Origin of the sequence: Oceanobacillus sojae, assembly GCF_007991515.1 — a bacterium.
Taxonomy (GTDB): Bacteria; Bacillota; Bacilli; order Bacillales; family Amphibacillaceae; genus Oceanobacillus; species Oceanobacillus sojae.
Window position 1 is genome coordinate 114,025 of sequence record NZ_BJYM01000003.1, and the last position, 57,671, is coordinate 171,695.

A 57,671-nucleotide genomic window follows, 5' to 3' on the forward strand; every position below is an offset into this window, starting at 1 on the left:
TTTACCTGTATCACTACAATGCAATTAATCTAGTGAAGAACATTACCCCTATGCAGAGTGTCTGGGATAACCCGGCAGTCTACATTTGAAATAACAATATTATTTTTGTTGTCCTACATAATTGATTCTCCTTGTACATACGCTAAAGCAAGGAGGATGATAGGATGGATAAAACAGATGAGCCAATGAAAAGAATGGCTAATTTGCGATTATCACATGCGGGATTTGCCCAGTATTATAAGGAGCTATTAAACAGAAACCAATATCTGCTCAAGGGAAACAGTAAAAATAAATCTCACAAGCATTTTTTTCAAAAGGTTCATAGGGCGAATTCTTTCCGTATTACATAGAATTTGCTTTATGTAAATATAAAACGAAACTTCAATCAATGAAAGTTTTACGAAAATTACTCCGTGATAAGACAGGATTAACATTGTCCGAGCCGTTTGATATTCTTATATCAAGCGGTTTTTTTTCGATAATTAAGGAATATTTTTAATCCGTGTTAGAACTAGTGAAATTGCTTTAGTACTTCATGGAGAGAAAATATGTAGTGACAAGGACGTATTCTCTTTTTATCAAATGATAAACAATGCTACAATAAAACAATGTAATCTTAAAATAAAGACAGGGCAGCAGGTGGTATGAATAATGCCGCAACAGCTGTCTGTTATAAATATAAAATATATAGTTTCAGATAGAGCAGCAGGAGGAGTAATCATGGTCAGAACGAAACAGGACGTGGAGAGGTTAGAAGCGGAGTTAAACCGAATTCACGAGAGCATCGATATGAGCTCAGAGGAGTTATTTAATTATCGGATTAAAGGAATATGGCAGAGGCTGAAAACAAGTTCGGGAAAAGAACAATTAAAAACAATGCCGATGGACACGATTTTAACATTGGAAAATGAGCTCCCCGTAGATAGTTTAATGAAGAACGGCTTTAAAACAATGGAAGATATAGCTGATCATAAGCCTGAAGACTTCTTACAGCTTGAGGGGATGGATGAAAAAACAGCAGAGGAGCTTTATCAAGCTGTTTCAAAGATAAAAGCATCTGTCTATGAACAGGCAATTCCCCGTGTAAACCCAGATGATATTTCCAATGATGATGTAAGCTTACTGGAATCTATTTATAAGAAGTGGCATCTGTTGAAGATTCTGGAGAAGCTGCAGGCGGAATTTCAGGAGTACTATGAAGAAACAATTCCTGATATTGAAATTGCAAAGAAGCAGAAGAGCTTTTTTGGGGCATTATTCCAGCCGAAAGAGGAGAAGGAGAAAATTAGGTCTGCCTTTGCTAATTTAAATAAAAGCAAGCATCAAAAGGAATTAAATAAAATCAAGAAGCGCTTAGATTATATGCTTGATTTTGAGGTGAGCAAAGAAGAACTTAAAAAGCATTTTGAAACAGAAAATGCTTTCTACTATACAGAAATTGAGAAAGCAACGGACTTTGACTCAAAAAATATCTCAGAAAGCTTGCCGCAAGAGGCAGTAGAAGCAGTGAACAGTTATCCGCTTGATACAACAGGGCTGAATATTACCTTAAGAAATTATCAAATTTTCGGCGCGAAGTATGCATTGCTGTATAAAAAGACGCTGTTAGGTGACGAAATGGGCTTAGGAAAGACTATTCAGGCGCTCGCTATTATTAATCATCTTACGCAAAACAATCAGGGACATGCTGTTATTATTTGTCCCTTAAGTGTTGTTGCTAATTGGAAAAGGGAGATTGAACAGCGATCTGATTTACAGACATTTGTCTTTCATGGCAGTAATCGGGAGGAACAGTTTAAAGCTTGGAAAGAAGAGCGTGGAGTCTTAATTACAACGTTTGAACTGGCTGGTGATATGCAGCTGGAAAAAGAGTCTCACCTTGATGCCTTGATTGTTGACGAAGCACATTATGTGAAAAATCAGAGTGCGAAGCGTTCACAAAGTGTTTATCATTTAGCTGATCTGGCAGAGTATGTCTTATTTATGAGCGGAACGCCACTGGAAAATAGTGTGGAAGAGATGAAGCAATTAATCTCGGTATTACAGCCGGAAATTGCGGAAAGCCTAACCAAAGAGATGTACCTGCATCAACCCAAGGCATTTCGTAAAGCAATTGCTCCCGTTTATTTAAGGAGAAATCGAAAGGATGTCTTAAATGAACTTCCAGATTTAGAAATTATTCCAGAGTGGGTTCGTTTTGGAGACGAAGAGGAGAAGTTCTATCAGCAGGCTGTGAAGGATGAACAAGTTATGGCAATGCGCCGTGCGGGCTGGCAGGGGGAAATCCCAGATAAATCGCCGAAGCTGGAGAAGCTGCTGGAAATCTGTGAGAATGCCAAAGAAAATGGACATAAAGTGCTGGTGTTTTCTTATTTTAAAGATGTTATCCAAACCATCAGCAAAAATTTAGAAGACAGAACACATCGGGCAATTACAGGGGATGTTCCTAATCATAAAAGGCAGGAAATTATTGATGCATTTACAGGAGATGAAGCTGGGTCTGTACTGGTCAGTCAGATTACTGCCGGTGGTGTCGGGGTTAATATTCAGGCAGCGAACGTTGTTATTTTATGTGAACCGCAATGGAAGCCGTCGATGGAGGAGCAGGCAATCAGCCGTGCTTATCGTATGGGACAATCCCGGAACGTTGTTGTCTATCGTTTATTAACAGAGGAAAGCATTGACGTAGCGATGCTGGATGTATTGGGAGAGAAAGCAGATCTCTTTAATCTGTTTGTCAGAGAATCTGATACAGCATCTCGTATATTGGATGAGCAGGAGCAAGAAGAGGAAGAAGCTTCGATTCAGAAGAAGGTATTGAGGCTGGAGAAAGAGCGATTTATGGAGGCTGTGCGTTAACAGACGCTTTGAGCTGTTTTAAGGGACTAGGGAGGAGACAGTCTGGATGTATCAATATTTAAGATCACAATTTGGTATAGAAAATTTGCAGCATCAAACGCTCTGTCAGCATAAAATGACAATCCCTATTGTTTTTCAGAAAGAAACCTCTCCATTTAAAGACAATGGTTACAGTTATAACGAAAGCTATTTTCATCATGCGAACTGTGAAGCACAGGCTGTGTTTAATACTTTATTTTCCAAACCAGACGAAATAGAAGTCATAGTGAGTGTTTATCATCCTCCTGATATACATCCTAAAGTGGATTTTATCAGAAAATATTTCAAAGGGACTAATAAGTATCAAATCAAGCACAGGCAATTCATGCAGAGTTTAGAAGAGGGTGAGGAGCTGGTAAGTGAATATGCTATCCAGACAGGAAGGCATCAGCTCTGTTATCCCGAATTAATTCAGGCGATTTGTAATCAGGATTTTCCGCCACGGCTGCCGAGACTGAAGAATCGTAATGTTTCTTCTGTAAGGTTTTATTTAATTAATAGGACAAAGCATGTACTTTATTATATTTACGATGATAGAGGAGCACTGGTTGCGATTCAGGATCAAGTACAATTAGAAAAATTTAAAAAAGAATTTAACAGTATTTTAGAACAGGCTGAGAAGTGTATCGAAGAACCAATCATTAATAATAAGTCCCTCAAATAACAGTTTACGATGTTATTTGAGGGACTTATTTCTTTCTACATATGAACCCAGATCTGAACAATACTTATCACGATGCCCAAAGCTAAAGGAACAATTCTTGTTAAATTTAATCCTGTGAATGTGACAGTAGTCTTTTCTAAAGGATCTTTTGCAGGAGAAGCTAAATAACGTATAAATCGCTGCCAGGCCGTTTGTTTTTGTACCAGCTTTGGTTCAGGAACAATCACATGAAATTGATCCAGTTCTTCCTTTAATTTATCTTCTTTATTAAATTCATCCTTCAGCATGAAAATCCTCCTTCAGGTCGTGTTTTAGTGTGCTCATTGCCTTATGTAGTCTTGATTTAACGGTACCTATCGGAATATCTAATATCGATGCAATTTCATTTTGGGGCAGGTCCTCATAGTAAACAAGTAAAATAATCGCCCGCTGTTTATCAGGTAATGCGGCGATTGCCTGCTGTACCCACATTTTTTCATCCATGCTTATTGAGTGGTCAGCCTGTGGAACCAAAAAGGGAAGCAGAGAGCGCCATTTTTTTCTTCTATTTAACTTATTTATTAATAATCGGTAAGCAATTTGGAACAAATAAGCTTTGACAGTTCCTTTATCAGGGTTAAATGTGTGCTTTTTTATCTGCAGGATTTCAAAGGTATCATGTACAATGTCGACACTAAGCTGCGCTTCCTGTGTGTACCGGTATAAAAAGCAGTAGAGCGGCTCATGCAGAATGGTATATAATTCAGTAAAACCTGTTTCATCTCCATTCTGATAAATCTCCATCCAATCTTCGTTACGCTTCATCTTCTTTATCCTCTAGATGAGCTTTGATGGATTTTAAAGTCATGGAAATACGGCTGATAAAATAGCAAACCGTTACGATTACCCAAGCTTGGGCCTGATTGGATAAAAATTGCACCCAGGAGTTTTCAATATTTTCTCCGGAAGCTAATAAGAAAAATAATATTACCGTACAAAGAATGGTATAAACTGCCACAGCTATTGTGACTGTATCAAATATATTCCATCTTAAATATACCGTTGTCTTTTTGTAATTTATTTTCCCATCTTCTTTGACAATATATTTACGATTAAATGGTATGCTTATTGCCAAAATCAGTATAATTTGTATTCCTACTACAATCAAAGAAACAATATATCCTATCCCCATATCATTCTCCCTATCTGTATATTTTTTGAGCATAGTCTGATGAAACTTGTTAAAATCAGTACAATGCGATGATGTTTTTTCTATTACATTTCATTGTGCATGCAATGTATCAAATAAGTAAAGCATGGTTTTATTTTTCAATATTACTATGGCCGGGTTTCTCCGAATATTTTTGGTTGAATATTTGTATATGCTTGCTGTTCTTAGCGGTAAACGCAATTATTATATTAAGAAAAACGGGATATAAGCACCATAAAAAGAACCCCCAACGATTTGTTATTAAAGAAATAACTAAGAAGAGAACAAGAATCACGGTTGAAATGTAAATAGTACGTTTTTGATATGTATTCATTTTTTATACCCCTTTCGAAAAAATAAATTATTAATCAGCTTTGATTCATTGCAGCGTTGTTTTTTATTTTAATTTGCCACTGTTACTGACTATACAAACAAGGGAGGAAAAAGGTTCGAAAAAATAATGAAAATCAGAAATATATCCTAAAACCATGTTAGGCTAAGAGTATAGATCAAATTTTTCAATGAAGGAGTTGTTGATTAATATGAATAAAACAATTTATATCATCCGGCATTGTGAAGCAGAAGGACAGGCTCCCGATGCTCCCTTAACAGAAAAGGGGAAAGAGCAGGCGGAAAAGCTGGCTGCATTTTTGTATGACAAGAAAGTGGATCGTATTATTTCCAGTCCATTTTTACGTGCAATACAAACGGTAGAGCCGCTTGCTGAAGAAAATAATTTGAAAATAAAAGTGGATAACCGTTTGCGGGAAAGAGTGCTCAGCTCTGCTTCAATGCCTGACTGGATGACTAAACTTGAAGCAACCTATAAAGATTTAGATTTAAAATATGAAGGCGGCGAAAGCAGTAACGAGGCAACAGGGAGAATTGTTGAGGCAGTGAACGAAATACGCGAAAGTGATGCCGATAACAGCATCATTGTTGCACATGGAGGAATTATATCCCTGCTTCTGTATTATTATGATAAAAACGCAGGATTCGAGGCGTGGAGAAAACTTAGTAATCCAGATGTTTATGCATTACAGATTTCAGACGATAATTATCAGCTTGAACGGCTATGGACAGAAGAATAAAATACAAAAAGAGCTGATTGAATATATTTCTCATCATACATCAATCAGCTTTAATGTTTCAAAATCGAAATTCATTCCTGCCAGCTGGAGAACAATTTCAAGATGTATCTGATTCTCCTGTACATCTGCGGTAGAATAGTACACCTCTTTTTGCACATAGAAAAAACAGAACATATGAAGATGCTCTGTCTATTAAATCTCAAAGCTGTATTTCATTTAGTCATCCCACCAGCTCGTTTCCATGTCAATCAGCCAATGATTTTTTAGTGTTAAGGCACGCTCAATAGCTGCTATAGTTCCAGCAACCAGTAATGTCGTATTCATCCAGGCTGGAAGAATTATCGGTGATGTGAAGGAGCCCCATCTTTCCTCAATGATAGGAAGCTGCGAAATCATGGCAGCCAGCTGCGGTAATCCCAATATGATAGAAATTAGAAGAATGATAACCGCAAGCTTTCCAATGATGGAGCTGATTTCAGGGAACTTGGCATCGAGGCGCACCCGCAAGCCTTCAGCTGAACGACGATCTGGAGATAATACAAACTCCTGTTCATCCTCTGTCACATAATGAATTCGTTTCAAACCATATGTTGTTGTTGCGACCTCAATAATTCCTCCGGGAACCGGGAAAAAAGCTGGATTAGCAGCTTTTGCATGATGCTTTCCATCACGGTATAAATCAATGGATTCATTTTCATCAAAATAGTCAACATGAACTGCATAGGTGTGCATTTCCCCGTCATCTTCACGAAGCTTTATATAAAAAAGGGAACGATAAAATACTTCGTAAAAACGAAACGGCTTCAATGCATGTCCATCCCCGTCTTTTACTTTTTTTATTGCTTTTTGTCTGCGCTTGCTCTTAAAAAAACGCAACATATTATCCTGCCTCCGAATGGTACCTCTTTAATAGATAATACGGAACAAACAAGAAAAGGTTTCTTATATTATTTTTTTAGTTCGTGGAAAAATGTAGACTCCCGAATGAAATAAACCTGATGACTTTTTTGTATGAAAATGTGCTTGCTGGTTCATAACTAAAAGATAGGAGAAGAGAAAGGGTGCGGGCAATGGATTTCATGAATGAGATAGAGAACTTGAAACAGAAAAATAAAGATTTACAAATGAAATCCATCATGATTAATGATACTGCTTATGATGTGATTGGTTTTGAAAGCCTGGTGGATTTTTCAGCAACGTGGGAAATAGTGGAGGCATTAATTGGTAATAAAGAAAATAAGCCACAAGAGTCAAAAAGTGTTCAATCGACAAATACCACATGGAGTAAAGCGGAAATAAACAAACAAATGCAAGCATTGTATGAGGGGAAATTGATTATTTGGAATCGTGCTGAAGAAGCTTCTTTAATCGTGGATCCTGTTTCTCAGCCCCTTTATCGAAGTATAGAAGTACCAGTTAATGAATCGGTTATTTATGGAGCAAAGGATGCTTTTACAGAGAATAGCCAGCAAAACATAGGATTGTTACGCAGTAAATATCAATCCAAGGATGTTGAAGTACTGACAACGCAGCACGGGAAAAGAAACCGCCGCTTTTCATTTCTTATTTTGAAGGGTACTACAGACCAGCAAATGGTAGAAATGATTAAAAAGAAAATTGAGGATTATCCAAATGAAATTAAGCAGGTGAAGGATATTCACGTTGCCTTTGGTTTTTCTAAATTTTCCCTGATTACCCGTGTATCCTCCACAGAGCTTCCGGAAAATGCGATGGAATACATAGAACAAGGAAAAATTGTCTTCTTTATGGACGGTTATCCATTCGCACTGGTACTGTTTAATACTGTTTTTGATGTATTTAAACAACCGAGTGACAGTAATTATCTGAGTGTATTTGTATATTCTTTATATATGCTGCGTATTGTTGGAATTATGATTGCAGTATTATTACCAGGACTTTATGTAGCACTGATTACAATAAATCCTGAAATGCTAAAGGTGCAGCTTGCCCTGTCTATCACGGAAAGTCGGCAGTTTGTACCTTATCCCGCCTTTGTGGAAATAATTATTATGCTGCTCTTGATTGAATTAATTACCGAAGCGGCAGTACGTCTGCCTATTTCTATTTCCAATACGATTGGTGTTGTAGGCGGTATTATTTTGGGGCAGGCAATTGTAGAAGCAAGTTTGGTCAGTGGTGTATTAATTATTATTATTGCTGCTACGACAATTGCCAATGGTATTGTAATTAATTTTGAAAATGGAATTACGTTACGGCTGATGAAGTATATCATTGTTATTTTCTCTGCTTTATTTGGAATTCTAGGGCATGTTATCGGTCTGTTGGTTTTATGCTCCTATATAGCCCGGATTACGAGTTTTGGAGTTCCTTATGTCCGGTGGAAAAAGGAAGGGATCCAAAGTGAAAATCAATAACTTATTGATTATTATCTTTTTTTTATTAACGAATATAGGGGTAATGTTTCTTCTCTATCCGACATTGATTTTGGATACGGTAGATAACGGACATTGGCTGATTGTTTTGATTCACGGATTTGCACATATCGCCCTCGTAGGAGTTTTATTATTTGGGATGTCTAAGCTTGAAAACCCTAATGTCCTGCAATATTTACCTGAGAAACGCTGGTTCATCTCTATCGTATTTATGATTCCTTTATCACTGTTTATTATTGGTACAGTTATTGTTTCTATCCGGACCTATGCTGAATTTACTACGGTATTATTTCTAAATCAGACACCAATTTTATATGTGATGATTATTTTTGTCACAACGGCTACCTATATCGGCCTTGGATCAATGGAGAGTATTTTCCGGACAACGCTTTTAATTGCAGGAGCTTCATCCTATATTATTGTGGTTATTTTCATACTATCCTTCTTCAATGCAAAATGGTATAACTTATTTCCGATGAAGGTAAGCAATATTGATTTCGTATTTGAAATGCCATTTATTACTGGTTTTCTTATTCTCTCTCCTACCTTTTTATTTTTTGCTTTTCTGCCCAAAAGAAAGAAGCTCAATTATAAAACAATTTTCTGGTTTTCATGGTGTTTAATTCCTTTTATTTTTATGGCTGCTTATTCGCCCATGCTGGTCTTTGGGTTTGAAGTAGCGCGGAATTTTACATTTCCCTATATCGAAATGTTAGCCACTGTGGATATTCAATGGTCCATCTTTGAAACACTGACCAGTCTTTTTGGTTTAAGTCTGCTTATTTATGCAACGATTTTTTTAGGAATGTTATTGCATATTTTGCGGATGCTATATCAAAACATGTTTCAGGTCGGCAGCCTGCATGCATCTATTGCTCTTGTAGTTATAGTTATCACCATTGCAGTGGCAGCCAATATGATTTCTACATGGGAGCAAGTGCAGACACATATCATATGGATTATACCACTTCGTTTTTATTCAATTATCAGTCTGCTGATTTTTATCTTTTGGATAGGAAGAAGGCAAAAGCATGAAACGTAATCATTGGAAAAAAATATTCATTCTTTTAGTATCGTTAATTTTATTAAGCGGCTGCTGGGATTCCAGAGATATTAATTATCGTTCCACGCCTATTTTGATGGGGCTGACGAAAGATGAAGAGCTGTTTCATGTATATTTAATAATTCCAGTTTCAGTGATATCAGAACAGCGGAATTTGGCCAAAGTGGAAGGCAAGGGTGTTACGATTTTAGATGCAGTTGAGCAGCTTAAGAAAAAAATTGAAACAACAATTGATTTGGAACATATCGGGTTTATTGTTTTAGATGAAGAGTTAGGCAAAGAGGGGATAGAGAAAATAATAAATACCTTTATGAGAATGCGTGATGTACCTGCAACTCCAGCGATTGCATTTACAAAAGAGGATATGGATACCTATATTGACCAGATGATTAATACATTTCAAAAAGTAGGGGTACCTATATTCGGTTTCCTGGAAAAACAGACTGGCTGGGAAATATATGCTCCTGAAGTCATTTTATGGGAGGTATATAGAGGTATTCATTCGTATACATCGGATATCTCCATACCGCTTATCAGTTCAAATAAAAACTTGGAAATGGATTACTTTGGCGCATCCGTCCTCAAAGATGGAAAAATTGTTGAAACATTAGATTCTATAGAAGTCATGCTGATGAATTTGTTAAATAATGAAGAAAATGTTATTAAAACATTTGTGACGATTGACGATACAACCAATGTGGAGCTCGTTGAAAGAGATGTAGAATACGATTACAATTTTAAAGGAGAGGAAATTGATCTGACTATACGGTTAGAATTCGTATTGATCGTTTCCGAAGCAGAGGATCATTTAAATGATAAGGATATTCAGAAAATGTTTGAAGAAAAGATGAGACAAGATACCCTTAAACTGGTGAAAAAAGTTCAGGACAAACATGCAGATGTATTAGGAATAAGCAACCGGATCAGAAAAAATTATACTAATGCAGAGCTGAAAAACTTTCTTGAAGAAATATATCCAAACATAAATGTTGATGTAGATGTGGAAGCAGTAATCGAAAATAATGGTAAGTTAAGAAACTTAAATAATGACGATTTTGAAGACTGGGATAAGGAAAAGCAGGAACAGGACTAGTTTTAAAGATGAATCCAGTTACCATGAGAATGGCAGCTGGATTTTTTAATCATTTCTAAATTGCTATTAATTCAATGGATTATCGAAATTTAATGTGAAAAACAGGTAGAGGGAGGTTCAAATCGGAGAAATTGTAGAAAAGATTACACAATGAGAAGAGTTAATCAAAATCTGTCTGCAGAGATTTTCTGATGGGCTTATTAAAGTAATTCTCTGGAACATGTGATAAAATCGATATATATAAATCTTGGAGGGATAGCTATGTTTGGGAAGCTTTTTAAAAAGAAAGAGAATCAGGAAATTGAATTATTTGCTCCAGTTGATGGAGAAGTAATCCCTTTGGAAGAAGTGCCTGATCCAGTATTCGCTGAAAAAATGATGGGAGACGGAATTGCTATTAAACCATCTAATGGAAAAGTTGTATCACCAGTTGATGGGGATATTGTACAAGCGTTCCCGACAAAGCATGCAGTAGGGATTAAAGCTGATAATGGAGCGGAAATTTTAATTCATATTGGTTTAGAAACAGTTGCTTTGAATGGAGAAGGATTCACAATCCATGTCAAAGAAGGAGATAAAGTGAAAAAAGGTGATGCACTTGTTGATGTGGATTTGGCAATTGTAGGTGAAAAAGCTGTAAGTACTGTAACACCAATGCTTGTTACGAATATGAGTGATATCGAAGCTTTAAATAAACAAGATGTGAAGCAAGTTCAAGCAGGAGAAGATGTTGTTATTACTGTTAAATAAAAGGAATTCGCAGTAAAAATAATTTTACCAGTCCTGCTGGAAAGAAAACAGGAGATTTATAAAGAAGCAGCAGTCCGCTTTGAAGTGAAAGGCTGTTGCTTTTTTATATCTTTTCCGATACGACGGAAAAATGTAAAATACAGCTTAATTATTACGCAAAAACGTAGACAATTAGCAGCTAAAATAACAGTAAAATAGTAAACAAAAACGCATGATGATTAATATCTGCGCGATTTCGTTTTTTGTCTACTTCATTTTTTTACCGTAAGAAAAAGCTTATTCTTCTTTCGTTTTCCTATATCCGTAAAAGGTACGAAACCCAATTCCTTCATAAAATAAGCGAGACGAACTGGTAGCAAGTAATTCAATTCTTACGTTTGGATATATATTATGCAGATAGTGAATAATTCTTTTTCCTAATCCTAAGCTCCTATACTGTTTGTCAATTAACAATTCACAAATAAATAGACTAACACGAGTGTCAATCCTCTTAGATAACCAACTATTCCGTGTCCCTGTATTTCAATAATGAGGGTTACATTGGAGTTTTTCCATGCTTCTTTTGTACTCAAATGATTTTCAACTAAATTAGACCAACCTTCTCTTTTATTTAAATCTTGTATTTTACTGAAGTCTTTTTCTTCATATGGTCGAATAAATGCTTTTTCGTTGTTTTTTAAATCTATTTCCATAATAGAATTCCTTCCTTAAAGATATTCTTTTTTTAATTTCTTCATCATTTCTTTTATCTTTTCCTCTATTATTTATTTTGCGAGTATATAATGATCTTACTTAAAAATTGATATACCAGCAATCAAAGACATCTAATCATTTGTAAGGAACATTTAAAATAACTAAAGTATAGGCTGAAAAGTAGGGAATTTACCTAAAAAGATTCGTTTTATAAGTGAAGTGTCTAATTTGAATAATCCATTTAACCCAAATCAACATATGAATTCTTATAAACAGCAACATCCCCGGAATTATCAGCAGCCGAATATGGGACAGAATTCGATAGAGCAGCAGGTTTTATCGGCGATTAATCCGGTAATCAATCACGGAATGCGAGAAGCGCAGCATCTTGGCTATCCACACGCATTAAGAGAAGCTGTAGCAATTTCCTATCTGATGGGGCAGGGGCAGGACTTTCAATTAGCTTGGCAAATGGTAGAGTCCTGGTGGAGACCGCAAACTCCTACACAGCCTGGGACTTTTTATTAAGATTAATATAAATAATGATAAAAATACCGATGTATTATCGGTATTTTTTATTTGTTTTGTAACGTTGCGGTATTTTTCAATGGGACAAATTTCATTCATTTATTTGGAAATGGAGATAATCCCCTCATGAAAATGAATTTTCTATGTATGGGCTAATATCAATCTTATTAAAGAATAATATTAGCTGAAATAAAAATATGGAAGTGTTTCTATTCTCTTGAGGGTGAATTAAATAAGCATTAAATAACCGGATAAAACTGCTCGTAAACAGGATTTATAAAATACGGTGGTCTGGGTCCAATTTTCGGTAATTGATACGTATGTTGATTTGCTGTGTACAATACATCTACTTTTTCATTGGAATGGTTTACTAATAAGAGCGTCGCTTCCGGGTTGTAATAATATTGCTGCATAACAAATTCCTCCTTGATTTGCCTCTTCTTCATACCTTATTCAGATTTCAATGATATGGAACTCTTCCTTGCACCTTTTCACTATCTCCGCCCAAGTTTCATAAAGTAATCTATCCAGTTGATTTCAAGGAGGATGATCATGACACAGGGTAAATCAAATAAACCAGCAGATCAAATATACCCAATATATCCGAACTACGGAAAAATAACACAATATCAAGAGGTTGCGATGACAGTACCGGAGCAGCGTCAATATCGACAACCGGGACTGGAAAAATGGATGATGCCTAGACCAATTATTGAGAATATAAATGAAAAAGGAAGTAATAGGCTTGCTGGTAAGGCTGTACTTATCACTGGAGGAGACAGTGGGATGGGAGCTGCTGCAGCAATAGCTTTTGCTAAAGAAGGTGCAGATGTAGCAATTGCTTATCTGGATGAACATGAGGATGCGAACCGGACAAAAAATCGGATTGAAGAGCTTGGAAAGCGTTGTTTATTGCTTCCAGGCGACTTAAGGGAGAAACGGCAGTGCTGTTATATAGTAGAGAAAACGGTTGAAACATTTGGTAAACTGGATGTTCTCTGTAATCATGTCGGTATCCAGTTTCAGCAATTAAGCTTATTAGATATTACGGATGAGCAATTCGACGATACGTTTAAAGTAAATGTATACTCTCATTTCTATACGACCCGTGCTGCACTTCCATACATGAAGGCAGGCAGCTCGATTATCAACACGGCATCTGTAGTAGCTTATGAGGGATATAAACAATTGATGGACTACACTGCCACAAAAGGAGCGATCGTCAGCTTCTCAAGAGCATTAGCAAATAATTTAGTGGATCAGGGTATTCGCGTCAATGCTATTGCTCCGGGGCGTATATGGACACCGCTGATTCCAGCCAGTTTCTCTGCAGATGAAGTGACATTGGCAGGAAATCCGATGCAGCGGCAAGGTCAGCCTTTTGAGGTAGCACCTACCTTTGTTTATCTGGCTTCAGATGATTCTCGTTTTGTTACGGGGCAGACATTACATGTGAATGGGGGACAATGGACGTCATCTTAACAGAAAAATAAATGGAGAACCTCTGTTCAAACAAATGTTTGATTAAAGCGATTGCTGAATTAAAGTCATATATCTTTAGCGGAGTCAGTTGTGATAGTAATCATAGGTATACTGTTACTGTTCGTTCTGCGTTATAAAATGCTGGAAAGAGACTCCTTTTTTATCAATTTTTTATTTTATATATTATCAGCCCACCTCCCACTTGCATATAGTATTAACGACTAATTTTAGGGAGGATTTTTCGTTGTCACAATACCTTAATTCAATAAAACAATGGTGTGAAGAAATTTTGCAAACCTATCAGGAAGCAGGTAATCTTCTTCAAGAGCGTGTTCATGCAGAAGCATTAACTAAGTGGGAGGAAGAATTAACTCAATTTCAAAAGGAGCTTTTCAATAATCAAATTGCAGACGAAGAGGAGGCATACGAGAGGGCAAATGTTTTATATACAAAGTTAAATTCTTATATAGAAGAGAGCAGAGAGGAGAGCCGTACAGAAGTAAATCGTGAAAGAGTTGTTCCGATTGGCGGGCATACACTTCCACCGCTGCCATACAGCTATGATGCTTTAGAGCCTTATATCGAACAAAGAATTATGGAACTGCATCATGATAAGCATCATCAGAGCTATGTTGATGGTTTAAATAAAGCAGAAATGGAAATGCAGCAGGCTCGTTGGGATAATAATTTTGATCTGATTAAACATTGGGAAAGAGAGGCAGCGTTTAATGGTGCGGGACATTATCTGCACACGATATTCTGGAAGGTGATGAGCCCGGACGGAGGCGGTGAGCCAACAGGAGATTTAATGAATGAAATCGAACAGTCCTTTGGCAGCTATGATCAGTTTAAAGCACATTTTACTGGAGCAGCAAACAATGTAGAGGGTGGAGGCTGGGCTATCTTAGTATGGTCACCGCGGGCAAGACGTCTGGAAATTCTGCAGGCGGAGAAGCATCAAAACTTAAGTCAATGGGATGTTGTTCCTCTGCTCGTCCTCGATGTGTGGGAGCACGCCTATTATCTGCAATATGAGAATGTGAAAGCAGACTATATAGACAATTGGTGGAATATCGTTAATTGGAACGAGGTGGAAAACCGCTTTAATAAGGCAAAACAATTGAAATGGCAGCCTTTTTGATCAAGAAAGTGTTTTAGCATTCTCTTAAAAGGGAACTGCATCTTCAAACATAAATTAATGGGAGGATACTGCTTATATGAGAACACAGTAATTTTTAGCAGCTATGGTATCTTTTTACTAGAATTTTCAGCTTGCAGTAATGACTCCGATGAAAATGGCGCAGATGATAATGAGGCAGGCTAATACAAGTTATTCTTCTTGTATTAGCCTTTTCCTACGTAAAAAAAGTTATTAACTCATCATTTTTATTGCAAACTTTATATTAGAGATATAAATAATTCGAGTTTTTCTAAAAAAGATTCTGGCTCAAAAATAGTCATTGACTGAAACGTAAAGGCAAAGGGCATCAAATTTTTATAGCTCTGTTGACATGATTTTTATAATCATATATGATATATCCTATATCATATATGATGTATACGTTTACAAAAATGAGGTGGCAAATATGAATGTTTACAGTACCAAGAAAGAGATTATCTATCACGAGTTGAAGAAGGAAATACAAGAGGGTAAATATGAATTTGGTGAAAAGCTGGTCATTAGCCGGTTGGCAAAAAGATTTGGAACGAGTGAAATTCCAGTCAGAGAGGCAATAAACCAATTAAACTCTGATAATTTAATTGAATTCACTCCACATGTAGGGGCAGTTGTCAGTACGTTATCATCAAAAGATATCCAAGAAATATTTGAAGTAAGAATTGAATTGGAAGGGCTAGCATCGAGATTGGCGGCTGAGAACATCAATGAAGAAATTATAAATAACTTAAGATCTATTATTACAGCGTCTGAGGACTGTTTAGAGAAAAATGATTTTGAAGAAATAGAAAAACTTAATATGAAGTTTCATTTAACAATATATGAGGCCAGTGATAACCTACTTCTTATTGGTATGATCAGGGATTTATGGAATAACACGAAACGATATCCTTCCCTATTTTCAAATAACAGGGGTCATGCGATGCATTCCATTAAAGAACACAAGTTTATAGTAGAGGCTTTGGAAATGAAAGATCCTGTTCTGGTTGAAAATGCAATGATGAAACATAAAGCAAACGCAGCTAAGGAAGTTTTAAGAATAACACAGCAGGATTACTATAATAATTTAGATATTGTAAATTAAGAAAAAGTATTTTGGGAGGAAAAGTAATGAAATTCGTCAGATTTAAGAATAATAACGAGGTATCTTACGGTTACTTAGAAGGAGATAAAATTATTCAATTAGAGAGTGATTTTATTATCGATAATCGTTTTATAAAAACAGGAAAGGAGTTTGAGAGGTCAGAAGTGACATTATTATCTCCTGTCCAACCCGGCCAAGTGATAGCCATCGGTTTGAACTATGTAAAACATGCTGAAGAAAGCGGAAAAGAAGTTCCAGAAGAGCCAATGATGTTCATGGTATCACCAACTGCTGTCATCGGAGATGGAGAGACGATTCAATTACCTACGGAAAAACATAGAATTGATTTCGAAGCTGAATTGGCAATTGTTATTGGAAAAGAAGCTTATAAACTATCGGAGAAAGAAGCATTAGATTATGTATTTGGTTACACCATTAATAATGATGTTTCAGACCGAGACCTGCAAAAAAAAGATGGCCAATTCACACGAGCAAAATCATTCAAGACATTTAAGCCGCTTGGCCCATCGATAGAAACAAATATTGATCCCAATAACGTAGCTATTAAATTATCAGTTAATGGAGAAATAAAGCAAGATTCTAACACAAATGACCTGATTCATAATATTGAAAAGGTACTGGCTCATGTAACGGATGTTATATCCCTGCAGCCGGGGGATGTTATTTTAACAGGTACACCATCTGGAGTAGGGCCGCTGCAGGATGGAGATTTAGTAGAAATTGAAATAGAAGGAATTGGTAAGTTAAGCAATAAAGTAATCAGCTGATTTAGAAAGGGAGAGAATATGTATATTGATCAGAATAAAATCATGAATTTTTCAAATAACTGCTTCATCAAGCTGGGTATGCCAGAAGAAGAAGCCAATATAATAACAGAAGTAATGCTGGAAGCTGATTTAAGAGGAATCCATAGTCATGGTTTCCTCAGACTTCCTATATATGTTGAACGTATACAAAAGGGGCTAATTAAAAACAAAGCAGAGATTACAGAAGAGAATAATAGCACTTCATCACTTGTTGTGAATGGTAATTATTCGGCTGGACAAGTGGCAGGGAAATATGCAATGGAAAAATCAATTGAAATAGCTGAGGAAAATGGTGTTGGTTTAGTAGCTGTAAAAAACAGCAACCACTTTGGGATTACTGCATTTTACTCTCTCTTAGCGGCCCAAAAAGATAAAATTGGGATTGTTATCAGTAATGTTGCACCGTTAATGCCGGCTATAGGAGGGAAAGAAAAAGTTATTGGAAATAACCCGATATCGATCGCAGCTCCTTCCAAAGAGAAACCAATTGTTCTGGATATGGCATTAAGTAACACAGCTTTGGGAAAAGTAATTTTTCATAAAGGAAATAATATGAAAATTCCAAAAGAATGGGGAGTAGATGCTGAAGGAGTGCCTACAGACGAACCGGAGAAAATTCTTAATGGGGGACTGCTTTCAGCTGTAGGCGGACCTAAAGGCTTTGGTTTGGCGGTTATGGCAGAAATCTTAACAGGTGTTTTATCTGGCGGTGATTTTTCCAAGATGATTCCTTCGATGTATGATACGGAGAGAAAGCAATCAATTTCGCACTTCATGCTGACTATTGATATAAAAAAATTAATACCTTTGGAAACATATTATTCGAATATAGACCAGCTGATTAGCTTCATAAAACATTCATCCAAGGCAGAAGGAGTAGAAGAAATATATATGCCGGGGGAAATTGAATTTATGAAGGAAGAAAATAATAGATTAAAAGGAATTCCTATGGAACACAATATATTTAACCAATTGAATGAATTAGCTGTTGAACTCAACGTAGAAGGGCTATAGGAGGAAAAGAATGAAGAAGGATAAAAAACCTGGTGTAAGATATTCCATTTTTACATTGCTTCTTGTGATAGTCATTATTGTTACCGGGATGTTGGTATACGATGCTAGTTTACAAATTATGCTATTCATTGGTTTTATGCTTGTGATTCCACTAACGATGGCAGTTGGATTTAGTTTTGGTGAGGTCGAGACATTTGCCTATGATATGATTAGAAAAGCTTTATCACCGGCACTAATACTATTGGCGGTAGGAGCTTTAATAGGAGCGTGGATGTATTCAGGGACGGTTCCGACAATTATCTATGCCGGACTTGAATTAATAACTCCTAATTATTTTCTTGTTACTACAGTTATCCTATGTATTTTTGTTTCGATGGCAACAGGTACATCATGGGGAACAGTGGGGACTGCTGGTGCAGCAATGATGGGAATCGGAGCCGGTCTTGGTATTCCACCAGGATTAACGGCAGGTGCCATTATTAGTGGAGCATGGTTTGGGGACAAGATGTCTCCTTTGTCAGATAGTACGAATATGCTGCCGGCACTGACAGGCGGCGAGGTCTATACACATATTAAACATATGTTTAAAACTACGGGGCCTGCACTTGTTTTATCTATTATTACCTTTCATATTTTTGGACTCAGGTACAGAGATTCAGAAATTAATCAAGGACAGATAGATTCTATTAATAGTTCTTTGAGTGAAATCTTTCATATTGGCTGGATTGCTTTTATTCCGGCAGCTGTAGTACTTACTTTGCTGTTAATGCGAAAACCGCCTGTTACATCTATATTTACCGGTGCTATTATAGGCGTTATCGTTGGAGTCGTTTATCAGGGGTTCAGTATTGAAAGTGGATTTGATGCTCTTTATAATGGATTTTCAATTGAAACTGGAAATGATTTTATAGATGGCCTGTTAAACAGGGGTGGAGTAGTGAGCATGCTGGATATCATTGCATTATTTATCTTTGCTATGGGTCTCGGCGGGGTATTGTCAGGATCAGGTATGCTAGGAGCTATATTAACTTCGTTTGCTTATAAAATTAAGACAAATAGAGGTTTACTACTAATGACTATTGTTGTTACTTATATTACTAATATGGTTGGTGCAACAATTACCTTTGCCCATGTTATGACAGCAACAATAATGAAACCGCTTTATGAAAAGAAGCGTTTAAAACCGGAGAATTTATCCAGAGTGATAGAAGATTCGGGAACCTTAGCATCACCGATCATCCCATGGAATACAAGTTCCATATTTGCTGCAAGTGCACTTGGCATCAGTGCAGTAGAGTTCATACCATATAGTTTCTTAACATACTTTACTTTAGCAATTACGATAATATACTCAATTACTGGATTTACAATTACGTCCTATGATGATAATAAAAATGATGAAAGTACAGAACTGGATAAAAAAGCTGCGAACAATTAAACGGAAGAATCTTTATAAAAAAAGGGTGTTTACAAAATGAAAGTGATCGTAACTACTCCAAGTTTTGGTAAATTCCATGACGATATAAAAGCAACCTTGAATAAAAAAGGGATTGAATTAACTTATCTGATACCGTACAGTAGAAACCGGATGATAAAAGAAATAGGTAATGCAGATGTGCTTATCGTGGGACTGGAACAAATTGATAGGGAAATAATTAACTGCTCTAATTCTTTAAAGCTGATTGCCAAACATGGTGTTGGAACGGATAATATTGACCTTAAGGCAGCCGGGGAGAAGGGGATTATCGTTGCAAATACGCCTGGTACGAATAATGATGCGGTTGCTGATTTGGCTTTTGGACTGATGTTATCTGCTGCGAGGTCAATTGTTGCTGCAAATAATAAGGTAAAGGATGGAGAGTGGCCGAGGTTCGACGGACATTCTGTATGGGGAAAGACATTAGGTATTATTGGATTAGGAGCTATTGGCAAAGGAGTTGCCAGGAGAGCGAATGGGTTTTCCATGGAGGTTCTTGGATATGACATCACAGATAAAAGTCCTGATGAAGAAGCGTTAAATATTAACCGGGTATCATTTCATGAATTACTCTCCCGTTCTGACTACATTTCCTTACATGTTCCATTAAATAAACATACAAAAGGAATGATTGGGAAAGAACAATTGAAGCGTATGAAGGAGACTTCTATTTTAATAAATACAGCCCGCGGCGGTTTAATTGATGAGGAAGAGCTTTATAAAGCCTTGACAAACAGTTCAATACAGAGCTGTGCGCTGGATGTTTTTGAAACAGAACCAGTGAAGGATAAAAAACTTTTGTCTTTAGATAGCCTGACTGTAACACCTCATATGGCGGCGTATACTGTAGAAGCAGGATATTTAACCAGTCAAATGATTATAAGTAACCTGTATAATCTGTTAGAGGGAAATGAATTGAAAAATATTGTTAATAAATCAAATAATGTAAGCGTTTAAACGGAAGTGTTATAAACATAAATTACGTCTGAGCCTGTTATAATAATATAGGCAGGACAGGTTTTCTAGAAAATGAAGACGATAAAACATTTTAAAAAGGGCTTATACAATTTATTTATCTGATTGTATAAGCCTTTTTTTAACGGTAATTACATATAATAATCTTAATGGAATGCAGTTTCAGTTATTTTAATCCTTTCTTTTTTTCAAAGCCTTCTGAATATATCTATACAATGCACTATCCAAGCCATAATGCAGCGCAGGCTGAGGATTCTCAGCATAGAATTTTTCGGCATTTTTGGTGATTTCACTGTCTCCATCTGAAAAAATACGCGTTAACTCCTGCCATTTTATCGCTAATTCCTGCACTGATGCATCCTGTGAAGAAATCTCTTTTTCCATGCTGTCTTTTAATGCTTTTAGAAGGTCCTTAAATTGTTTCTCCTCTTGTTTTAGCACTTTATCATTTGTATTTAGGTAGCGCTCTCTAAGCTTTTGAAGCTGTTCCTCTGTAAAATAATTGGAATGATTTAATCGGATTAGTTCAAATAGTGAAGTTAGTCCTTCAAAGGAAATACGGTCTGATTTAGCCGCTTCTACTCTGGTTTGTTCCAGCTGATGTAACAGCTTTTGCTGCATAGCTACCTCTTTTTTAATCCGATTAATCTGTTGATCCAGTGTATCCAGCAAATTCTGGCTGCTTGTACGAATAATCTCCTTTATCTCCTCCAAAGGCAAATGCATTTTTTTCAGTACAAGAATTTGTAACAACAGCTGCATATCCTCACTGGTATAGCGCCGATGACCTGCCTTTGTATAGAGGGAAGGTGAAAATAATCCGATTTGATCGTAATACCTCAGTGTCCGGATGGACAGACCTGTGAGGGCAGCTAATTGGCCGGTGGTCCAGTAATTAGACATGTGCTCACCTCGTTTGTAAAAGTATTTTTATCTCAGAAGGACTGAAAACATATTGTCTGCCGCAAATATGACATTTTGTATCGACAGAAGTGTTCGATTCGGTAGCTTTTTGCAATTCTTCATCAGATAACGAAAACAGAAAGCCATAAAACATTTCTTTCGAGCAGTGACAGGCAAATTGTATCGATTTTCGTTCCATTACTTTTGAGTTATGAAAGTGATGATTTAATTCTTTTTCTATCTCTGCATCATTCATCCCGAGCAGCATAGGAGCAAGATTCTCTGCTTCAAATTGTTCCCGGATATACTCTAATGAGCCTTCTTTTGTCCCTGGAAGTACCTGAGCATAGATTCCATAGCTTTTAGCAAGGCCATGGTTATTGTCAAATTCTATATTTGTCTGAATTATAGTATTTGTCTGCTCACTCTGTTTAAAATAATATGCAAAATCATCATCTATATTTTGATAAGGCATATCAGTAATCCCGGTAAATTGATTCATTTCAAACCCCTTCATCATTCGTATAGAAGCATTTGGACCGATAAATTCCTTAAGAGATTGAACTGAATTTTGCTGCTGGTGCTCTTCTAACAGTGCTTGATTGACATAACCGCGTACATTTCCATCTGCGTCTGTATCTGCATAAATTTTATGTTTTTTATTAGTCACTGTAATAACAGTACTGATTCTCTGAGTAGTTTTTAAGGTTACGGAAAGGAGGCTCATTATGGAAACAGCTTTAGCTAATGCCAAATAACAGGCCTTATCCTTTATTTTACTTAACTTCATGATTTCTTGGAGAACTTTTGTATTGTCGGTAAAATATAAACGGATACTTTTATCTAAAACAAGCGCTTTGATAATTTCATTCGTCATTTTATCTGCTCCCTTCTAATAATAGGATAAAACATTACGTGACGTAAGGTTCAAGTTTAAATTTATAAATAATTATTAGTAGGGAAAATGTACATTCGTCTTTTTTAATTTCAGCAGACGATTTTTAAGATATAATAATTACGAATAGGGACTGAAGAATAATTTTGAGTAATTTCTTAAATGTAACAAATAGCAATGGAGGTGACAAAAAGAGATGAAGCCTGCAGATTATTCTGTGCGGGAATCCGATACGCTTTATTGTGTAAAAGCGTGGCTGCCGGAAGATACAGAGAGTGTTACTATCGGCAAACTAGGGAAATTTAATTTTTCGAAGGGTTATTATGTTTATGTAGGAAGCGCAAAGCGGAATATTCGTGCGCGAGTGGACAGACATATTCAGATTGAGAAAAAGAAGCGCTGGCATATAGACTATTTACGTCCTTATCTGCAGATTCAAGCTGTGCAAACTTATCCTGGTGAAGAAGTGGAGTGTGGGCTTTTTGAAAGGCTGAGGCAGGAAAACGAAGGGAGTATGCCGGTAAAAGGATTTGGCTCATCCGATTGCAGATGCTTTTCGCATTTATTTTATTCGAAGAAAGAGATTGTATTAGTACATAGTACATAAATCAAAAGGCTGATATAAGCAGTTAAATACTTAAATCAGCCTTCTTCTAATGCTCTCTTCTAGCAAAATCAACGAATCGGAACTTATCAGGACGGTGTCTCGATTCGGTATATTGAAATAATGTTGCATCATCTAAATAAACGTAGTTTTTAATAACCACTACATTATAAAAGCCTTCTAAATCCAGCAGCTCATGATCCTCTGCTGTTGGTTCCTCAACAATAATTTCTTTTTTTGCAAAGCTGATGATAAGACCTAAATTATTTTCAAGATAGTCATAAATAGAAGCTTCTGCAATATCCTTAGAGATGTGCTGAACGGTTCTTGTTATTAAATAATCCTTGTCCAAAATGACGCGCTGTCCAGAGAAGGAACGGGTCCGGATAATTTCCCAAACCTCCTGATTATCTGCAAGCTTTAATTGCTTCTGGATAAACTCATTTGCGCTGACTTTTGCACATTGATGAACCGTGGTAATCGGCTTTTCTCCCATTTTATCAGCTAATTCTTTAAAGCTGACCAGGCCGGATACTGGAAAATCGAATTTATTCCGTTCAATCACCGTTGATCCTTTGCCGCGGATTTTTTGAATGTATCCGTTTTGGGCAAGCAGATTTAAAGCTTTTCGAATCGTTTCCCGTGATGTCTGATACTGCTCAGCTAATTCATTTTCCGACGGAAGGAATTCATTTGCTTTAAATGTTTCTTTTTCTATTTTTTGAGCCATTTCCTGATAAATAATTAAATACTTATTTCGCATCGCAACTAACTCCATTTATTTCTTTAGATAATAAACAATCGACTCATATGGACGCAGTGAAATCGTATCTGAAGCTAAAGATGGAGAATCTGCGTAATTAGATAATAAAATCCTGCTATCCTTACAATCACTGCGGATCGCTTCAGGTAAATTCAGCTCTGCTTCTTTTGCATAAAAATTGTTTACTACTAATAGTTTTGTATCTTTATTTTCTCTTATATACGCAAAAATTGCAAAGTCATTGGGTGAAATCAGCTGATATTTTCCGTCTGTAATGACTTGATACTCTTTTCGAAGCTGAATTAATCTTTGATAATGGTAAAAAATAGACGTTTTATCAGCAATTGCTGCTTCTGCATTGATTATCTGATAATTATCAGGAAGCCCGATCCAAGGACTTCCTTCCGTAAAACCGGCATTGACTGTATTATTCCATTGCATTGGTGTACGAGCGTTATCCCGGGATTTTTCCTGAAGTATTTCAATAATTTCCTGGTCAGAGAGGCCCTCTGCTTTTTTAATTTTGTACATATTCAGCGATTCTACATCCCTGTACTGGCTAATATCATTAAAGCCGGCATTGGTCATTCCGAACTCTTCACCCTGATAGATATAAGGAGTACCCTGCATCATATGAATTGTTGTTGCCAGCATTTTTGCCGACTCCTTGTGATAGATTGTATCATCTCCAAAGCGGGATACTATTCTTGGCTGATCATGATTACACCAGAATAGCGCATTCCAGCCGCCGCCTTCCTGCATCCCTGTCTGCCAATCAGATAGCAGCTGCTTTAGATAAAGAAAATCAAATGGAGCTTTTGTCCATTTTTCACCATTTGGATAGTCAACCTTTAAATGATGGAAGTTAAAGGTCATATCCAGCTCCTCACGTTCTGGATTGGAATACTTAATACAATCCTCCATAGAAGTGGATGACATTTCTCCAACGGTAATCGTTTCACGACCTTTAAATACTTCCTGATTCATTTCATGAAGAAATTCATGTACCCGAGGTCCGTCTGTATAGAATTTACGTCCATCTCCCGGAGCGATACTGCCGTCATCATTTGGGAAACGCTGGTCTTTGGAAATTAAATTGATAACATCCATCCGGAAGCCATCTACCCCTTTATCCAGCCAAAAGTTCATCATTTGATAGACATCATCACGGACTTTTTCATTTTCCCAGTTAAGATCAGCCTGGGTAACATCAAAGAGATGTAAATAATAAGAACCAGTTGTTTCATCGTACTCCCAAGTGTTGCCGCCGAATTTGGATTCCCAGTTTGTCGGCAGTTCACCTGGCTTGCCATCCTTCCAGATATAATAGTTTCTATAAGGGTTATCCTTCGACTTTTTAGCTTCCTTAAACCATTTATGTTCTGTCGATGTATGGTTAACAACGATATCCATAATAATTTTTAAACCGATTTGGTGTGCTTTTTCCAGCATTTTTTCGAAATCTTCCATCGTTCCATAATCGGGTTGAATGGTATAGTAATCTGCAATATCATATCCGTTATCATTTTGGGGAGAAACATAAATAGGGGTTAGCCAAATCACATCTACCCCCAATTCTTTGATATAATCCAATTTTTCTGTGATTCCATTAATATCTCCCATTCCGTTACCAGTTGTATCGTTAAAGCTTTTCGGATAAATTTGATAAACGACGGATTTTTGCCACCATTTTTCTTGCATAATCAACCTCCTAAATACTGCTGCGTTTCAAATACTTTTGACTCTATATGAATTAGAGGAGGGATAGACTCCCTCCTTATTTACCTAAACGCTTATATGCGTCTACACCCATTTTTGTTTTGGATAGAACAACTGTTAAGATGAATGGGATAACGATAGCTGCCACCATTGCTACAGCGAACATCAGCATATGCGGTAATTGAATAGATAAGATCCCTGGTATACCGCCGACACCGATCGAGTTAGCCATAACACCAGATCCGACAGATATAACTGCTGCAACAGCAGAGCCTGTCATTCCGGCGATAAATGGGAATAAGTAGCGTAAATTAATCCCGAATAATGCCGGTTCTGTAACTCCTAAATAACAGGAGATAGCGGCTGGAATAGATACCTGTTGTTCCTTTTTATCCTTGCGATTCAGATAAATCATTGCTACAACGGCAGAGCCTTGTGCGATATTAGATAGAGCAATCATAGGCCAGAGATTTGTGCCGTTAAATTCGCTCATTAATTGTAAGTCAATGGCATTTGTCATATGATGCAATCCCGTAATAACCAGTGGTGCATATGCAAATCCAAATACTGCTGCAAATAGCCAGCCGAATGCGGAAGTTAATCCATCATAGACAACCGTTGAAATCCATGAACCGATTGTCCAGCCGATGGGGCCTAACACAACATGGGCTATGATAACAGCTGGAAGTAATGCAAAGAATGGCACAAAAATCATAGATACCACTTGTGGGATGATTTTACGAAGCCATATTTCTAAATAAGCTAATACGAAACCAGCTAAAATAGCCGGGATAACCTGTGCTTGATAACCAATCATCTCAATTTGGAAAAATCCAAAATCCCAGACTGGTATTTCTGTTGCTTCTGCAACGCCATAAGCATTTAAAAGCTGGGGTGAAACAAGTGTAAGACCTAAAATAATTCCAAGTACTTGCGTTGTTCCCATCTTCCTGGAAATAGACCAAGTAATAGCAACAGGGAGAAAATGAAAGATAGCTTCAGCAATTAACCAGAGAAAATCATATAACCCTGACCAAAATTGCGAGGATGCCGCTAATGTCATAGTTCCGTTTTCCAGCATTTCAATTTCACCAATGATATTTCGGAAACCTAAAATCAGACCTCCGACAACAAGTGCTGGGATAATCGGCGTAAAAATATCTGCTAAGTGCGCCATTAACCGCTGGATGAAATTCATATTTTGTTTCGCTGCTTCTTTGACATCTTCTTTAGAAGTGTCACCAACACCAGCAATACGCGTAAATTCATTATAAAAGGAAGCGACTTCATTCCCGATAATAACCTGGAATTGTCCAGCCTGTGTAAAGGTTCCCTTTACAATATCGATATCTTCAATGGCTTTTACATCTGCTTTTTCCGGATCATTTAAGACAAATCGCATTCTGGTAGCACAATGCGTAACGACAGAGATGTTGTCACTTCCACCGACATTTTCCAATAATTCTTTTGATGGAGCTGTATATTTACTCAATGACTTTCCTCCTTTTCATATCTTGTATATACAAGTGTTAACGTTTTCAGTTTAACTTGTATATACAAGTTTGTCAATAAAAAATTTAAGCTGTTTTTATGAATTGTTGTTATAATTGTATGAATATTATATTTTCAAAAAAATGAGTGGGGTAGAGGGGAGTAGATATATGAAATTGGCGGTTAATTATTCATCGGAAGCTTATCACTTGGTAAATGAAGGTAAAATAGATGTTGATGTTTTCAAATGCCCTGATTTAAATGATAAATTAATAGAAACAGCTCAAAGCTGCAGGCCAGCGTACGTCCATTTTAATTTAGATGCCGGTACTGGAAATATGGATAAAGTCGATTGGATAAAAATAGAAAATTTTTTGTAGGAAACAGAAACACCTTATATTAATTTACATTTAACAGCATTATCAAAGGACTATCCTGCTTTTGACATAAACACGAATGATCCCAAAGAAATAGAATTTATTATTAAGAATGTTACAGATGATATAAATATCGTTTCGGAACGATTTGGAGCCGATAGGGTAATCGTTGAGAATGTTATATATCGCAGCTATGAAGGGAATATGCTGAAACCGATAATCGATCCAAATATTATTACACAAATAATAGAGGAAACGAAATGTGGGCTGCTGCTGGATACAGCACATGCACAAATGACTTGCAGGTATTTAAATAAAGATGTGTTCGATTATGTAAGTCAGCTGCCATTACAGAATTTAAAGGAGCTGCATATTACCGGAATCCAGCATGATGGTAACCGCTACCGTGACAGCATGCCTATGACCAGAGCTGACTGGGAACTGGCGGAGTGGGCACTGGAAAATGTACATAATGGTATATGGTCTGCACCTTGGGCTGTATCTTTTGAATATGGAGGAGTAGGGCCTGCTTTTGAATGGAGAACTGAATCACATGTCTTAGCTGAACAGGTGCCCCGCTTACAACGTTTAGTAAACAGGAAATAGTACATGCTCAGATATATAATGTTGAGAAGATAATCCCAATATGAAAGAGGGATTATCTTTTGGCATCTGAAATATCTTCTACAAAATGTTCAGCGTACATATTCCAATATTTTTTAAAGACACGGTCTTTTTTATCATCTAAATTAAGCTGATACATTCGGAAAATGACGAGAATATCCTTTGGCTGCCATTGTTCCTCATAGGAATATTGATAGGTCATTCCGAGCTTCTGCATAACTCTCCCGCTGGCGATGTTATAAATATCATGTGTTGCAGTAATATACTTGAGTCCTGTATTTTTTAGCTCTGCAATGACAGCATGGCCTGCTTCTGTCACAAAGCCATTTCCCCAGAATTCTTTTTTTAACGCATATCCAAAATCATGTCCTTCTTCCAGGCTGACAGTTACATAACCAATCGGCAGATTATTTTCTTTTAGACAAATTGCAAGGTAATACCCTGTTTTTTTCTGATACTGAGGGAGAATTCTTTCTGCATAATAAGTTTCTGCCTCCTGCTTATTTTGCAGAGTAAATAGAGGCAAATATTGATTAACAACCCTATCGCCCAGGATTTCGTATAGCGCCTGAATATCTCTGTCTACTGCTGTAAATGGCCGCAGAATCAGCCGTTCCGTTTGGATTTTCAAAATGATATCACCCCTCTAATGACGCTCTTTACTCGCAATAAATGTTATTAAGGAAGGATCATTTTCCTGTCCATAGCCAATTTCATAACTAACGGTGCCGAATCCAATATTTTTTAATAATAACTCTAATTCCTTCAGTCCATACCAGTATAGGATAAAATGAGAGATTTCTGTTTTCTCTATCGCACCTTTACGCAGGAGCTCATATTTATGGATATAGGAAACTTTTTGCTCCAGCCAATCTATCGCTTCACTCGTGCTTGTGAATAATATCCCCGAGTCCTCTGTCAAAGAGTGAGTGCTTATATCCATGTCTCCAGCATGAAAGTCTATTGGCAACAAAGTATCAAAAATAAATTGCCCGCCTTCTTTCAGATGATTATACAGTCTTTGAAGAAAAGCATTGATATGATTTCCTGGAAGCAGACAAAAACTTCCTGTTGGCATAATAATAGTTTGATATGTCTGCTTTAAATCAAGCTGCAGCAAATCCTGGTTAAATAAATTTGTATTTACCTGATGCTCCCGCATATTGACTTTGCATTGCTCCAACATCTCAGCTGAGATATCCACGCCATCAATAGTAATTCCTTCTTTTAAAAATGGAATCAGCATTCTTCCAGTGCCGACACCAGCCTCCAGTACAGGACCCTGACGGTTTTTCAACTTCTCATAATAATACTCTATATCACCGCCCATAGAGTATCCGACAGGCTTCGTAATTTCATATAATTTTGTACTTAATTCTCCATATTCTTTGAACACACCTATCCCTCTATTCTATAAATATTCAAATCTGGAAGTACACCATTCGTGTAAAGGTTGTGAATGATATATTTCCATTCTATAATAAAGTGAGAGAATAATCTAAAATTGGAAAGAGAGAGGCGGAGTTATTTGCATATTACATTATGGAAGCTTCAACGTCCTTAATTGGGGATGATGCCAATGTCAGTGATTAGGGAAGAACACTTACTAATGGAAGATGGCGTTGGCTGTCTTACAGTGGTTGATATAAATGCACAAAATCAATCGTGGTCCGGATCAGGAGATGAAACAGGCTCTTGTGAAGCTGGAACTAGAAGTAATCGTTTTGCAGAACAAGACGGTGAATTTGTCCCTTCTCCTTAAAAGCCTGAAACTGCGAATAGCAGGAAAAAAAACAGAACCCATTCTCCAAAGATAAAAAAATTATCTTGGAGGATGAGGACGTTGAGCAAAATAACAGAAAATACAGCTTTTCAATGTGAGCATTGCGGGGCGAACGTAGCAGCGGTAACAAATGGGAGCTTTCGCAATCATTGCCCTTTCTGCCTATATTCAAAGCATTTGGATAATGAGCCGGGAGACAGACTTAGCACTTGTAGAGGAGTCATGCGGCCAATTCAGATAGACTATTCTGGAAAGAAGGGCTATCAAATTATTCACGAATGTAACAAATGTGGAAAAAGACAACGTAATAAAGCAGCAATAAATACGATTCAGGAAGATGATATTCTCCGTTTCGTGAAAGCATTTAATCAGTATTAGATTATTCTTTGCCTCCCTGCTCTTCAGCGGCAGGGAGGCAATTCATCTTTGAAACAGAAAGCAGGTAACGCATTGCAGAAAAAAATAAAGAAAATACATATTATCGGCGGTGCGGGAAGCGGGAAAACCTATCTGGCAAGAGTACTATCAGATAAACTTGCTATTCCGGCTGCTGATCTGGATAACTTATTCTGGAATAAAAGCTATGGAACAAAAAAAGATCTTGTAATAAGAGACAGGGAGCTGGAGGCTGTCCTTTCAAAAGATGCCTGGATTATGGAGGGTGTCTATTATGGCTGGCTGGATACCAGCTTTGAAAAAGCGGATCAAATTATTGTTTTACATACAAATATGCATTTAAGACAAATGCGGATAATTCTCCGGTTTTTAAAAAGAAAGCTTCGTATTTTGCCAACCAAAAAGGAAAGCCTGAAGGATCTTATGCAGTTATTAAAATGGAATACGAAATATGATACAAATAATTTAGCAAAGGCATTGAGGAAAATAGAAGCGTATGAAGAAAAAGTAGTTCATATTTATAATAAGAGGGAACTGAATCAATTTCTGAAAAAGTATCAGGTGAAAATAAATAATGTGAGCCGAAAATAATTTTATTGGACTACATGAAAAGACTTGCCTCTATATAACAAAGGCAAGTCTTTTAAGTCTAAGATTCGCTTTCAACAGCAATTTGCAATGCATCTATTGGATTGTCAGTGCTCTCATCAATTTCATAGACAGTACTGCCTTGCTGCCAGCGGATAACTGTTCCGGGATGTTCGTCAAAATCGTCAATTTCAATTACTCCACGCTCATCAGGCGCAGGTAGATAATTTGTTTCCAAATAATCTACGACAGCCCGGGCGAGCTCCTCGCCATCCCCATAATTCCCGGCTGCATATTCAGGGTCAGTTGGAGCATTTACCCGAATCAGCCATTTCCCTTCATTCCACGAAATATAGTTGTGGCCGGTAGCTCCTTCTGAGAGAGCTTTGACGCCATGACCAAGATCTATATTTGTCTGCTCAACTTCTTCATAGTTTTCAATTGCGTTAATTGCTTCCTGTTTACTGGAATAATCCGTTTCTTCTATATCACTGCTGGGAGCTTCTTTACTGTCTGTGTTTTCTTCCTCAGCAGCTGTATCTGTGCTATTGGAATCATCGGATTCTGTCTGTTGTTCTTCGTTATTGCTGTTCTCCAGTTCTGTTGCTTCGTCTTCCTGATTCTTTTCTGTTGATTCTACTTCATTATCTTTTGTGCTATCTGTCTCAGAAACTATTTTTTCATCCGATTCCTGCTGTGACATATCTGATTCTGCTTGCGAAGCGCCCTGGCATGCCCCCAGAATAAGTAAGAGTGCCATACCTGGTACTGTGAAATATGATTTTTTCAGTCTCATGGTGCATCACCCCTTCTACTGTATATATTTCCCTTCTTTTCCTGAAATGAATCCTGAAGTTCCAGATTATTTTTTAAGAATTATTCAAATCGTAAAACTTTATTTTGAAAAAGTGCTATACTGGCAATAGCTTTCTTTTTAAGGAGGAATCGAAATGGCAGCATTCTTTGGTAATGCTTACTCTAGACTGGGCGCCCTTTTGGTCTGAGAGGTCTGAAGTAAAGCAGCATAAATAATGAATGATCTCTTTAGGCCGTACATTTTAATAAAAAGCCTAATATAATGGAGTGAATTCAAATGGAAAAACAATTAATTAAGCCGTTTTTAACGGTAGCAAACTATCGTTTTATGGAGCAGCAGACAGATAAAATTATACGGGCGTTGGCCACAACAAAAGATAAAAATGTTATTCTGGCTGTACGCGGAATTGTGAAAAGCGAGTTGATAGATTCCTTTACATGGTCTGATGAGGAAGAAAAAATAGTTCAATCGTTGATAGATATAAATGACCGGGCAGAGGGAGAGGTCTTTTTAGAACAGCTGAAAACCTATATTATTCCATTTAAAGCAGTGGAAACAAGTAAGTTAAAAAGCTTATTTAAAAAGGAAAAAAAGCTGAAGCTTCCTAATCTGGAGGAGATCGACTTTCAGCAAATTTCTTATTTAGCCTGGGACGATCCTGGGAAACTCCGCAGATATTTGGTAATGGAACAAGATAAAGGTTTTAAAGCACTAAAGGGTACTTTTAAACTTCCTGCAACACAAGGTATTTGTGCGCTTTGCAACCAGCATACGGAAGTTGTCCGTCTCACCACTTCTGTAAAAGGAGAGGTTCCCGGAACTTTTACCAAACACTACAATTATGTCTGTGCTGACAGTCAATTATGTAATCAGCATGTAACGGATATAGAGAAGGTAAGTGCATTTTTTGATAGAGTTACCAAATAACTTAATTAAAGAAATTTAATAGGAAGCAGATAAAGAAAGTACGTACTTTCTTTATCTGCTTTTTGAAATGAAAAACTCTAAAGAAAAACCGCTCCAAATTCTGAAACAGATCTGGAACGGCTTCCATATAATTAATCATTTTTTAAAAGGGAATAGATATGCATATCAACAAAATTACCCTTCACCTTCTCATATTGCCGTAATGTTCCTTCAAAGGTAAATCCTAGTTTTTGCAATACTTTAATCGAATTTATATTTGCCGGTTCCACTTTCGCTTCAATCCGGTTAATTGCTAAATTCTCAAAAGCTTCATCAATTAATGCCTGGATGGATTCAGGAGCATATCCATTTCCCCAATGTGCTTTTGCAATATCATAGCCAATCTCAACCCGGGCATTTTCTGTGTCGATAGCATTAAATCCACAGCTGCCGATAATATCCTTCGACTTTAAATCAAACAAGGTGTAGCGGATAGCCTGATTTGTTTCAGCTAATTCATTGAGCAGGTTAATCATTTCTATTGCTTGAGATTCATGTATAAAAGCAGAAATATTCATAAATGCCGCAACAGCCGGGTCTGACCAGACATTAAATAGCGCAGTGGCATCAGATATCCGAATTTTTCGTAAGGCTAATCTTTTTGTAAAAAGTTCTTCTTTCAATACTTCACCCTCCAATATTTTTTAGAAATCTGTCTGGAAAGTATTGTTATCTGCGCATCATTCAGTCCCTTCATCAAGTCTCTGTTCAGGTTATTTTTTCTTTTTTGGTTTTTCATCCAAAATCGATTTTAATTCCTCAATATCCTCCTCGGACAATGAATCTTCTTCCATAAATTGAACAAGCATCGATTTCACTGTGCCGCCATATATACGTTTAATGAAGGATTCTGCTTCTGCACGCTGGCAGTCATCCTGAGAATAGAGCGGATAAAAAGTGTACACGCGCTGGTCTTTATTTACACCAACAACATCTTTGTGCACTAATCGGTCTAAAAGCGTCCGTACTGTTTTTGATTTCCAATCTTTTTGCCCCTGCAGATTGGAAATCACATCATTTGCTGTCTGCGGTGCTTTTTCCCACAGGACATTCATTACTTCCCATTCTGCTTCAGAGATGCTTGGTACTTTTTCTGACATATATATCACCCCGGTTCTATTCATCAAAAATTTGTTTATCCTTTAAAATAGCTAAGGTTATTTCCGTTGCTATGCTTCCAGAAGCTTTGTCCTCATCCTGTATATTGGTTGCAAAGAAATAAGTATTTGTCTCTGTTTCTACAAATCCAATAAACCAGCCATTTATATCCTTGCCATTCACATTACCTGTGCCTGTTTTTCCGTAGAGTACAGAACTATTCTTTTCATCCATTTGCAATGCGTTTTTAACAGCTTCAATATGCTCTTCCTGAAAATCGAAGCTATTGTTATAGAATGAATGTAACAGCTCAACTTGTTCAACTGGCGAAATTTTTAAAGTAGATTCCAGCCAGTATTGTTCCAGCCCTCCAGAAGTATCCTGATTTCCATAATGGATTTGATTTAGGTAGGATTGAACACTGTCCAGACCTATTTCTTGATCGATTTGCTGGAAATACCAGTTAACAGAACGGTTTAAAGCCGTCTCTAGGTTTTGATCTCCATTCCATTGTTCATAAGGTTGTTCGACACCATCCCATTCAATCATGCTTTGTGCCGGTGTTATGACGTTCTCCTCTAATCCAAATAAGGCACTATAGATTTTATAAGTAGAATCAGGAGAAATCCGTGATGTGCTCTGATCCTCATTATAGATATGGTAAGCATCCTTTTGCATATCGTAAAGAACAAAACTGCTCTCATCATTTTTGAAATAGTCACTGAGATCTTCTTCGTATATCTGATCATGATTAAAAGACGTATAGCGATTGTTATCGTTGGCCATTACAGAAGCAAGTGGAATCTGCGTAACTATAAACAGGCCGGTGAGCAGGAAGATGCCGATGCTTTTGACATGCTGTAATTTAGAGTCTGCTTGAAATGATGCAATTTCTATAATTCGTTTCTTTATCTGCTTTTTTGAGCCATTTAATTGATTTGCCAGCTTATTATACTGAGGGCTGGGAGATTTATCGATAAAATGAATAATTGTGTTTCCATATTTTTTATAGTTCTTATCATCTAAAGATGTTAGTACGGCGTGATCACATGCAATTTCACGATCCAGACGCATTTCTTTAAAAGCAAGCCAAATTAAAGGGTTGAACCAATATATGATTTGGAAGAAAACCATTAGATAGTTGGTAGGAATATCCTTATATTTATAATGGTTTAATTCATGCAGAAGGATATGTTTGATATCATCCTTAGATAACCATTCTTCAAAATTGGCCGGTAATATAACAAAGGTTTTACGCAGTCCAAATGTCAGAGGTGACCGTACTTTATCTGAGACACCTAATACTATATTTTTTGAGATATTTAATTGTTGTTTAGATGTTTGGAATAGGTCAAGAATTTCTTTATCTTCCACATGAGAAATCGACTTTTTAATCCTCCTTAAATTCAGCCACGCGTGTATAGAAAGCCCTGTGAAAACAAGAGCTCCAGTAATCCATATTCCAGCGGCAATCCCATTTAACAGTTCTGTATTTGTCTGCGTCACCGTTACGGAAAAATCCTGCATCCAGTTCGAATTTGTTCCTCCGTTTCCAGACGCTGCGCCATTAATAGCAGCAGAATTCCCATCTGCAGAATGACCGCCTGTAAATGTACGGAATAAATTACCGGAGGGAATGAAGCGGCCGGGAATAAATGGAATAATCAAAGCAAAAAGTAATAAGTACCATAGATTATATTGCCATTTGGCGGATAACTGCTTTTGGAATATCTTTTTAATAAGAAAAATAAACCCGATTGTAATGGAAGAAATGATGAGGCCTGTAATAAGCGTTGTGATATACATGCTTTTCGTCTCCATTCTTCATTTGCGGTAATTATATAAGAACGATTTACCGAAATTTATTTTAAATTACATTTGTAATACACTAAATTTTAGCACTATCAAGTACATTTATCAATCTATCAGTTAAGAAATTGTAAAGGATAAAAATAGAAATTGACAAAACAAGACTACGTGTGTAGTATTGTATTACAGTTGTAGTCAAAATAATTTAAGGAGGACTTTAAATGAAACATTTTCAAGATATTTTTAATAAAAAAGGCTTCATCTTATTGTTGTCGATTGCCGCAATTGGATTAGCAGGCTGTTCCAATGATGTGGAGAGCAGCGAAGAAAGTTCTGAAGCTCCAGAACAGACTTCTCAAGGCGAGGAAGTTTTTAAAGAGCTGGAAGATGAATTTGATGCAAGACTTGGTGTATATGCTATTGATACTGGATCTGAACAGACAGTTGCCTATCGTTCAGATGAAAGATTTGCTTATGCTTCTACTTTTAAGCCTTTAGCAGCGGGAGCTATTTTACAAACAAATTCAATAGAGGATTTAGAGAAAGTAATTACTTATTCTGAAGAGGATTTAGTAACCTATTCTCCTGTGACAGAGAAACATGCAGATGATGGAATGAAGCTGGAAGAAATTATAGAGGCTGCTGTCCGTTACAGTGATAACACAGCAGGAAATCTGATGTTAGAAGAACTTGGAGGGCCAAACGGGCTGGAAGAAATATTAAGAGAAAACGGTGATGAAACTACAGAAATGGATCGAATGGAGACAGAATTAAATGAAGCCGCTCCAGGAGATACAAGGGATACCAGCACACCTCAGGCCCTTGCTGAAAGCCTGCAAAAATATGTGTTAAGTGATTTACTTCCTGAAGACAAGCGTGAATTGCTGATTGATTGGATAACAGGGAATGAAACTGGAGATTCGTTGATTCGGGCAGGTGTTCCAGAAGGATGGGAAGTAGGAGATAAGAGCGGGGCAGGAAACTACGGTACAAGAAATGATATAGCTGTTGTATGGCCGCCTGACAATAAAGCTCCAATTGTTATCGCCGTTCTTTCCAGCCAAGATACCGCAGACGCAGATTATAATGATGAATTAATCGAAAAAGCTGCTGAGCGCGTCATTGAACAGCTGCAGAATGAAGAATAACAGGAAGGTGGAAAAATGAAAGGATACCGGACGATTATCCTGATTGTAATGGTGTTTTTGCTAGCAGTTGGATGTTCCAAAAAAGAGGAGCCGTCAGAAGTATTAAACGGTTATATTTCCAACTGGGAGAATAGGGATTTTCATGCTATGTATGAGCAGCTTTCCGAAGAAGTAAAAAATAAAATAACAGAAGAAGCGTTTATTGAACGCTATGAAGCTATATATGATGGAATAGGAGCTGAAAATTTACAGATAACATCGAAGGTAGATACAGAAGAGGAGTTGAAGTCTGAGGGAGATCTCATTACTATTCCGTATAGTGTAGAGATGGATACCACTGCTGGTTCTATTGAATATAGTCATCGGGTGACGTTAGAGCAGGATGATGAAGGAGCCTGGCTGGTCAAATGGAATTCCTCGCAGATATTTCCCCAGTTAAGTAAAGGGGACAAAGTAAAGGTAAAAACAATAGAAGCAGAAAGAGGAGAACTGACGGACAAGAATGGGACCGGGCTTGCAATCAACGAAGAGGCGAATGTTATTGGTGTCATACCAGGTATGCTTGAAGAAGATGCAGATCAGACTAAAGAAAAGCTGGCTGAGTTATTGGGTGTTTCTGTTGAAGAAATAGACAAAGCGCTGGATGCGTCCTGGGTTACTCCAGAAGTATTTGTGCCGATAAAAACACTGCCGATGGAAGAAGATGATATAGAAGCTTATGAGGAGCTCCCGGGGGTAAGCTCCCGGGTGGAAAAGGTCCGTACCTATCCATTGGGAGCCTCGGCTGCCCATTTAACCGGCTATGTGCGGGAAATATCTGCAGAACAGCTGGAAGAGCTGGACGGGTATACTGCTGGAGATGTAATTGGAAACGCAGGTCTGGAGAAGATATTTGAAGAGAAATTACGGGGAGAAAATGGAACCCATATTTATATAAGTAATGCAGACGGTGATTTGAAAGAAACGCTGGCCAAAAAAGAACCTGTCGATGGAGAAGATATACAATTAACTATTGATGCTGCACTGCAGCAGGAAATATATGAACAGTTTGAAGGTGATGCAGGAACTTCAGTTGCTTTAGACCCGAACACCGGAGCTGTTTTATCGTTAGTCAGCTCGCCTGCCTATAATCCCAATGCTTTTGTCCGGGGATTATCAGGAGAACAATGGGAAAAATGGAGTGAAGATCCAGATGAGCCATTCTTAAATCGTTTTACAAGCCGTTATGCTCCGGGTTCCGTGTTTAAAACGATAACAGCTTCAATAGGATTAGAAACAGGTGTAACTAATCCTGAAAAAGTAAGACAGATTAATGGACTTCATTGGACAAAGGATGATTCATGGGGAGATTATTATGTCACCCGTGTACATGATAAAGCGAATGTCAATCTGCGTGATGCCTTTGTTCATTCGGATAATATTTATTTTGCGCAGGAAGCTCTGGAGATGGGGAAGGATACCTTTTTAGAAGAAGCGGCCGGTTTTGGATTTGGGGAAGAGATTCCATTTCCATTTGTGATTCCAGCCTCTAATTTGACGAACAATGGAGAAATTGACAGTGAGGCACAGCTTGCTGATACAGCTTATGGACAAGGTCAGGTAATGATGAGCCCGCTGCATCTTGCTTTAACCTATACACCTTATCTCAACGAAGGAAATATGCTGTACCCATCTCTGGTGGAAAAGGATGAACCTGAAGTATGGAAGGAAAATCTTATCGGTAAGGAAACAGCAAATCTGGTCAAAGAGAATTTGATTCAGGTTGTTGAGAGCCCAGAGGGTACGGCACATACTACCTATATTCCTGGCACGGTCATCGGCGGGAAATCTGGAACAGCAGAAATTAAACAGAGCAAAGAAGATGATAATGGAAATGAAAATGGCTGGTTTGTCGGTTTCGAGGAAACGGATCCAGAAATATTATTGGTGATGATGATAGAAGATGTGAAGGATCGCGGGGGCAGCGGTTATGTGATTTCTAAGGCGAAAAATATTTTTGAGTATATACAGCAGGGAAGCAATTAGCGAGCTGCTGTATATAAAATAGGGTGAAGTACACATGCTTCCCCCTATTTCAAATTTATTCATCACAGCGGGCCGCCAAGCAGTATTGTTATGGGGAGATTTCAATTAGTGAATTATAATAGGAAATTATTTGGGAATAAATATTTCAGAATCATTAACTTGTGTAGTGTGGTAATGATTCTTAATGGTTTAAAGAACCTTAAAAGAAATTTGCACTAAAAAGACTTGCCGGTCAAACAAGTCTTTTTATAAAGTAATATTTTGCAGTAATTTCAAACCAGATGAAGCATTTAAATATATTTTATTCTCCACCCTCAAAAATATCCTCAACCTTGTCTTCATCTGCTCCATCCTCGTTATTATCTTCCTCTGTATCTTCAGGTTCATTTCCATCTTCATTACCGTTTTCTTCTTGAGTCGGTTCTTGATTATCCGGTTCTTCATTTTCATCACTCTGACATGCTCCGAGAATAAGTATCAATGAGACCCCAAAGGCTGCAAGAAAAGATTTTTTCAACCTCATGATGTATCACTCCTTCTAATGTATGCTCATACCCGATTTTAACAAAGAAAATCAGAAAAATTCATTTTGTTAATAAATTGTAAAGTGATTCAGGCACAAGGCGCAGTTTTCCATTTTGAAAATCAGATAAAGGCTTCCACGTGGCTTTATGTGTTTGTCCATTATCTTCTTTTATTAGCAGCTTGGACTGATTATATAAGGACTTGTCAACAAACTCACCATCATAAATCTGAACAATTTCATGGGCTGTATCTCCATTAAAGGTAAATATATTTTCAATCGTACTGAGAAACTGAAGATTAGAAATATCTGCATCTAATTCTTCTTTTACTTCTCTTATCAAGGTATCTGAACTTTTTTCTCCAAATTCAATTCCCCCGCCAATTGGTATGTAATAGAATTCTTCTTTTACATAATCATAACCTTCAGAAACTAGTATTGTATTGTCTTTTTGAAACAGACAAATAGCAATTGGACGTATGATCTCTTTTTTCATAAAGACACCGCCTTCATTTTTTTATAGATGATTTTCATATTGATACAAGCATTTTTTCTCAATGAATATAGATAATGAAACGTGCTTGTTGTATGGTATAATCGATATATCAATAGTATTCGGATAACTCAAGGGTGGTTGGCACACTCCCATAAGACAGGGGGTGGTGCTATGACAGTATTTGAAAGTCTAATGTTAGCTGTTGCTTTTGCCAGTTTAATATTAGCACTGTCAGATAACCAAAAAAAATAACCCACCCTTGAGTTGACAGCTCGGTTCGGTGGATTATTTTCGTAATCGGTGCTAACCCCCTTGCAGGGATCCTAGCTATTGTATACCGCTAGTGCTCTCGACACTGGCGGTTTTTATAATTTATGTGCTTCTACTGTAAATATACACTAATATTTATTATTTGTAAAATAACCTAAATGCAGTGACTGATTCATTTCTCTAAAATTTCTTATATAATAAACAATTAAGAATGATTACTTTAATGAAATAAAAACGCAGTTACTCAATCAAAAAAAGTAAAAGTTAAGGCCGTCTATCCCAAGGCTCTAGAGTGCCAATAACTTTGACGCTCTTTTCATTAGCAACAGCATCAATTACCCCCTCGCTGATTTCTTGATTTGTTAACCACCTGGAATGTTCTTTTTCTAAAATAAATCCAAGCTGAACTTGTCTGTACTGGCAACCTGGATATTTCTTTAAAGCGGCTTCTTTGATTTGAGTTAGATTAGAGCTGCTTCCCAGTATATGATAGAGTTTCCAATCTGAACTTTCTTTTGAAACTTCCCAATCAATAATATCTAAAGCATTATTCGAATTGGAATGAATCCACGCAATAACCAAATCAATTGGACCATTCTGATGAATACAGGATCTGATTTTATCCTTTAGCATGGCACTATCTGTATAGTCAACTAATAATGGTGTGATTGGGGCAGAATAATTAGCTTTAGTAATTAAACTTTCCATTTTACTCTGATCGCGTGCAATAATAGAGACTTTGTTTGATCTGTCAGCAAGCCATAGGGATGCTTCGGATAACATTCCAGTTCCGCCAATAACTAAGGCATGAGAGGGGAGACTTTGAATTTTATCATTGATTATTTGCAGCCAAGGATGCTCCCTGTTAAATTGTTGACTTAACGCATGATGTAGCCACTTCATTTCATCTCTTTTCAGAATAGGAAGCATCCGCTCTAAATCATTATTGTCTTTCTGTCTGATAACAGAGCTCCCGCCTTTATATAATAATTGTATCTCAGGTTTTATATAGGGTATATCATCCTCTGTTATTGCTCCAATCTCACTTAAAGGCCGCTTAATCTGATTATTTCTTTTATATATCCATTCATTATTCTCTGTATCAATCAGCATAATTTCAAATAACCAAATTATCTCATGCTTCATTTTCACCCAAATACTGCCTGATTGTATATTTAAATTCTCTGAATCTGTAAGCTTTGATAAACTGCCTTTGTTAGCAAGAAATAATTCATAGCTTTCACCCAGATACTTTTTCAAAAAAGGTAAATGTGTTTTTCTAATAAGAATATCCATGTCTTCATGCTTTCTTGTCTGCTTCCCGTAATGCAGGTCCAGCGCCCAGCCGCCAGCAATCCACCATGGTATAGAGATATCTTTCATCAGATAACGTATTTCTTGAAGAGATAAAGGCTCCCAGTGATAATTCTGCAAAAAATCCCTCCTCTCTAGTTAATTAGTCTGTATATTAATCAAGTGTCTATTATTCATTGTAAAAGCGTTTTTGAAAACAAGCAATATAGTGTATATATCGTTTTCGGAATAATAAATTGATTTTTTCTGAAATATATATGATACATTTAAAGAAGAAAGAGAGTGCAGGAATAGAATTTGAAGAAATATTAAAAATGAAACAGCAATATTAATATTCATTACTGTATATTGGATAGTTCACTGGCTGTTGGTAAATGTCAAGGAGAATTAGTCTTACACAGTTAAATAGTATAATATGTCTTCAACAAAATATGATTCAGATAAAAGGAGATTTTCAATGAGTATTTTAATAGAAAGAGCAAATGACCTCGAATTTCTGTCTGCTTTTCTTGCTGATATAAATAATCAAAAATCCAATCATATTGGTTTTTGTGGAACAGATCAAGCAGATATTTTGAGAGCGCTTAAAGAGGATTTCATTGATGAAAAGGGAGAGGCTTCCTTTTTTATAGCAAAAACCAACACTGGTGAGATTATAGCTGCATGCGGAATCGATATTGAAAATGGAGAAGCAGAGGTCTGGGGGCCTTTTAATAAAACAGAAAGTATGGAGATATCCGCTAAGCTATGGGGATGTTTAAAAGAAAATTATCCTGAGGTTCGGCAATTTTCTTTCTTGATTAACGAAAAAAATACAAAACAGCAATTATTTATGAAGCAGATAAATGCTGAAGAAAAAGGTCATCATTTAAGTTTAATCATCCATCGGAGCTGTTTTGATATGCTTGGGGAAATAAAGAGCAGTTCAATAAAAGAAGAAGATTTTTCTGCATTTCAAGCACTGCATGATATCACTTTTCCAGGTACATATTATGATGCTGAGACAATTTGGAGCAGACTCAACAAGGATAATATACTGAAGGTTCTAAAGGATGATAATGGCGGGCTTATTGGTTATGCTTATTTTGAAGTAGACAAAGAGCTTTCAGAAGCTTCGCTGGAATATTTTGCTGTATCGAACAATTACCAAAATAAAGGTTTTGGGAGGCTTTTATTAAAAGAAGCGTTAACTGCAATGTTTTCCTATTCCGAAATAAATGAAATATATCTTACGGTAGATGCTGGAAACCATTATGCGAATCATGTTTATGAGAAAGCTGGATTTGAAAAGGAGAATACATTGATTCACTATAAAAGTAAGGATTAGTGAAGCTGCGGTTAATAAAACGGATAGTATTACTTCTTGTAAAAGAGTAAATTATTTTGATACAACAAATGTAATATACAGGGCATAAAAAGGTGATTGAATTTTATCGCAGTGTAACTGGCTGGGACTGGGACTGCGATTACTCGCCCCATCGAAAAGCTTTTGTAAGACTCCCTCATCAATAAATGAAGGAAACACGTTATTTCTAAGTGGGAGAGCAGGCAGCCAGTAACGGCCCGATTAGTTCGGGCCTACAGGATGTAGGTCACAAAGGTGTTGCGACACGATGTCGCGAACTTAGCCTTTGTTCCTTGGACATTGGGTCCCTCTGTCCAAGGAATGTTCACTTCATGACAACCGCTTGACATATGTAAGCGTTTACCTTATGATGATTTTGTATTTGTTCATTTATTTTAGGTTTTTATGTCAACCGGTTGATATAAAGGTGGAATTACAAATTGATGTTCTTTGCAGTTAATAAAAGGGGGAGATTACTATTGGGTGGAGACTGAAATGCAAACGTTCTATATGGGTTATATTGTTTATACTAGTTGTTATATTTTTGTGTGATTCAGATATTGAGGCTGCTGATAAGGAGGGGAAAGTGATGGGTAAAGCTAATACGAATCTACAGAACTGGAGCGTGGGAGGTTCAGGGGAACTGAAGGATACTGTCCAAGGAATCCAGCTAACTTCCGAGGAGAATGAGCAGGCTGCAGCATTTTCTGATACAACTGCTGATGACTTTACCTACGAGGCAGATATTAAAACAGTTGATAAAAAGACCAAAGCAGGGCTTGTTTTCCAGGCAAACACGACAGAGAACGAGGGTTATATGATTCAAATAGATCAAGAGGAAGGCAAGCTTCAGCTTTTAGATCTGCGGAATCCAGATAAGCCCTTAGAGGAAGCGAAAATAGATTTGGAAGCGGGAGAGATATATCATCTCAAAGTAAAAGCAGTTAATCAGAAGCTTCAAGTATACTGGAATAATCAGTATAACGATATATTGGGAACGGAATTAGAAAATGATGCAGCTGGAGTTTTGGGACTCCATGTGGAGGATGGAACAGGATATTTTGAGAATGTATATGTAAGTGATTTTACTCATAACTTAGGTGAGATTATTATGACAGAAGGACAATGGCAACCAGATATCCAGGGGTTAAAAGCTATTGGAGAAGGGCAACAGACCTTTGATAGACAAGTAAATGATTTTGTTCTGGAAGGGGATCTTTCATTTGCAGAAGAAGAAGGAGCGGCTGGATTTACTTTCCGGAAAAATCAGGAGACTGCGGCTGGTTACCAAGTGATATTAGTAAAGCAGGATGACCAGTTAAGGGTGCAATTGCAGTTACTGGATGGTACTGTGCTGGCAAGCTCAGAGCAGTCATATTCCTCCATCAGCGGGACGAGGCATCATATGGAGCTTATAGTGAAGGATAACCAAGTAACAGCCTATCTGGATGGTTATCGTGAGCCAGCAATAGAATATACTGATAATCAATATCAGGAAGGTCAGATCGGGCTGGTTAATTTGTCTGGAACAGCTTATTTTGAAAATGTCTATGCGGCACAGACTGATGAATATTACAAAGAAAATTATCGTCCAAACTACCACTATACACCGGCAAGAGGATCGGCAAGTGATCCGAATGGCCTTGTTTATTTTGAAGGGGAATACCATCTCTTTCATCAGGATGGAGGCACATGGTCACATGCTGTAAGTGAAGACCTTATCCGTTGGAAGCATTTACCTACTGCTCTTCCTTGGAATGATCATGGGCATGTCTGGTCGGGTGCAGCTGTTGCAGATGAAGATAATGCATCTGGGCTTTTTTCAGATACAGGCGGGAAGGGTTTAATTGCTTATTATACCTCTTTTAATCCTGATCAAGAGAATGGAAACCAAAGAATTGGGCTTGCTTATAGTCATGACAAAGGACGTACATGGGAATATTCCGAGGAGCATCCTATTGTAATTGAAAACCCGGGTAAGGCAGAAGATGATCCGGGAAGCTGGGATTTTAGAGATCCTAAAGTAGTACGTGATGAAGAAAATAATCGTTGGGTAATGGTAGTTTCAGGAGGTGATCACATTCGCTTTTTTACCTCTGAAAATCTGATTGATTGGGAGCATACCGACAGCTTTGGTTATGATAGTTATGTTCGTGGCGGTGTTTGGGAATGTCCAGACCTGTTTGAATTGCCGGTAGAAGGAACAGACGAGACTAAATGGGTGCTAATGATTAGTACAGGCGCCAACCCTGATACAGAGGGCTCTGATGCTGAATATTTTATTGGCGATTTAACAGAAGAAGGAACATTTATTAATGATAATGAAGCGGGAAATGTATTGAAAACTGATTTTGGCAAGGAATTCTATGCCTCTATGTCTTTTACTGATATGCCGGATAATCGTCGTATTACCATTGCATGGATGACAAATTGGGATTATCCATTTGATTTCCCGACAGAAGGCTGGAAAGGCCAATTGACAATACCAAGGGAATTAAGTCTGATAGATACAGAGCAAGGGGTCAGGCTCGTCCAATCTCCGGTTGAAGAATTGGCTTCGATTAGTGAGACAATTTTTGAAATAAGCAATCAACAAGTAAGTGAAGACGAAGCGGGGACCCTTTTGGAACAGATTGACGGCGAATCCTATCAGATTGAAGCGGAAATTGAAATTCCAGCTGACAGCGAAGCTTCAGAATTTGGTTTTCAAGTTCGTCAGGGAACCGAAGAAAAAAGTGTGATTGGGTATCGCCCGGCTGATGAGCAAATATACATTGATCGTTCGGAATCTGGACAAACAGATTTCTCCAATCAATTTAGCACGCGGCAAGAAGCGGATCTGGCACCTGATAATCAGCGTGTGAAATTAAATATATTCGTAGACAATGGTTCAATAGAGGTGTTTGCGAATGATGGGCAAGTGGTTTTCTCCGATGTTATTTTTCCAAAGGCAACAAGCAGAGGAATGAGTTTTTATACAGAAAATGGACCTGTTGAGATTATCTCATTAAAAGTAAATCAGCTGGCAGATATTTGGGATCGTCATCATGAAGATGCAGCTGAAATTGTAATTGATACAAGTAAAAGAGAGCTGAATGTTGGCGATACAATTTCTCTTCAGGCGGCTTTAAAGAATGGTAATGACTCCAAATCACTGGAATGGTCTGTCTCTGATTCGGGTGTGATTAATATTAAGTCATCTAATCACCAACAAGCTGAATTAGAAGCTGTTAGCGATGGTGAAGCAGTGGTTACTGTTTCTACACCTGATGAGAAAGTCATGAAAACAGTAGAAATACAGGTGCATGATGGAACATTTAATACGAATCTGACAGGCTGGCAATCTGATATTGAAACAGTAAAATGGCTGAAAACAGAAGCTGGAATTCGCGGTGCCCATACAAGTGATGCTAATTATATGGCAGAAGATACAGGTGGGAATTTTATTTATGAAGCTGATATGACACTGAGCCCCGATGGCGGTGCCGGAGCCGTCGTGTTTCGGGCGAATGAAGATGGCAGTAGCGGGTACTATTTTAATTTAGACCCTAATATGAAGGCGTTCCGTTTGTTTTATAAGGTAAATGGTCAGATAGAAGATCATATGGTGATTGACAATGTTCCGGCATTTATCGAGCCCGACAAAACATATGCTGTCAAAATTGAAGCAGAAGGACCGCATATTCGTATTGATGTTGATGGCGAGAATATCATCGATCTTAAGGATGGCACATTTGCTCAAGGTCACTTTGGATTAAATGTTTTTGATGGGAAAGTGACGTATCAAAATGTAGAAATAAACCAGGTATCTGATGCTGAATTAGTGCAGACTGCTTTTACGAATACTGAAATAGGTCAATCATTATATGCAGTTAATTTACAAAATGGAGAGCCTGTGAAATTGGGAGAGGAACAAATGAAATGGTCTCTTATGCCGACAGGAGACGAACAGGGGTCCTATTCAATTAGAACAGAACAGGACCAGGCATTTGACTTGGATACCAATCAGCAAAAAATTCAGTTATACGATTATCTTGGCTATGACAACCAGCGTTGGCTAATTGAGCAGCTGGATAATGAAACTGTAGTCATCCGTTCTATTCATAATGAACAAGTATTGACGGTAACAGAAGATGGAAAACTTACGCTTGCAGAATTGCAGGAAGAGCAGGCAAATCCAAGCCAGCAGTGGCAGGTATCAGCAGATGTATTCTCAGATACCAAGAATGAATAATAAAGTGTTTATTTCCTGTAGATTCTTTTCTTTTTCATGATGATATAATGAGAAAGCGGATTGGCAGCTTAGAGACTTGTTATGGAGGATTTGATATGTTTTTGTCGTTGCGAAATAAATTATTTCTTGTTTTTTCCTGTGTATTAACTATTCCTTTTTTAATCTTGTCTCTAATTATGCCAAGTTTATTTACAAATTATATAAAGGAACAAACGCAAGAGCTGACAATTGGTATGATGGATCAATTCTCTCTCTATATTGACTCCGTTACGATGCAGGCGACTGACGTGGGGCAGCAGGTATTAGCGAATTCTATTACACAGGATTGGCTGCGGGTGGAGAATAGCAACAATAATAATGATGAAACATTGGAAACGGCCAGATTAATGGTGAGAAATGAGCTTAATGCCATGCTCAGTTCCATGATGGTCAATAATTCTAATAATATTTCTGTTTCCATTTTTACACATGATGGGGAAGGAATTTGGGGTGACTACCCGGAACTGGATAAAACGGAATGGTATCAGGATTTTATGGGAAATGATCAGACTTTTACCCATTCTCACATAGATACAAACCAGCAATCAGCATTAATGCGGGAAATGCCTATTAACAGCCATCTTATCCCTTTAGTTGATTTAAATACCCTTCAGGATAGCGGGGTTATCAAGGTGAATTTTTCAACAGAAATGATAGAAAATTCCCTGGATAAAATTAAAATAGGTGAACGTGGCTATGCATTTATTATAGATTCCCAAGGTGAAAATGTTTTAACAGAGGAGATCGATACCCCTCAGTCTATTATTGAAGAGTCTTTGAAACAGATTGCACATAAGGAAGAGGATCAGGGATTGCTTGAAATAGAAAATGAACAGGAAACCTATTTATTGTTTTATCAGCAATTATCCGTAGGGAATTGGATTTTAATTAGTGAAGTAACGGAGGATGATTTATTTTCTCATTCCAATCAATTACAGAAAAGCCTGTTGTTACTAAGTGTAGGTTTGTTTTTAATTACTATTATTGCTTCCTTTCTTTTCTCATCTTCGATTACAGATCCTTTACGGGGATTGATGAAGGCAATGCATTATTTGGAGAAAGGGGACTTTAAAAAGGCGCAGAAGATTATACCGACAATCCGGTCAGAGAATAATGAAATCCGCTATTTAGTAGAAGTATTTGATCAGACAGTGGTTCGTTTGAAACAGCTGATTGATAGTGAATATAAAACCAATATTCGGAGGCGTAATGCTGAATATAAGGCTTTGTTACTGCAAATTAACCCTCATTTTCTTAATAATACCCTTGAAATTATTGGCGGCTTAGCAGCCCAGGGAAAGAACAAAGAGGTGGTAAATGTAAGTGTTTATTTAGGAAAGATGCTCCGCTATGCCTTAAACACAAAATCAGACCTGGTAACATTGACAGAGGAGATACAATATATCCGTAACTATGCCAAAATTCTTGAGCTTCGTTATGAAGGGGACCTTCAAATAACAATTGAGGAAGATCCGCAAGCAAAGGAATTTCCGATTATTAAATTTATTATTCAGCCATTAGTGGAAAATGCAGTGAAATATAGTTTGATTTCTAAAGAACATGCTAGTGTGAAAATAAAGTCCAAATATCAAGATAACCAGTTAACATTGCAGATTGCAGATGACGGTGTCGGGATACCGGATGAAGTAATTCAAAATTTATCAATGAGTAGTCAGGCAGATACTCTGGAGAGCAGTGGCAACAGTATCGGACTTAAGAATGTGTTGGATCGCTTGCATTTATATTATGGAGATCGATTCAATTATCGAATTGAGACAGAATTAAACAAAGGTACGATAATCATCCTGCAAATAGCAGAAGAAGGGAAGATGATGGATGAGGAACGTCTTAATCGTTGATGATGAAATCCAAATTCGCAAGGGTTTACGATGGAAAGTGGATTGGGAGGAATTAGGGTTCCATATTGTAGCAGAGGCTGCGAATGGGGGAGGAGCATTGACAAAACTGGAGGAAGAAAAGGTAGACTTGGTGATGACCGATATCCGGATGCCGATCATGGATGGAATAGAGCTGGCAAGACATTGCCGGGAAAAATATCCAAATACTAAAGTAATCGTACTGTCTGGTTATTCCGATTTTGAATATGTGAAAAGTCTGATGAAAAAAGGGGTAAGGGATTATCTGCTAAAACCGGTGGATCCAGTTGAATTGGCAGAGGTATTAAGGCAAATGAAGAATGAAATTGACCACGATCGCTTGAGGCAGCTTGAACTGGATCGTGTTAAGCGGCAGGCACGGACACAATTTCAGGAGGTACAAGAACAATATCTGCTGTCGCTGGTCAAGGAAGAGTGGTTTCAATATAGCCTGGTAAAAGAGAGACTTGAACAACTGAAGCTGGATATGCTGCTTAAAGAGGACTTAAAGGTACAATTTATCAGTGTTGGAGTGAGAGACTTTAGTGGTCAGGCGAATCGGGTGAACGAATTACGGATGGCTTTTCAAATGCTTTGCAAAGAATTAGTCGAACCAAGACCGGGCATGTTCGCCTTTTATGATCTGGGTTATACAAATATGATGCACTTTCTTATCATATTAGATCAGAATTTTGATAATCATCCTACCCAATTAACGAAAACGATTCAGTATCAGATAAAAAAACTTTTGAAGCTAGAGACCGTGATTGGAATCGGAAATCCTGTCAATGGCTTGTCGGAATTGAAGACAGGCTATATTTCCAGTTTGCTCTCATGGAGTCAGAATCAGTTAAACCATCATTCACAGGTAATTGATGAGCATGTCAGAAGAGAAGAGCTGATGGATTTTTCACCAGACCTGGAGAAGCATATTATTAATGCAATTGAACAGATGGATATGTCCAGATTTCACAAAGAGCTGGAATCTCTTCTGGGTGAAACAACAACTCAATCGGTACTGTCTTCTTCGATTGTTGCGAACCGGATTTTGTTTTGTCTCGGTTCCATTGCCAAAAAATATAATGTTGAGAACAACAATGCACAGCGATTGATTTGGGAATGCCAGCAAGTCATTTGGCAATTAAATGACCAGAGCAAAGTCATCGCTTATCTTACTGAGCTTGCTAAATTAATTGTTGCCCAAATTCATGATACAAGAACAACGGATGGGAAACAGATTGTTGACATGGTCCGCCGTTATATTGATCAGTATTACGGGAATGATATTTCGCTGACCATTTTGTCTGAGCTTTTTCATATTAACAGCGCTTATTTATCAGAGATTTTTAAAGTACAAATCGGCAAAAACTTTAGTGAATATTTAACTGAAGTCCGAGTGAAGGAGGCAAAGAAATTCTTAAAGGACCCGCACTTAAAAATAATTGATGTAGCTAATCTTGTCGGGTTTTCCAGCTCTGCTTATTTTAGTATCGTCTTTAAAAAGCATGTAAACGAAACTCCAGCTAATTATCGAAAGTCATTCGATCCGGTATAAAAGGGTGTTGTATCATGAGAAGAAGAATAATTTATTACAGCTTATTTGTGATATTAGTCAGTATTGTCATTGGTTACTTGATTATATTGGTACAACCTTTGTCTATACAAGATGAAAAGGAAGACTCTGAGCAGAAAGAAGAGCTGGAGGACGTTGTTGAATTAACATTTTGGCGTAATTACGGAAATGCAGCAGAAAACAAGGCTTATAACGAGATTCTGGAAGATTTTCACCAATCCCATCCTCATATTCATGTCACCATGCAAAATATAGAGTATGCCAATTATGAAGTAGAGCTGCGGACAGAACTAGTTACTGGTACAGGACCAGATATAATGGCAATTGACAGTCCTTATTTAGCTCTATATGCGGAGGCAGATCTCCTGATGCCGTTAAATGAATATTTAACAGAGGAAGACAGACTGGAGGAAGATTTCCCGGAGACAATTACCCAAGGATTAACTTACAAAGATCAATTATATCTGATGCCATTAATCGAATCGAGTATCGCCCTATACTACAATATGAATCTATTGGAAGAAGCAAATCTTCCCTTTCCGGATAGCGATCCTGCTAACCCGATGACATGGGAAGAAATTGTTACGTTATTGAAAGCAGTTCAGAGACCGGAAGAAGGAATTTACGGTATCGACCCAGCCCAAGGATTTGGGAGTGGCGAGGCGCCTGCTTATTTCAAACTTCCGATTATCTGGCAATTTGGCGGGGAAGTGATTAGTCCTGATGCAACAACAGCCAGCGGATACTTAGATTCAGCAGAAACGATGGAGGCTTTGCAATTTTATCAGGATTTATACCATAAAGATAAAGTGGCTGTCAGGGAGTTTCCAGCGAATGCTTTTGAGGAGGGCCAATTAGTAATGACGGTACTTGGCGCGTGGGCAATAACGGATTTAGAGAAAAATGGATTGAAGCTGGGAGAGGACTTTGGAGTTGCCCCGCTTCCAAAATCAAAATATCAGGTTGTTCCGAATGGAAGTTGGGCTCTTGGCATACTTTCCACTACCAGTCATCCTGAGGAGGCATGGGAGTTTATCCGCTATGTAACGAGCTATGAGCCTATGAAGAAATATAGCTCTATCACGGGAGAGGTTCCAGCACGTTATTCAGTAGCCGAAGATCTTCCTGAATTTAATACCTACCCTTATAACATCTTTGCAGAGCAAGCATATTCTTACTCCAGAAATCGTCCGGTTACACCGGTCTATCCTGATATAAGTATAGCGATAAAAAAATTATTTGAAGATGTTGGCCTGGCGAATAAGGATGTAGAAGCTTCTGTGGAGGAAGCGGTAGAAGCTATTAATCAGCGTCTGAGACAAGCCGATTAATTTTTTTGACTCTAAGCCAAAGATTTTATAATATCTATTCCAAAAATATTACAATCGAGAGCCTTGCTTTTTTGATACAGTGATTATAAAGAGATTTCTTCCCTATAGGATAAATTGGGTCTTTACTGGCTGTTAATCTGTAATAAAAAAGGAGCAGAGCACAATATGATTGAAAAAAGATGGTATATGCGAATGGGTACGCTTGGCTTCAATTTAATATATTTAAATCTATTATGGGCAGCATTTACTTTATTGGGAGGCATTGTTCTTGGTATCTTTCCGGCAACAGCAGCTCTGTTTGCCGTTGTAAGGAAAATGATTCTTGAAGATGAAGATGCAGCGGTATTTCCGGAGTTTATTACTCATTTTAAAGCCTCATTTAAGACATCTAATATACTCGGATATATCGTTTCTTTTATCGGTTTATTCCTGTTAATAGATTTTCGTATTGTACAGAATATCAGTCAGGAAAGTATGCAGGTGCTGCTCTTTAATCTTATTCTTATCATTGGTATATTTTATCTGGTAGCAATGCTTTATATCTTTCCGGTATATGTTCACTTTGACCTGAAGTGGAATGAATATTTCCGATATGCTTGTATATTAACGATTGCCCGTCCTTTACAAACAATTATGTTAGCAGCTTTTGTTGCGGCGGTTATCTACTTATATATACTCGTTCCGGCATTAGTTTTTGTACTCGGCGCCAGCTTTATGAGTTTTGTGATGATGAAGATTGCCTCATTATCATTTCCTAAGAAGCAAGTTTTACATGAATCCACATAATTAGATAAACCTGTGAAGTAAAGGAACACTTTTACTCCACAGGTTTTTAATTTTTTGTCAGCCTGTGATTATCCTTTTTTTCTCCTCAGAGTAATATTTCGGAATCGAAATTATGAACCGAAAATTTTATAATCTATCGCCCTAAAATATTGAAATAAAACGCATACAAACTTTGCTATATTTAGATTACGAGAAGATTACAGCAAAGAGTAGAGCTTAAGCAAGGGAGGGTTTAGATGGCAACATCAAAGTCAGATACATTATACGGCAACACACCGCCAGTAAAGAAAAAGAAAAGCGGTGCGCTGGCATATATCCGAAAAAATTATATTCTTTATTTGTTTTTGTTACCAGCTATTGTGTTAGTTTTTATTTTTAATTATGTTCCAATGTATGGAGTAACCATTGCTTTTAAAGATTTCAGCCCTATAAAAGGGGTGTGGGAGAGCGAATGGGTAGGATTTGAGCATTTTCGTAACTTCTTAGAATCTCCTAACTTTCAGCAAATTTTTATGAACACTATTAAATTGAGTGCCTTTGACCTTTTACTAGGGTTTCCAGTTCCAATTATTCTGGCACTGATGCTGAATCAATTGAGAAAGGCGAGAGTGAAAAAAAATATTCAATTAATCATTTATGCACCACATTTTATCTCAGTGGTAGTTATTGCGGGAATGATTTTTATTTTCTTATCCCCGGCAGGTCCTCTAAATACCATTCTCGGTTTAGTATTTGATCAGCCAATTTCATTTATGTCTGAACCAGGATATTTTCGAACGATTTTCATTGCTTCAGGTATTTGGCAAGGGGCAGGATTTGCTTCCATTATTTATGTGGCAGCACTTTCCAATGTGGATCCGCAGCTGCATGATGCAGCCACAATGGATGGTGCAACATTGTTGCAGAGAATCCGACATATTGATCTACAGGCATTGAAGCCGACGATGACTGTGTTGTTTATATTAGCGGTTGGAGGAATTATGGCGATTGGTTTTGAAAAGGCTTACTTACTCCAAACTTCTATGAACATACCAGCTTCAGAGATTATTGATACGTACGTTTACAAGCGGGGGCTGCAAGCAGCAGACTGGTCGTTTGGTGCGGCGATGGGATTATTTAATTCAATTATAAGTCTAGTCTTATTAGTTATCGTTAACTTTATTGTGAAAAAAGTAAATGGAGAAACATTGTATTAGAGAGGAGGCAGTTTCATGGATAATAAATTAATTAATAATTCTAAGTCTGATAAATTTATCTTATTTCTTAACAAAATTATGTTAGGTCTGATTGTACTAATCGTAACTGTCCCTCTTTTGTATGTTCTGCTGGGTTCCTTCCTGCAGCCTGATGTATTACTGACAAAAGGAATCTCTTTTAATCCCAGTCATTGGACAATAGATGGCTATGTCCGTATTTTTCAGGATGGCACAATTATGAGAGGCTTTTTGAATTCTATTCTCTATGCGACTGGTTTTACATTGGTATCCGTCATCTTTACGATTATGGCAGGTTATTCTTTATCTGTTGATGGCTTAGTTGGCAAGAAAGCCCTTATGCTCTATTTCATTATTACGATGTTTTTTAACGGCGGGATGGTACCAACTTATCTGTTAGTAAGAGAACTGGGGATGCTCAATACACCGTGGGCAATTATCTTGCCGGGCGCAATTACTGTTTGGAATATTATCTTGGCAAGAACGTATTTTAGAGGATTACCAAAGGGACTGATAGAAGCTGCAATGATTGACGGGGCTTCCGATGCGAGAATATTTTTAAGCATTATTCTGCCGTTATCGAAACCGATTATCTTTGTACTAGCCCTGTACTCTTTCATTGGCCAATGGAATGCCTATTTTGACGCAATGATTTATTTGGAAGATCGAAGCCTGTATCCATTGCAGTTAATCTTACGTGATATTTTGATACAAAATGAAGTGCAGCCGGGGATGATTGGAGACCAGATGGCAAGAGCAGAATTGCAGCGTCTGGCAGAAATGATTAAATACTCGGCAATTGTTATAGCAAGTTTACCATTGATGATAATGTATCCATTCTTCCAAAAGTACTTTGAAAAAGGTGTTATGGTCGGATCATTAAAATAATATAAAAAAGTGAGGGATAAAAGTATGAAAGGTTTATATCGTTATTTAGCGGCAGCTATGTTTGCAGGTCTGCTACTCATGGCGGGCTGCGGGAAAAGTGATCAGGCATCGTCAGAGGATTATGAATTAAGTGACATCACTTTTCCGATAGAGGAAGAGGATATCAGCTTGAAGTTTATTACAGAAAGCTCGCCAATGGCGCCGGAAGACCCTAATGATAAGTTAATCCTGCAACGTTTAGAAGAACAGACAGGGGTTCATATTGACTGGAAGAGTTTCTCAGGCGAATCCTTTACTGAGCAGCGTAACCTGGCAGTCGCAAGTGGTGACTTACCAGATGCTATCATGAATACACATTATAGTGATTATGAATTATTGGATTTAGCCTCTGATGAAGCAATTATTCCTGTAGAGGATTTAATTGATCAGTATATGCCGAATCTGCAGGCTGTGTTAGAAGAAGCACCGGAATATCGTGCTATGATGACAGCACCAGACGGCCATATCTATGCTTTTCCGTGGATTGAGGAATTAGGATCTGGCAAAGAAAGTATCCATTCTTTAGACGCTACAGGATGGATTAATGTAAAGTGGTTAGATGAACTGGGCTTAGAAATGCCTTCAACGACAGAAGAGTTAAAAGAGGCATTGATTGCTTTCAAGGAGAATGATATGGCTGGAGATGGTCAAACGATTCCATTATCGTTTATGATCAGCAATGGCGGGGAAGATGTATCCTTCTTATTCTCACCATTTGGTGAAGGAGAGAACTGGGATCATACCGTTGTCACCAATGAAGATGAAGTCTTGTTCACCTCTGCGCAGGACGGTTATAAAGATGCTATTAACTATTTAAATGAATTATATGAATTAGATTTGATTGATGTAGAAGCCTTTGAGCAGGAATGGAATACGTACTTAGCTAAAGGACAGGAAGGACGTTACGGTTTATACTTTACGTGGGATATGGCAAATATTTCCGGCACCGAAGATTATGCAATGCTTCCTCCGTTAGAAGGACCTGATGGACGTAAGCATGTCGCCCGATCCAATGGAATGGGATTTGACCGTTCACGTATGGTTATTACATCTGCAAATGAGAATTTAGAGCTGACAGCTAAGTGGATTGACCAGCTGTATGATCCGCTGCAATCCGTACAGGATAACTGGGGAACTTATGGAGATGAAGAGAAGCAAAATATCTTTGAATATGATGAGAATGAAGGTATGTTGAAACATTTACCGTTGGAAGGTACAGCACCGGTAGAACTGCGTGAAGAGACATCTATTGGCGGACCGTTAGCTGTTTTGGATAGTTATTATGGGAATGTAACGACGATGCCAGATGATGCAGCATGGAGATTGGATCAGCTGCATGAAACATTAGTGCCTTACATGAATAATGATAATATTTACCCAAAAGTATTTATGTCTTTAGACGAATTAAAGCAGCTTAGTGATATTGAAAATGATTTATTCCCATATGTGGAACGCAAGAAGTCTGAGTGGATTACCAATGGTAAAGCAGATGAGGAGTGGGAGGACTACCTTGCCGAATTGGATCGTTTAGGTTATCAGGAATGGTTAGAAATCAAGCAAGGTGCCTATGATCGAAATGCAGAAGTAGAGGCAGAGGCTGTAGAATAGTTCTATATAGAAATTAACTCGACCTTATACAGGAAAGATAATCCTGTATAAGGTTTTTTAAGTAGAATAGAAGATTTTATGAGTTAGTTTAAATTAATGAAGCATTTGAAAAAAAGGAGTAACAATGAAGCTGATGGTAAAAATGGATTAATAGTCAGCTTGAAAATGTATTAAAATAAACCGCAAAAAATCAAAGGTAAGTTTAGTAGGCAGGATTTGGTTTCTGTGATTTTTGTTTTATAGAAGAACGAACCAAATTTTTCCATGGTAATATACTTGCGATTTGAATAATTATGTTAAAATTCAAATAAGGGAGGTTTTAAAATGTGGGAACAAGAAATTGTGAAAACAGCAAGGGGAGATTTCGAAATTTTTCGTAAAGGAGAAGGAGAACCTTTATGTTCAACACATTTATATAGTGAGTTCAATGAGCTTGGAGATTATTTTTCCGATGAGTTTACCGATTATTTCTCGGTGATTCTAGTAAATTTAAGAGAAGCCGGAAATTCCTGTGAAGCAGAGGAAGAATACCAATTAAGCATGGCAGAATCAGTGTATGATTTGGAAGCAATACGGGAAGCTCTAGGTTATGAAAAATGGACTTTTGCCGGACATTCGACAGGTGGAATGCTTGGACTGAAATATGCGATTTTAAAACCGGATTCTTTAACAAAAGTAATTGTCGGAGGTGCGGCTGCATCCAGGCAGTATATGAAGCACCCAGAAAGTATCTACTGCAAAGAATCCCCTTATAATAAACGTTTATTAGAGATTCTTAACATCTTAAAAATTTCAACGGATAAAGCTGAGCGACGACAGGCGAATAAAGAATGGTCAGATATGTCCTTATATTACCCAGAGAAAAGAGAAGAATATTTCCAAAGGCCAAGCAGCGGAAAAACAATAGGCAGCAGATTGGATTATTATTCATATAGGGAATTACCAGAATACGATATTACTCAGGAATTGCCAGATGTAAAAATACCTGTATTTGTATACTGTGGGGTACACGATGCGCAGTGTCCATATGTGTTTTCAGAGGAAATAGCGATGAAGCTGGCTAATTCCAGATTATATGCTTATTCTTACAGTAATCATTTTCCATACATTGAGGAAAAGAAGAAATTCAATGAGATGGTCCGCGCGTTTGTAAAAGTAGAGGACGGAGAAGTCTTTACCAAGAATAAAGCACATTCCTGAAAATAAATACTTGTTTTAAAAGATGTTCTTGTATCGCTGTCTTATAAATAACATCATGATAAATTGCAAGAGCATCTTCCTGTATTAACTTTTCATCCCCATCAGTTCCTTCAGTTCTTCCTCATTCTGTATCAAATCTTCCAGCGTATATTCCTCCAGCACTTTAAAAAATTGAAATAATGCTTTATTCAAGACGTGCTTCAGGGAACAGCCTGGTGAAATCACACAATGATCGGTACCTTTATCAAAGCATTCGAGCAGATTAAAATCACTCTCCAGGGAGCGGATTAATAATCCAATATTTATGTCTGAAGCAGATTTAGCAAGACGGAAACCGCCATTTCTTCCCCTGACCGATAGTAGTAAACCTCTTTTTGTTAAATCATGGACAACCTTTCTCAGGTGCTCAGGTGAGATGGAATATACATCGGATACTTCTTTGATGGTTGAAAGTTCTTCCTCTGGTTTTAACCCCGTAAAAATCAAGACGCGTAAGGAGAAGTCTGTAT

The 57,671-nt window shown here is 37.5% G+C and carries 58 protein-coding genes (2 of these 58 only partly in view); 36 read left to right on the forward strand and 22 right to left on the reverse strand.

Going from position 1 to position 57,671, the window contains the following annotated elements; translation table 11 throughout:
* From OSO01_RS04235 to OSO01_RS04250, 4 genes are all read left to right on the forward strand, one after another.
* On the forward strand, window positions 1-33 hold the end of the coding sequence (locus tag OSO01_RS04235) for a CueP family metal-binding protein (protein ID WP_147209025.1). Its footprint begins 510 nt before the window's first position; the window shows 33 of its 543 coding nt (coding positions 511-543); its start codon lies beyond the left edge, outside the window; it ends in the stop codon at window positions 31-33.
* A gap of 131 nt (window positions 34-164) precedes the next feature.
* A complete protein-coding gene (locus tag OSO01_RS04240) occupies window positions 165-350 on the forward strand; it encodes a hypothetical protein (protein WP_147209027.1) in 186 nt (61 codons plus the stop codon).
* Between the two features lie 370 nt (window positions 351-720).
* Window positions 721-2,859 carry a DEAD/DEAH box helicase gene (locus OSO01_RS04245; protein ID WP_186813550.1) on the forward strand — a complete coding sequence of 713 codons (2,139 nt, stop codon included), beginning with the start codon at window positions 721-723 and terminating at the stop codon, window positions 2,857-2,859.
* A gap of 46 nt (window positions 2,860-2,905) precedes the next feature.
* The gene (locus OSO01_RS04250) at window positions 2,906-3,562 is read left to right on the forward strand and encodes a DUF3885 domain-containing protein (RefSeq protein WP_147209031.1); all 657 of its coding nucleotides are present in this window, start codon (window positions 2,906-2,908) and stop codon (window positions 3,560-3,562) included.
* A 35-nt stretch (window positions 3,563-3,597) separates the two neighbouring features.
* Here the strand turns inward: OSO01_RS04250 and OSO01_RS04255 are convergent, their stop codons facing one another.
* The 3 genes from OSO01_RS04255 to OSO01_RS04265 are packed head-to-tail and all read right to left on the reverse strand — an operon-like array spanning window position 3,598 to window position 4,733.
* Window positions 3,598-3,849 carry a hypothetical protein gene (locus OSO01_RS04255; RefSeq protein ID WP_147209033.1) on the reverse strand — a complete coding sequence of 84 codons (252 nt, stop codon included), beginning with the start codon at window positions 3,847-3,849 and terminating at the stop codon, window positions 3,598-3,600.
* Window positions 3,836-4,375 (reverse strand): RNA polymerase sigma factor, encoded by a 540-nt coding sequence (locus OSO01_RS04260; protein WP_371863282.1) that lies wholly within the window; start codon window positions 4,373-4,375, stop codon window positions 3,836-3,838. The genes OSO01_RS04255 and OSO01_RS04260 overlap by 14 nt, the downstream gene beginning before the upstream one ends.
* Window positions 4,356-4,733: a group-specific protein gene (locus OSO01_RS04265; protein WP_147209037.1), complete on the reverse strand. Its 378-nt coding sequence runs from the start codon at window positions 4,731-4,733 to the stop codon at window positions 4,356-4,358. Before OSO01_RS04265 ends, OSO01_RS04260 begins: the two co-directional genes overlap by 20 nt.
* Before the next feature lie 560 nt (window positions 4,734-5,293).
* Here OSO01_RS04265 and OSO01_RS04270 point away from each other — a divergent pair.
* Window positions 5,294-5,842 carry a histidine phosphatase family protein gene (locus OSO01_RS04270; protein WP_147209039.1) on the forward strand — a complete coding sequence of 183 codons (549 nt, stop codon included), beginning with the start codon at window positions 5,294-5,296 and terminating at the stop codon, window positions 5,840-5,842.
* Between the two features lie 216 nt (window positions 5,843-6,058).
* Here OSO01_RS04270 and OSO01_RS04275 read toward each other — a convergent pair whose 3' ends face one another.
* Window positions 6,059-6,721 carry a hypothetical protein gene (locus tag OSO01_RS04275; RefSeq protein WP_147209041.1) on the reverse strand — a complete coding sequence of 221 codons (663 nt, stop codon included), beginning with the start codon at window positions 6,719-6,721 and terminating at the stop codon, window positions 6,059-6,061.
* 191 nt (window positions 6,722-6,912) lie between these two features.
* Here OSO01_RS04275 and OSO01_RS04280 point away from each other — a divergent pair, with 191 nt between their 5' ends.
* The 4 genes from OSO01_RS04280 (at window position 6,913) to OSO01_RS04295 (ending at window position 11,162) form a co-directional block, all read left to right on the forward strand.
* A complete protein-coding gene (locus tag OSO01_RS04280) occupies window positions 6,913-8,238 on the forward strand; it encodes a spore germination protein (RefSeq protein ID WP_246145044.1) in 1,326 nt (441 codons plus the stop codon).
* Window positions 8,225-9,298, forward strand: coding sequence for a GerAB/ArcD/ProY family transporter (locus OSO01_RS04285; RefSeq protein ID WP_147209044.1), 1,074 nt, complete (start codon window positions 8,225-8,227; stop codon window positions 9,296-9,298). Before OSO01_RS04280 ends, OSO01_RS04285 begins: the two co-directional genes overlap by 14 nt.
* Window positions 9,288-10,412: a Ger(x)C family spore germination protein gene (locus tag OSO01_RS04290; protein ID WP_147209046.1), complete on the forward strand. Its 1,125-nt coding sequence runs from the start codon at window positions 9,288-9,290 to the stop codon at window positions 10,410-10,412. Before OSO01_RS04285 ends, OSO01_RS04290 begins: the two co-directional genes overlap by 11 nt.
* Window positions 10,413-10,673: 261 nt before the next feature.
* A complete protein-coding gene (locus OSO01_RS04295; RefSeq protein ID WP_147209048.1) occupies window positions 10,674-11,162 on the forward strand; it encodes a PTS sugar transporter subunit IIA in 489 nt (162 codons plus the stop codon).
* 276 nt (window positions 11,163-11,438) lie between these two features.
* On the opposite strand, the gene OSO01_RS23645 is transcribed toward OSO01_RS04295, so the two are convergent.
* Together OSO01_RS23645 and OSO01_RS23650 are read right to left on the reverse strand one after the other, a co-directional pair.
* Complete coding sequence (locus tag OSO01_RS23645; protein ID WP_246145046.1) at window positions 11,439-11,615, reverse strand: GNAT family N-acetyltransferase; 177 nt, start codon at window positions 11,613-11,615, stop codon at window positions 11,439-11,441.
* Window positions 11,609-11,854 carry a hypothetical protein gene (locus tag OSO01_RS23650; protein WP_246145047.1) on the reverse strand — a complete coding sequence of 82 codons (246 nt, stop codon included), beginning with the start codon at window positions 11,852-11,854 and terminating at the stop codon, window positions 11,609-11,611. The genes OSO01_RS23645 and OSO01_RS23650 overlap by 7 nt, the downstream gene beginning before the upstream one ends.
* A 229-nt stretch (window positions 11,855-12,083) precedes the next feature.
* On the opposite strand from OSO01_RS23650, the gene OSO01_RS04305 reads away from it, so the two are divergent.
* Complete coding sequence (locus OSO01_RS04305; RefSeq protein WP_186813551.1) at window positions 12,084-12,383, forward strand: hypothetical protein; 300 nt, start codon at window positions 12,084-12,086, stop codon at window positions 12,381-12,383.
* Between the two features lie 239 nt (window positions 12,384-12,622).
* On the opposite strand, the gene OSO01_RS23240 is transcribed toward OSO01_RS04305, so the two are convergent.
* Window positions 12,623-12,796, reverse strand: coding sequence for a hypothetical protein (locus OSO01_RS23240; protein ID WP_186813552.1), 174 nt, complete (start codon window positions 12,794-12,796; stop codon window positions 12,623-12,625).
* A gap of 139 nt (window positions 12,797-12,935) precedes the next feature.
* On the opposite strand from OSO01_RS23240, the gene OSO01_RS04310 reads away from it, so the two are divergent.
* From OSO01_RS04310 to OSO01_RS04340, 7 genes are all read left to right on the forward strand, one after another.
* Window positions 12,936-13,865 (forward strand): SDR family oxidoreductase, encoded by a 930-nt coding sequence (locus OSO01_RS04310; RefSeq protein ID WP_147209051.1) that lies wholly within the window; start codon window positions 12,936-12,938, stop codon window positions 13,863-13,865.
* 244 nt (window positions 13,866-14,109) lie between these two features.
* Entirely contained in the window at window positions 14,110-15,006 is an 897-nt protein-coding gene (locus tag OSO01_RS04315; protein ID WP_147209053.1) for a superoxide dismutase, read from the forward strand.
* 445 nt (window positions 15,007-15,451) lie between these two features.
* Window positions 15,452-16,126 (forward strand): GntR family transcriptional regulator, encoded by a 675-nt coding sequence (locus tag OSO01_RS04320; protein WP_186813553.1) that lies wholly within the window; start codon window positions 15,452-15,454, stop codon window positions 16,124-16,126.
* Window positions 16,127-16,152: 26 nt separating this feature from the next.
* On the forward strand, window positions 16,153-16,914 hold the full coding sequence (locus OSO01_RS04325; protein WP_147209057.1) for a fumarylacetoacetate hydrolase family protein: 762 nt from the start codon (window positions 16,153-16,155) through the stop codon (window positions 16,912-16,914).
* A gap of 18 nt (window positions 16,915-16,932) precedes the next feature.
* On the forward strand, window positions 16,933-17,967 hold the full coding sequence (locus OSO01_RS04330; protein ID WP_147209059.1) for an Ldh family oxidoreductase: 1,035 nt from the start codon (window positions 16,933-16,935) through the stop codon (window positions 17,965-17,967).
* A 10-nt stretch (window positions 17,968-17,977) separates the two neighbouring features.
* Entirely contained in the window at window positions 17,978-19,405 is a 1,428-nt protein-coding gene (gene nhaC, locus OSO01_RS04335; protein ID WP_147209060.1) for a Na+/H+ antiporter NhaC, read from the forward strand.
* Window positions 19,406-19,441: 36 nt separating this feature from the next.
* Window positions 19,442-20,401, forward strand: coding sequence for a phosphoglycerate dehydrogenase (locus OSO01_RS04340; protein WP_147209062.1), 960 nt, complete (start codon window positions 19,442-19,444; stop codon window positions 20,399-20,401).
* A gap of 189 nt (window positions 20,402-20,590) precedes the next feature.
* On the opposite strand, the gene OSO01_RS04345 is transcribed toward OSO01_RS04340, so the two are convergent.
* A complete protein-coding gene (locus tag OSO01_RS04345) occupies window positions 20,591-21,322 on the reverse strand; it encodes a MerR family transcriptional regulator (RefSeq protein WP_147209064.1) in 732 nt (243 codons plus the stop codon).
* 4 nt (window positions 21,323-21,326) lie between these two features.
* The gene (locus OSO01_RS04350) at window positions 21,327-22,199 is read right to left on the reverse strand and encodes an Hsp33 family molecular chaperone HslO (protein WP_147209066.1); all 873 of its coding nucleotides are present in this window, start codon (window positions 22,197-22,199) and stop codon (window positions 21,327-21,329) included.
* Between the two features lie 214 nt (window positions 22,200-22,413).
* On the opposite strand from OSO01_RS04350, the gene OSO01_RS04355 reads away from it, so the two are divergent.
* Complete coding sequence (locus OSO01_RS04355) at window positions 22,414-22,824, forward strand: GIY-YIG nuclease family protein (protein WP_147209068.1); 411 nt, start codon at window positions 22,414-22,416, stop codon at window positions 22,822-22,824.
* 46 nt (window positions 22,825-22,870) lie between these two features.
* Here the strand turns inward: OSO01_RS04355 and treR are convergent, their stop codons facing one another.
* From treR to treP, 3 genes are all read right to left on the reverse strand, one after another.
* On the reverse strand, window positions 22,871-23,584 hold the full coding sequence (treR, locus tag OSO01_RS04360) for a trehalose operon repressor (RefSeq protein WP_147209070.1): 714 nt from the start codon (window positions 23,582-23,584) through the stop codon (window positions 22,871-22,873).
* Window positions 23,585-23,599: 15 nt separating this feature from the next.
* A complete protein-coding gene (gene treC, locus OSO01_RS04365; RefSeq protein WP_147209071.1) occupies window positions 23,600-25,285 on the reverse strand; it encodes an alpha,alpha-phosphotrehalase in 1,686 nt (561 codons plus the stop codon).
* A 76-nt stretch (window positions 25,286-25,361) separates the two neighbouring features.
* The gene (gene treP / locus OSO01_RS04370) at window positions 25,362-26,795 is read right to left on the reverse strand and encodes a PTS system trehalose-specific EIIBC component (protein WP_147209073.1); all 1,434 of its coding nucleotides are present in this window, start codon (window positions 26,793-26,795) and stop codon (window positions 25,362-25,364) included.
* A 169-nt stretch (window positions 26,796-26,964) separates the two neighbouring features.
* Between treP and OSO01_RS04375 the strand changes: the two genes are divergently transcribed.
* Window positions 26,965-27,174, forward strand: a complete 210-nt coding sequence (locus OSO01_RS04375) for a hypothetical protein (protein ID WP_147209075.1) — start codon at window positions 26,965-26,967, stop codon at window positions 27,172-27,174.
* 102 nt (window positions 27,175-27,276) lie between these two features.
* Window positions 27,277-27,777, forward strand: coding sequence for a multinuclear nonheme iron-dependent oxidase (locus OSO01_RS04380; protein WP_281289822.1), 501 nt, complete (start codon window positions 27,277-27,279; stop codon window positions 27,775-27,777).
* A 52-nt stretch (window positions 27,778-27,829) separates the two neighbouring features.
* Here OSO01_RS04380 and OSO01_RS04385 read toward each other — a convergent pair whose 3' ends face one another.
* Both OSO01_RS04385 and OSO01_RS04390 read right to left on the reverse strand, forming a co-directional pair.
* A complete protein-coding gene (locus tag OSO01_RS04385) occupies window positions 27,830-28,426 on the reverse strand; it encodes a GNAT family N-acetyltransferase (RefSeq protein ID WP_222595715.1) in 597 nt (198 codons plus the stop codon).
* A 15-nt stretch (window positions 28,427-28,441) separates the two neighbouring features.
* Window positions 28,442-29,191: a class I SAM-dependent DNA methyltransferase gene (locus OSO01_RS04390; protein ID WP_147209080.1), complete on the reverse strand. Its 750-nt coding sequence runs from the start codon at window positions 29,189-29,191 to the stop codon at window positions 28,442-28,444.
* A gap of 183 nt (window positions 29,192-29,374) precedes the next feature.
* Between OSO01_RS04390 and OSO01_RS23530 the strand changes: the two genes are divergently transcribed.
* The 3 genes from OSO01_RS23530 to OSO01_RS04400 all read left to right on the forward strand — a co-directional run bounded on the left by OSO01_RS23530 (window position 29,375) and on the right by OSO01_RS04400 (window position 30,565).
* Window positions 29,375-29,557 (forward strand): hypothetical protein, encoded by a 183-nt coding sequence (locus OSO01_RS23530; protein WP_198048612.1) that lies wholly within the window; start codon window positions 29,375-29,377, stop codon window positions 29,555-29,557.
* Window positions 29,558-29,638: 81 nt separating this feature from the next.
* Window positions 29,639-29,956: an RNHCP domain-containing protein gene (locus tag OSO01_RS04395; protein WP_246145048.1), complete on the forward strand. Its 318-nt coding sequence runs from the start codon at window positions 29,639-29,641 to the stop codon at window positions 29,954-29,956.
* A 48-nt stretch (window positions 29,957-30,004) separates the two neighbouring features.
* Window positions 30,005-30,565 carry a P-loop NTPase family protein gene (locus tag OSO01_RS04400; protein ID WP_198048611.1) on the forward strand — a complete coding sequence of 187 codons (561 nt, stop codon included), beginning with the start codon at window positions 30,005-30,007 and terminating at the stop codon, window positions 30,563-30,565.
* 58 nt (window positions 30,566-30,623) lie between these two features.
* Here the strand turns inward: OSO01_RS04400 and OSO01_RS04405 are convergent, their stop codons facing one another.
* Window positions 30,624-31,358, reverse strand: coding sequence for a hypothetical protein (locus OSO01_RS04405; RefSeq protein WP_147209084.1), 735 nt, complete (start codon window positions 31,356-31,358; stop codon window positions 30,624-30,626).
* A gap of 297 nt (window positions 31,359-31,655) precedes the next feature.
* Between OSO01_RS04405 and OSO01_RS04410 the strand changes: the two genes are divergently transcribed.
* Window positions 31,656-32,306 (forward strand): FusB/FusC family EF-G-binding protein, encoded by a 651-nt coding sequence (locus OSO01_RS04410; protein ID WP_147209086.1) that lies wholly within the window; start codon window positions 31,656-31,658, stop codon window positions 32,304-32,306.
* Between the two features lie 131 nt (window positions 32,307-32,437).
* On the opposite strand, the gene OSO01_RS04415 is transcribed toward OSO01_RS04410, so the two are convergent.
* The 3 genes from OSO01_RS04415 to OSO01_RS04425 all read right to left on the reverse strand — a co-directional run bounded on the left by OSO01_RS04415 (window position 32,438) and on the right by OSO01_RS04425 (window position 35,249).
* Window positions 32,438-32,968, reverse strand: a complete 531-nt coding sequence (locus OSO01_RS04415; protein ID WP_147209088.1) for a GNAT family N-acetyltransferase — start codon at window positions 32,966-32,968, stop codon at window positions 32,438-32,440.
* Window positions 32,969-33,058: 90 nt separating this feature from the next.
* Window positions 33,059-33,445, reverse strand: a complete 387-nt coding sequence (blaI, locus tag OSO01_RS04420) for a penicillinase repressor BlaI (protein WP_147209090.1) — start codon at window positions 33,443-33,445, stop codon at window positions 33,059-33,061.
* A gap of 16 nt (window positions 33,446-33,461) precedes the next feature.
* Window positions 33,462-35,249 (reverse strand): BlaR1 family beta-lactam sensor/signal transducer, encoded by a 1,788-nt coding sequence (locus tag OSO01_RS04425; protein WP_147209091.1) that lies wholly within the window; start codon window positions 35,247-35,249, stop codon window positions 33,462-33,464.
* A 224-nt stretch (window positions 35,250-35,473) separates the two neighbouring features.
* On the opposite strand from OSO01_RS04425, the gene bla reads away from it, so the two are divergent.
* Both bla and OSO01_RS04435 read left to right on the forward strand, forming a co-directional pair.
* On the forward strand, window positions 35,474-36,400 hold the full coding sequence (gene bla, locus OSO01_RS04430) for a class A beta-lactamase (RefSeq protein ID WP_147209093.1): 927 nt from the start codon (window positions 35,474-35,476) through the stop codon (window positions 36,398-36,400).
* A gap of 15 nt (window positions 36,401-36,415) precedes the next feature.
* On the forward strand, window positions 36,416-38,425 hold the full coding sequence (locus OSO01_RS04435; RefSeq protein WP_147209094.1) for a penicillin-binding transpeptidase domain-containing protein: 2,010 nt from the start codon (window positions 36,416-36,418) through the stop codon (window positions 38,423-38,425).
* Between the two features lie 301 nt (window positions 38,426-38,726).
* Here OSO01_RS04435 and OSO01_RS04440 read toward each other — a convergent pair whose 3' ends face one another.
* The 3 genes from OSO01_RS04440 to OSO01_RS04450 all read right to left on the reverse strand — a co-directional run bounded on the left by OSO01_RS04440 (window position 38,727) and on the right by OSO01_RS04450 (window position 41,148).
* Window positions 38,727-38,948: a hypothetical protein gene (locus tag OSO01_RS04440; RefSeq protein WP_147209096.1), complete on the reverse strand. Its 222-nt coding sequence runs from the start codon at window positions 38,946-38,948 to the stop codon at window positions 38,727-38,729.
* A 61-nt stretch (window positions 38,949-39,009) separates the two neighbouring features.
* Entirely contained in the window at window positions 39,010-39,444 is a 435-nt protein-coding gene (locus tag OSO01_RS04445) for an NUDIX hydrolase (RefSeq protein ID WP_147209097.1), read from the reverse strand.
* A gap of 534 nt (window positions 39,445-39,978) precedes the next feature.
* Window positions 39,979-41,148 (reverse strand): short-chain dehydrogenase, encoded by a 1,170-nt coding sequence (locus tag OSO01_RS04450; protein WP_147209099.1) that lies wholly within the window; start codon window positions 41,146-41,148, stop codon window positions 39,979-39,981.
* A gap of 337 nt (window positions 41,149-41,485) precedes the next feature.
* On the opposite strand from OSO01_RS04450, the gene OSO01_RS04455 reads away from it, so the two are divergent.
* From OSO01_RS04455 to OSO01_RS04500, 10 genes are all read left to right on the forward strand, one after another.
* A complete protein-coding gene (locus tag OSO01_RS04455) occupies window positions 41,486-42,355 on the forward strand; it encodes a GNAT family N-acetyltransferase (RefSeq protein ID WP_186813554.1) in 870 nt (289 codons plus the stop codon).
* Between the two features lie 607 nt (window positions 42,356-42,962).
* Window positions 42,963-46,607 (forward strand): GH32 C-terminal domain-containing protein, encoded by a 3,645-nt coding sequence (locus OSO01_RS04460; RefSeq protein ID WP_147209103.1) that lies wholly within the window; start codon window positions 42,963-42,965, stop codon window positions 46,605-46,607.
* A gap of 95 nt (window positions 46,608-46,702) precedes the next feature.
* Window positions 46,703-48,505 (forward strand): cache domain-containing sensor histidine kinase, encoded by a 1,803-nt coding sequence (locus OSO01_RS04465; protein ID WP_147209400.1) that lies wholly within the window; start codon window positions 46,703-46,705, stop codon window positions 48,503-48,505.
* Window positions 48,483-50,078, forward strand: a complete 1,596-nt coding sequence (locus OSO01_RS04470) for a response regulator transcription factor (RefSeq protein WP_147209105.1) — start codon at window positions 48,483-48,485, stop codon at window positions 50,076-50,078. The genes OSO01_RS04465 and OSO01_RS04470 overlap by 23 nt, the downstream gene beginning before the upstream one ends.
* A 14-nt stretch (window positions 50,079-50,092) precedes the next feature.
* Window positions 50,093-51,427, forward strand: coding sequence for an ABC transporter substrate-binding protein (locus tag OSO01_RS04475; protein ID WP_147209106.1), 1,335 nt, complete (start codon window positions 50,093-50,095; stop codon window positions 51,425-51,427).
* 165 nt (window positions 51,428-51,592) lie between these two features.
* Window positions 51,593-52,213, forward strand: coding sequence for a YesL family protein (locus OSO01_RS04480; RefSeq protein ID WP_147209108.1), 621 nt, complete (start codon window positions 51,593-51,595; stop codon window positions 52,211-52,213).
* A gap of 236 nt (window positions 52,214-52,449) precedes the next feature.
* Entirely contained in the window at window positions 52,450-53,409 is a 960-nt protein-coding gene (locus OSO01_RS04485) for an ABC transporter permease (protein WP_147209110.1), read from the forward strand.
* Between the two features lie 15 nt (window positions 53,410-53,424).
* On the forward strand, window positions 53,425-54,315 hold the full coding sequence (locus OSO01_RS04490; protein WP_147209112.1) for a carbohydrate ABC transporter permease: 891 nt from the start codon (window positions 53,425-53,427) through the stop codon (window positions 54,313-54,315).
* 24 nt (window positions 54,316-54,339) lie between these two features.
* Complete coding sequence (locus tag OSO01_RS04495) at window positions 54,340-55,962, forward strand: extracellular solute-binding protein (RefSeq protein ID WP_147209113.1); 1,623 nt, start codon at window positions 54,340-54,342, stop codon at window positions 55,960-55,962.
* A gap of 324 nt (window positions 55,963-56,286) precedes the next feature.
* Complete coding sequence (locus OSO01_RS04500; RefSeq protein WP_147209115.1) at window positions 56,287-57,162, forward strand: alpha/beta fold hydrolase; 876 nt, start codon at window positions 56,287-56,289, stop codon at window positions 57,160-57,162.
* An 84-nt stretch (window positions 57,163-57,246) separates the two neighbouring features.
* Here OSO01_RS04500 and OSO01_RS04505 read toward each other — a convergent pair whose 3' ends face one another.
* Window positions 57,247-57,671, reverse strand: partial view of an RrF2 family transcriptional regulator gene (locus tag OSO01_RS04505; protein WP_147209117.1) — the 3' portion only. The gene runs 16 nt beyond the window's last position; only the last 425 of its 441 coding nucleotides appear in the window; its start codon lies off the right edge, out of view; its stop codon occupies window positions 57,247-57,249.

Coding starts and splice junctions, on each gene's coding strand:
- treR (WP_147209070.1), bottom strand. CDS start 23,584: ATGCGAAATAAGTATTTAATTATTTATCAGGAAATGGCTCAAAAAATA.
- OSO01_RS04240 (WP_147209027.1), top strand. CDS start 165: ATGGATAAAACAGATGAGCCAATGAAAAGAATGGCTAATTTGCGATTA.
- OSO01_RS04340 (WP_147209062.1), top strand. CDS start 19,442: ATGAAAGTGATCGTAACTACTCCAAGTTTTGGTAAATTCCATGACGAT.
- OSO01_RS04310 (WP_147209051.1), top strand. CDS start 12,936: ATGACACAGGGTAAATCAAATAAACCAGCAGATCAAATATACCCAATA.
- OSO01_RS04425 (WP_147209091.1), bottom strand. CDS start 35,249: ATGTATATCACAACGCTTATTACAGGCCTCATCATTTCTTCCATTACA.
- OSO01_RS04445 (WP_147209097.1), bottom strand. CDS start 39,444: ATGAAAAAAGAGATCATACGTCCAATTGCTATTTGTCTGTTTCAAAAA.
- nhaC (WP_147209060.1), top strand. CDS start 17,978: ATGAAGAAGGATAAAAAACCTGGTGTAAGATATTCCATTTTTACATTG.
- treC (WP_147209071.1), bottom strand. CDS start 25,285: ATGCAAGAAAAATGGTGGCAAAAATCCGTCGTTTATCAAATTTATCCG.
- OSO01_RS04485 (WP_147209110.1), top strand. CDS start 52,450: ATGGCAACATCAAAGTCAGATACATTATACGGCAACACACCGCCAGTA.
- OSO01_RS04405 (WP_147209084.1), bottom strand. CDS start 31,358: ATGAGACTGAAAAAATCATATTTCACAGTACCAGGTATGGCACTCTTA.
- OSO01_RS04255 (WP_147209033.1), bottom strand. CDS start 3,849: ATGCTGAAGGATGAATTTAATAAAGAAGATAAATTAAAGGAAGAACTG.
- OSO01_RS04490 (WP_147209112.1), top strand. CDS start 53,425: ATGGATAATAAATTAATTAATAATTCTAAGTCTGATAAATTTATCTTA.
- OSO01_RS04470 (WP_147209105.1), top strand. CDS start 48,483: ATGAGGAACGTCTTAATCGTTGATGATGAAATCCAAATTCGCAAGGGT.
- OSO01_RS04290 (WP_147209046.1), top strand. CDS start 9,288: ATGAAACGTAATCATTGGAAAAAAATATTCATTCTTTTAGTATCGTTA.
- OSO01_RS04330 (WP_147209059.1), top strand. CDS start 16,933: ATGTATATTGATCAGAATAAAATCATGAATTTTTCAAATAACTGCTTC.
- OSO01_RS04275 (WP_147209041.1), bottom strand. CDS start 6,721: ATGTTGCGTTTTTTTAAGAGCAAGCGCAGACAAAAAGCAATAAAAAAA.
- OSO01_RS04495 (WP_147209113.1), top strand. CDS start 54,340: ATGAAAGGTTTATATCGTTATTTAGCGGCAGCTATGTTTGCAGGTCTG.
- blaI (WP_147209090.1), bottom strand. CDS start 33,445: ATGTCAGAAAAAGTACCAAGCATCTCTGAAGCAGAATGGGAAGTAATG.
- OSO01_RS04265 (WP_147209037.1), bottom strand. CDS start 4,733: ATGGGGATAGGATATATTGTTTCTTTGATTGTAGTAGGAATACAAATT.
- OSO01_RS04245 (WP_186813550.1), top strand. CDS start 721: ATGGTCAGAACGAAACAGGACGTGGAGAGGTTAGAAGCGGAGTTAAAC.
- OSO01_RS04460 (WP_147209103.1), top strand. CDS start 42,963: ATGGGTAAAGCTAATACGAATCTACAGAACTGGAGCGTGGGAGGTTCA.
- OSO01_RS23530 (WP_198048612.1), top strand. CDS start 29,375: ATGTCAGTGATTAGGGAAGAACACTTACTAATGGAAGATGGCGTTGGC.
- OSO01_RS04455 (WP_186813554.1), top strand. CDS start 41,486: ATGAGTATTTTAATAGAAAGAGCAAATGACCTCGAATTTCTGTCTGCT.
- OSO01_RS04480 (WP_147209108.1), top strand. CDS start 51,593: ATGATTGAAAAAAGATGGTATATGCGAATGGGTACGCTTGGCTTCAAT.
- OSO01_RS04345 (WP_147209064.1), bottom strand. CDS start 21,322: ATGTCTAATTACTGGACCACCGGCCAATTAGCTGCCCTCACAGGTCTG.
- OSO01_RS04475 (WP_147209106.1), top strand. CDS start 50,093: ATGAGAAGAAGAATAATTTATTACAGCTTATTTGTGATATTAGTCAGT.
- OSO01_RS04435 (WP_147209094.1), top strand. CDS start 36,416: ATGAAAGGATACCGGACGATTATCCTGATTGTAATGGTGTTTTTGCTA.
- OSO01_RS04440 (WP_147209096.1), bottom strand. CDS start 38,948: ATGAGGTTGAAAAAATCTTTTCTTGCAGCCTTTGGGGTCTCATTGATA.
- OSO01_RS04410 (WP_147209086.1), top strand. CDS start 31,656: ATGGAAAAACAATTAATTAAGCCGTTTTTAACGGTAGCAAACTATCGT.
- OSO01_RS04465 (WP_147209400.1), top strand. CDS start 46,703: ATGTTTTTGTCGTTGCGAAATAAATTATTTCTTGTTTTTTCCTGTGTA.
- OSO01_RS04355 (WP_147209068.1), top strand. CDS start 22,414: ATGAAGCCTGCAGATTATTCTGTGCGGGAATCCGATACGCTTTATTGT.
- OSO01_RS04320 (WP_186813553.1), top strand. CDS start 15,452: ATGAATGTTTACAGTACCAAGAAAGAGATTATCTATCACGAGTTGAAG.
- OSO01_RS04250 (WP_147209031.1), top strand. CDS start 2,906: ATGTATCAATATTTAAGATCACAATTTGGTATAGAAAATTTGCAGCAT.
- OSO01_RS23650 (WP_246145047.1), bottom strand. CDS start 11,854: ATGGAAATAGATTTAAAAAACAACGAAAAAGCATTTATTCGACCATAT.
- OSO01_RS04375 (WP_147209075.1), top strand. CDS start 26,965: ATGAAATTGGCGGTTAATTATTCATCGGAAGCTTATCACTTGGTAAAT.
- OSO01_RS04270 (WP_147209039.1), top strand. CDS start 5,294: ATGAATAAAACAATTTATATCATCCGGCATTGTGAAGCAGAAGGACAG.
- OSO01_RS04500 (WP_147209115.1), top strand. CDS start 56,287: ATGTGGGAACAAGAAATTGTGAAAACAGCAAGGGGAGATTTCGAAATT.
- bla (WP_147209093.1), top strand. CDS start 35,474: ATGAAACATTTTCAAGATATTTTTAATAAAAAAGGCTTCATCTTATTG.
- OSO01_RS04325 (WP_147209057.1), top strand. CDS start 16,153: ATGAAATTCGTCAGATTTAAGAATAATAACGAGGTATCTTACGGTTAC.
- OSO01_RS23240 (WP_186813552.1), bottom strand. CDS start 12,796: ATGCAGCAATATTATTACAACCCGGAAGCGACGCTCTTATTAGTAAAC.
- OSO01_RS04280 (WP_246145044.1), top strand. CDS start 6,913: ATGGATTTCATGAATGAGATAGAGAACTTGAAACAGAAAAATAAAGAT.
- OSO01_RS04350 (WP_147209066.1), bottom strand. CDS start 22,199: ATGACGAATGAAATTATCAAAGCGCTTGTTTTAGATAAAAGTATCCGT.
- OSO01_RS04295 (WP_147209048.1), top strand. CDS start 10,674: ATGTTTGGGAAGCTTTTTAAAAAGAAAGAGAATCAGGAAATTGAATTA.